This window comes from Quadrisphaera sp. INWT6 (assembly GCF_015390235.1).
In the GTDB taxonomy this organism is placed as follows: domain Bacteria; phylum Actinomycetota; class Actinomycetes; order Actinomycetales; family Quadrisphaeraceae; genus Quadrisphaera.
In genome coordinates this window covers 517,940-575,003 of sequence record NZ_VUOH01000001.1, presented here as the reverse complement: position 1 = coordinate 575,003, position 57,064 = coordinate 517,940, and the positions used below count along the sequence as shown (strand labels likewise).

General features: G+C 76.4%; 53 protein-coding genes and 2 tRNA genes (2 of these 55 cut by a window edge). 12 read left to right on the top strand and 43 right to left on the bottom strand.

Translation table 11 applies throughout. From position 1 onward, the window contains the following. From ffh to F1641_RS02515, 6 genes are all read right to left on the bottom strand, one after another. Positions 1-561 carry the 5' portion of a signal recognition particle protein gene (gene ffh / locus F1641_RS02540; RefSeq protein WP_194902875.1) on the bottom strand. Its footprint begins 1,050 nt before the window's first position, so the window shows 561 of its 1,611 coding nt (coding positions 1-561); its start codon is at positions 559-561; its stop codon lies beyond the left edge, outside the window. 49 nt (positions 562-610) lie between these two features. Further along, positions 611-3,025 carry a [protein-PII] uridylyltransferase gene (locus tag F1641_RS02535; protein WP_309225326.1) on the bottom strand — a complete coding sequence of 805 codons (2,415 nt, stop codon included), beginning with the start codon at positions 3,023-3,025 and terminating at the stop codon, positions 611-613. Positions 3,026-3,123: 98 nt separating this feature from the next. Beyond that, positions 3,124-3,462: a P-II family nitrogen regulator gene (locus tag F1641_RS02530; RefSeq protein WP_194902874.1), complete on the bottom strand. Its 339-nt coding sequence runs from the start codon at positions 3,460-3,462 to the stop codon at positions 3,124-3,126. After that, entirely contained in the window at positions 3,459-4,793 is a 1,335-nt protein-coding gene (locus F1641_RS02525; protein WP_194902873.1) for an ammonium transporter, read from the bottom strand. Before F1641_RS02525 ends, F1641_RS02530 begins: the two co-directional genes overlap by 4 nt. 277 nt (positions 4,794-5,070) lie before the next feature. Beyond that, positions 5,071-6,291, bottom strand: coding sequence for a signal recognition particle-docking protein FtsY (gene ftsY, locus F1641_RS02520; RefSeq protein WP_194902872.1), 1,221 nt, complete (start codon positions 6,289-6,291; stop codon positions 5,071-5,073). 23 nt (positions 6,292-6,314) lie between these two features. After that, positions 6,315-10,136, bottom strand: coding sequence for an AAA family ATPase (locus F1641_RS02515; RefSeq protein WP_194902871.1), 3,822 nt, complete (start codon positions 10,134-10,136; stop codon positions 6,315-6,317). A 200-nt stretch (positions 10,137-10,336) separates the two neighbouring features. On the opposite strand from F1641_RS02515, the gene F1641_RS02510 reads away from it, so the two are divergent. Then, entirely contained in the window at positions 10,337-10,768 is a 432-nt protein-coding gene (locus F1641_RS02510) for a hypothetical protein (RefSeq protein ID WP_194902870.1), read from the top strand. 30 nt (positions 10,769-10,798) lie between these two features. Here the strand turns inward: F1641_RS02510 and F1641_RS02505 are convergent, their stop codons facing one another. From F1641_RS02505 to F1641_RS02465, 9 genes are all read right to left on the bottom strand, one after another. Beyond that, a complete protein-coding gene (locus F1641_RS02505) occupies positions 10,799-11,050 on the bottom strand; it encodes an acylphosphatase (protein WP_194902869.1) in 252 nt (83 codons plus the stop codon). 9 nt (positions 11,051-11,059) lie between these two features. Beyond that, positions 11,060-12,040: an Fpg/Nei family DNA glycosylase gene (locus F1641_RS02500; RefSeq protein ID WP_194902868.1), complete on the bottom strand. Its 981-nt coding sequence runs from the start codon at positions 12,038-12,040 to the stop codon at positions 11,060-11,062. After that, the gene (rnc, locus tag F1641_RS02495; RefSeq protein WP_194903319.1) at positions 12,033-12,821 is read right to left on the bottom strand and encodes a ribonuclease III; all 789 of its coding nucleotides are present in this window, start codon (positions 12,819-12,821) and stop codon (positions 12,033-12,035) included. Before rnc ends, F1641_RS02500 begins: the two co-directional genes overlap by 8 nt. Continuing rightward, positions 12,818-13,021, bottom strand: coding sequence for a 50S ribosomal protein L32 (gene rpmF, locus F1641_RS02490; RefSeq protein WP_194902867.1), 204 nt, complete (start codon positions 13,019-13,021; stop codon positions 12,818-12,820). Before rpmF ends, rnc begins: the two co-directional genes overlap by 4 nt. Before the next feature lie 2 nt (positions 13,022-13,023). Then, positions 13,024-13,626, bottom strand: coding sequence for a DUF177 domain-containing protein (locus F1641_RS02485; protein WP_194902866.1), 603 nt, complete (start codon positions 13,624-13,626; stop codon positions 13,024-13,026). A 126-nt stretch (positions 13,627-13,752) separates the two neighbouring features. Further along, on the bottom strand, positions 13,753-14,268 hold the full coding sequence (gene coaD / locus F1641_RS02480; protein WP_194902865.1) for a pantetheine-phosphate adenylyltransferase: 516 nt from the start codon (positions 14,266-14,268) through the stop codon (positions 13,753-13,755). 9 nt (positions 14,269-14,277) lie between these two features. Then, a complete protein-coding gene (rsmD, locus tag F1641_RS20780; RefSeq protein WP_194902864.1) occupies positions 14,278-14,889 on the bottom strand; it encodes a 16S rRNA (guanine(966)-N(2))-methyltransferase RsmD in 612 nt (203 codons plus the stop codon). Continuing rightward, the gene (locus F1641_RS20775; RefSeq protein ID WP_194902863.1) at positions 14,886-16,214 is read right to left on the bottom strand and encodes a hypothetical protein; all 1,329 of its coding nucleotides are present in this window, start codon (positions 16,212-16,214) and stop codon (positions 14,886-14,888) included. The genes rsmD and F1641_RS20775 overlap by 4 nt, the downstream gene beginning before the upstream one ends. Before the next feature lie 116 nt (positions 16,215-16,330). Next, complete coding sequence (locus F1641_RS02465) at positions 16,331-18,613, bottom strand: ATP-dependent DNA helicase RecG (protein ID WP_219729466.1); 2,283 nt, start codon at positions 18,611-18,613, stop codon at positions 16,331-16,333. A gap of 159 nt (positions 18,614-18,772) precedes the next feature. On the opposite strand from F1641_RS02465, the gene rpmB reads away from it, so the two are divergent. Then, positions 18,773-18,961: a 50S ribosomal protein L28 gene (gene rpmB, locus F1641_RS02460; protein WP_194902862.1), complete on the top strand. Its 189-nt coding sequence runs from the start codon at positions 18,773-18,775 to the stop codon at positions 18,959-18,961. 108 nt (positions 18,962-19,069) lie between these two features. Here the strand turns inward: rpmB and F1641_RS02455 are convergent, their stop codons facing one another. Further along, the gene (locus F1641_RS02455; RefSeq protein WP_309225325.1) at positions 19,070-20,083 is read right to left on the bottom strand and encodes a thiamine-phosphate kinase; all 1,014 of its coding nucleotides are present in this window, start codon (positions 20,081-20,083) and stop codon (positions 19,070-19,072) included. A 113-nt stretch (positions 20,084-20,196) separates the two neighbouring features. On the opposite strand from F1641_RS02455, the gene F1641_RS02450 reads away from it, so the two are divergent. Both F1641_RS02450 and F1641_RS02445 read left to right on the top strand, forming a co-directional pair. Then, positions 20,197-20,430 carry an Lrp/AsnC family transcriptional regulator gene (locus F1641_RS02450; RefSeq protein ID WP_194902861.1) on the top strand — a complete coding sequence of 78 codons (234 nt, stop codon included), beginning with the start codon at positions 20,197-20,199 and terminating at the stop codon, positions 20,428-20,430. 32 nt (positions 20,431-20,462) lie between these two features. After that, positions 20,463-20,951, top strand: coding sequence for a DUF3515 family protein (locus F1641_RS02445; RefSeq protein ID WP_194902860.1), 489 nt, complete (start codon positions 20,463-20,465; stop codon positions 20,949-20,951). Between the two features lie 6 nt (positions 20,952-20,957). Here the strand turns inward: F1641_RS02445 and F1641_RS02440 are convergent, their stop codons facing one another. Beyond that, entirely contained in the window at positions 20,958-22,109 is a 1,152-nt protein-coding gene (locus F1641_RS02440) for a D-alanine--D-alanine ligase family protein (RefSeq protein ID WP_194902859.1), read from the bottom strand. A 52-nt stretch (positions 22,110-22,161) separates the two neighbouring features. On the opposite strand from F1641_RS02440, the gene F1641_RS02435 reads away from it, so the two are divergent. Further along, a complete protein-coding gene (locus F1641_RS02435) occupies positions 22,162-23,319 on the top strand; it encodes an aminotransferase class I/II-fold pyridoxal phosphate-dependent enzyme (protein WP_309225324.1) in 1,158 nt (385 codons plus the stop codon). 54 nt (positions 23,320-23,373) lie between these two features. Here F1641_RS02435 and F1641_RS02430 read toward each other — a convergent pair whose 3' ends face one another. From F1641_RS02430 to F1641_RS22800, 5 genes are read right to left on the bottom strand one after another with little or no spacing between them, the layout of a single operon-like run. Continuing rightward, positions 23,374-24,657: a hypothetical protein gene (locus F1641_RS02430; RefSeq protein WP_194902857.1), complete on the bottom strand. Its 1,284-nt coding sequence runs from the start codon at positions 24,655-24,657 to the stop codon at positions 23,374-23,376. Then, complete coding sequence (locus F1641_RS02425; protein ID WP_194902856.1) at positions 24,651-25,607, bottom strand: DMT family transporter; 957 nt, start codon at positions 25,605-25,607, stop codon at positions 24,651-24,653. Before F1641_RS02425 ends, F1641_RS02430 begins: the two co-directional genes overlap by 7 nt. Next, complete coding sequence (locus tag F1641_RS02420) at positions 25,607-26,521, bottom strand: DMT family transporter (RefSeq protein WP_194902855.1); 915 nt, start codon at positions 26,519-26,521, stop codon at positions 25,607-25,609. Before F1641_RS02420 ends, F1641_RS02425 begins: the two co-directional genes overlap by 1 nt. Beyond that, positions 26,518-27,378 carry a polysaccharide deacetylase family protein gene (locus tag F1641_RS02415; RefSeq protein WP_194902854.1) on the bottom strand — a complete coding sequence of 287 codons (861 nt, stop codon included), beginning with the start codon at positions 27,376-27,378 and terminating at the stop codon, positions 26,518-26,520. Before F1641_RS02415 ends, F1641_RS02420 begins: the two co-directional genes overlap by 4 nt. Then, positions 27,375-28,088, bottom strand: a complete 714-nt coding sequence (locus F1641_RS22800) for a response regulator transcription factor (protein WP_194902853.1) — start codon at positions 28,086-28,088, stop codon at positions 27,375-27,377. Before F1641_RS22800 ends, F1641_RS02415 begins: the two co-directional genes overlap by 4 nt. Before the next feature lie 155 nt (positions 28,089-28,243). Here F1641_RS22800 and F1641_RS22795 point away from each other — a divergent pair, with 155 nt between their 5' ends. Then, positions 28,244-29,695 (top strand): ATP-binding protein, encoded by a 1,452-nt coding sequence (locus F1641_RS22795; protein WP_194902852.1) that lies wholly within the window; start codon positions 28,244-28,246, stop codon positions 29,693-29,695. A 14-nt stretch (positions 29,696-29,709) separates the two neighbouring features. On the opposite strand, the gene F1641_RS02400 is transcribed toward F1641_RS22795, so the two are convergent. Then, entirely contained in the window at positions 29,710-30,828 is a 1,119-nt protein-coding gene (locus F1641_RS02400; RefSeq protein WP_194902851.1) for an NAD(P)H-dependent glycerol-3-phosphate dehydrogenase, read from the bottom strand. Further along, positions 30,825-31,583, bottom strand: a complete 759-nt coding sequence (locus F1641_RS02395; RefSeq protein ID WP_194902850.1) for a 1-acyl-sn-glycerol-3-phosphate acyltransferase — start codon at positions 31,581-31,583, stop codon at positions 30,825-30,827. Before F1641_RS02395 ends, F1641_RS02400 begins: the two co-directional genes overlap by 4 nt. Positions 31,584-31,728: 145 nt before the next feature. Here F1641_RS02395 and cofC point away from each other — a divergent pair, with 145 nt between their 5' ends. After that, positions 31,729-32,388, top strand: coding sequence for a 2-phospho-L-lactate guanylyltransferase (cofC, locus tag F1641_RS02390; protein WP_206690401.1), 660 nt, complete (start codon positions 31,729-31,731; stop codon positions 32,386-32,388). 33 nt (positions 32,389-32,421) lie between these two features. On the opposite strand, the gene murA is transcribed toward cofC, so the two are convergent. From murA to leuC, 3 genes are all read right to left on the bottom strand, one after another. Beyond that, positions 32,422-33,741, bottom strand: coding sequence for a UDP-N-acetylglucosamine 1-carboxyvinyltransferase (murA, locus tag F1641_RS02385; RefSeq protein WP_194902849.1), 1,320 nt, complete (start codon positions 33,739-33,741; stop codon positions 32,422-32,424). Between the two features lie 181 nt (positions 33,742-33,922). Then, complete coding sequence (leuD, locus tag F1641_RS02380; protein ID WP_194903315.1) at positions 33,923-34,522, bottom strand: 3-isopropylmalate dehydratase small subunit; 600 nt, start codon at positions 34,520-34,522, stop codon at positions 33,923-33,925. A 35-nt stretch (positions 34,523-34,557) separates the two neighbouring features. After that, entirely contained in the window at positions 34,558-35,985 is a 1,428-nt protein-coding gene (gene leuC, locus F1641_RS02375; protein WP_194902848.1) for a 3-isopropylmalate dehydratase large subunit, read from the bottom strand. Between the two features lie 99 nt (positions 35,986-36,084). Here leuC and F1641_RS02370 point away from each other — a divergent pair, with 99 nt between their 5' ends. Then, a complete protein-coding gene (locus tag F1641_RS02370; protein WP_194902847.1) occupies positions 36,085-36,804 on the top strand; it encodes an IclR family transcriptional regulator C-terminal domain-containing protein in 720 nt (239 codons plus the stop codon). 406 nt (positions 36,805-37,210) lie between these two features. Here the strand turns inward: F1641_RS02370 and F1641_RS02365 are convergent. From F1641_RS02365 to F1641_RS02345, 5 genes are all read right to left on the bottom strand, one after another. After that, a tRNA-Glu gene (locus F1641_RS02365) sits at positions 37,211-37,283 on the bottom strand. A gap of 1 nt (position 37,284) precedes the next feature. After that, positions 37,285-37,356, bottom strand: a tRNA-Gln gene (locus F1641_RS02360). Between the two features lie 53 nt (positions 37,357-37,409). Next, positions 37,410-38,306, bottom strand: coding sequence for a CPBP family intramembrane glutamic endopeptidase (locus tag F1641_RS02355; RefSeq protein WP_194902846.1), 897 nt, complete (start codon positions 38,304-38,306; stop codon positions 37,410-37,412). A 148-nt stretch (positions 38,307-38,454) separates the two neighbouring features. Beyond that, positions 38,455-39,957 (bottom strand): glutamate--tRNA ligase, encoded by a 1,503-nt coding sequence (gene gltX, locus F1641_RS02350; protein WP_194902845.1) that lies wholly within the window; start codon positions 39,955-39,957, stop codon positions 38,455-38,457. After that, on the bottom strand, positions 39,954-40,739 hold the full coding sequence (locus F1641_RS02345; RefSeq protein WP_194902844.1) for a fumarylacetoacetate hydrolase family protein: 786 nt from the start codon (positions 40,737-40,739) through the stop codon (positions 39,954-39,956). The genes gltX and F1641_RS02345 overlap by 4 nt, the downstream gene beginning before the upstream one ends. Positions 40,740-40,873: 134 nt before the next feature. Between F1641_RS02345 and rnhA the strand changes: the two genes are divergently transcribed. Continuing rightward, positions 40,874-41,305: a ribonuclease HI gene (rnhA, locus tag F1641_RS02340; protein ID WP_194903314.1), complete on the top strand. Its 432-nt coding sequence runs from the start codon at positions 40,874-40,876 to the stop codon at positions 41,303-41,305. A gap of 59 nt (positions 41,306-41,364) precedes the next feature. Here rnhA and cimA read toward each other — a convergent pair whose 3' ends face one another. Continuing rightward, a complete protein-coding gene (gene cimA, locus F1641_RS02335; RefSeq protein ID WP_194902843.1) occupies positions 41,365-43,023 on the bottom strand; it encodes a citramalate synthase in 1,659 nt (552 codons plus the stop codon). Positions 43,024-43,034: 11 nt separating this feature from the next. Further along, positions 43,035-44,150: a branched-chain amino acid aminotransferase gene (locus tag F1641_RS02330; RefSeq protein ID WP_194902842.1), complete on the bottom strand. Its 1,116-nt coding sequence runs from the start codon at positions 44,148-44,150 to the stop codon at positions 43,035-43,037. Positions 44,151-44,234: 84 nt separating this feature from the next. On the opposite strand from F1641_RS02330, the gene F1641_RS02325 reads away from it, so the two are divergent. Then, a complete protein-coding gene (locus F1641_RS02325) occupies positions 44,235-45,698 on the top strand; it encodes a GGDEF domain-containing protein (protein ID WP_194902841.1) in 1,464 nt (487 codons plus the stop codon). A 54-nt stretch (positions 45,699-45,752) separates the two neighbouring features. Here the strand turns inward: F1641_RS02325 and F1641_RS02320 are convergent, their stop codons facing one another. From F1641_RS02320 to F1641_RS02305, 4 genes are all read right to left on the bottom strand, one after another. Next, positions 45,753-46,814, bottom strand: a complete 1,062-nt coding sequence (locus F1641_RS02320; RefSeq protein WP_194902840.1) for a 3-isopropylmalate dehydrogenase — start codon at positions 46,812-46,814, stop codon at positions 45,753-45,755. An 86-nt stretch (positions 46,815-46,900) separates the two neighbouring features. After that, positions 46,901-47,569: a hypothetical protein gene (locus F1641_RS02315; protein WP_194902839.1), complete on the bottom strand. Its 669-nt coding sequence runs from the start codon at positions 47,567-47,569 to the stop codon at positions 46,901-46,903. 1 nt (position 47,570) lies between these two features. Further along, positions 47,571-48,161: an RNA polymerase sigma factor gene (locus tag F1641_RS02310; protein WP_206690398.1), complete on the bottom strand. Its 591-nt coding sequence runs from the start codon at positions 48,159-48,161 to the stop codon at positions 47,571-47,573. 68 nt (positions 48,162-48,229) lie between these two features. Further along, positions 48,230-50,053, bottom strand: coding sequence for an ABC transporter ATP-binding protein (locus F1641_RS02305; RefSeq protein WP_206690397.1), 1,824 nt, complete (start codon positions 50,051-50,053; stop codon positions 48,230-48,232). Positions 50,054-50,129: 76 nt separating this feature from the next. On the opposite strand from F1641_RS02305, the gene F1641_RS02300 reads away from it, so the two are divergent. Together F1641_RS02300 and F1641_RS02295 are read left to right on the top strand one after the other, a co-directional pair. Beyond that, positions 50,130-51,608: a DUF2252 domain-containing protein gene (locus tag F1641_RS02300; protein ID WP_206690396.1), complete on the top strand. Its 1,479-nt coding sequence runs from the start codon at positions 50,130-50,132 to the stop codon at positions 51,606-51,608. A gap of 100 nt (positions 51,609-51,708) precedes the next feature. Then, on the top strand, positions 51,709-52,167 hold the full coding sequence (locus F1641_RS02295; protein ID WP_194902838.1) for a universal stress protein: 459 nt from the start codon (positions 51,709-51,711) through the stop codon (positions 52,165-52,167). Between the two features lie 131 nt (positions 52,168-52,298). Here the strand turns inward: F1641_RS02295 and F1641_RS02290 are convergent, their stop codons facing one another. The 5 genes from F1641_RS02290 to ilvD form a co-directional block, all read right to left on the bottom strand. After that, entirely contained in the window at positions 52,299-52,727 is a 429-nt protein-coding gene (locus tag F1641_RS02290) for a DUF2256 and DUF3253 domain-containing protein (protein WP_309225323.1), read from the bottom strand. A 139-nt stretch (positions 52,728-52,866) separates the two neighbouring features. Beyond that, positions 52,867-53,886, bottom strand: coding sequence for a ketol-acid reductoisomerase (ilvC, locus tag F1641_RS02285; protein WP_194903309.1), 1,020 nt, complete (start codon positions 53,884-53,886; stop codon positions 52,867-52,869). 59 nt (positions 53,887-53,945) lie between these two features. Beyond that, entirely contained in the window at positions 53,946-54,467 is a 522-nt protein-coding gene (gene ilvN / locus F1641_RS02280) for an acetolactate synthase small subunit (protein ID WP_194902837.1), read from the bottom strand. Continuing rightward, the gene (locus F1641_RS02275) at positions 54,464-56,410 is read right to left on the bottom strand and encodes an acetolactate synthase large subunit (protein WP_255513836.1); all 1,947 of its coding nucleotides are present in this window, start codon (positions 56,408-56,410) and stop codon (positions 54,464-54,466) included. Before F1641_RS02275 ends, ilvN begins: the two co-directional genes overlap by 4 nt. Before the next feature lie 236 nt (positions 56,411-56,646). Further along, positions 56,647-57,064: the 3' end of a dihydroxy-acid dehydratase gene (gene ilvD / locus F1641_RS02270; RefSeq protein WP_194902836.1), read on the bottom strand. It continues 1,298 nt past the right edge of the window; 418 of the gene's 1,716 nt are visible here — the last part of the coding sequence; its start codon lies beyond the right edge, outside the window; it ends in the stop codon at positions 56,647-56,649.

Here is a 57,064-nt window from a genome sequence, read left to right as displayed (position 1 = left end):
GTCGTACTGCTTGTCGCGGGCGTGCTCGACGCCGCGGCGGGCCACCTCGACGGGGTTCCCGACGCCGTTGCCGGGCTCGGGCGCGAACACCTCGACGCCGGCGCGCTGGCCGACGACCTGGAGCTGGGTGACGGCGTTGGGGCGCTGGAGGTCGCAGGCCACCAGGAGCGGGGTGTGGCCCTGCTCGCGCAGGTGGCGGCCGAGCTTGCCGGCCAGGGTGGTCTTGCCGGCTCCCTGGAGGCCCGCGAGCATGATCACGGTCGGCGGGTTCTTGGCGAACCGCAGCCGGCGGGTCTGCCCGCCGAGGACGCCGACCAGCTCTTCGTTGACGATCTTGACGATCTGCTGGGCGGGGTTCAGCGCCTGGGAGACCTCGGCCGACAGGGCCCGCTCGCGCACCGCGCCGGTGAAGGCGCGCACCACGGGCAGGGCGACGTCGGCCTCGAGCAGGGCGCGGCGGATCTCGCGGACCGTCGCGTCGACGTCGGCCTCGCTCAGCCGGCCCTTGCCGCGCAGGCCCTTGAAGGTCGCGGTGAGCCGGTCGGACAGGGAGCTGAACACGGTCCCAGGCTACCGGCGCGGTCGGGCGCGGTCGGGCGTCAGTGCCGCGTCAGTCCTCGACCTGCGCGGCGGCCCCCAGGACGCCGACGGCGGCCCCCACCCGGGCGGGGGCCAGCGCACCGCCACCGGGCTCCCCCAGGTAGAGGACGTCGACGGCCTGGCCGCCGTAGGTGGCGACGTGGGCGCTGTGGATCTCCACGCCGATCGCGGCCAGCTCCGAGCCCACGGCGTGGAGCAGCCCGGGTCGGTCCAGCGCCCTCACCTCGACCACGGTGGCCTCGCCCGACGCACCGGGCAGCACCAGCACGCGGGGCGGCGCGGTGGCGCGCGTCGTCGCGGCGGAGCTGCCCGGGCGCCATCCGGCGTCGCGGCGGCGCATCGGCTCCAGCACGGCCTGGTCGCCGGCGGCCAGGCGCCGCAGCCCGGTGAGCAGCACGGCGGGGTCGGGCGGACCCGCCGGGGCCTCCACCCACCAGGTGTCGACGGCGACGCCGCCCACCGTGCGCACCAGCGCCGAGCGGACGGAGAGGCGGTGGCTGGCCAGCAGGCCCGCCTGGTCGGCGAAGAGGCCCGGCCGGTCGGGGGCGACGACGTGGACGGCGTGCAGGCCCGCCACCTCGGTCACCGAGATCCGCGGCTGGGCGTCGGCGGTGGTGCCGCTGACGGCCGCGGCCTCCTCGTCGGTGAGCGGTGCCGGGCCGGGAGCCGCGTGGCCCCGCAGCACCCGACGGGCGCGGGCGGTCAGGTCGTCGACCAGGCGGGCGCGCCACGCCGTCCACGCGGCGGGCCCGGCGGCGCGTCCGTCGGCCTCGGTCAGCGCGCGCAGCAGGTCGAGCACGTCCTCGCGGCCGTCGACGGCCTCGACCAGCTCGGCGACGGTGCGCGGGTCGTCGGGGTCGCGGCGGGTGGCCAGGTCGACCAGCGTCAGGTGGTGCAGCACGAGGCGGTGCACCACCTCGGCGTCGGCGTCCGGCATGCCGATCCTGCGGGCCACCCCCGCCGCGAGCGGGGCGCCCTTGGCGGAGTGCTCCTCGCCGTTCCCGGTCTTGCCGAGGTCGTGCAGCAGGGCGGTGACCAGGAGCAGGTCGGGCCGGGAGACCGAGGAGCGCAGGGGCTCGGCCTCCACCGCGGTCTGCACCAGGTGGCGGTCGACGGTGTGCCGGTGCACCACGGTCCGCTGCGGGCGGTTGCGCACCCCGGCCCACTCGGGGAACCACTGCACCACGAGACCGGCCTGGTCGGCCGTCTCCCAGACCGGGACCTGGGCGGAGCCGGTGCCGAGCAGGTCGACCAGCGCCTCCCTGGCCTGCGCGGGCCAGGGGTCGGGCAGCGGCGCCCCGCCGCTGGCGAGGTGCTCGGCGGTGATCGGCGAGAGCGGGATGCCCGCGCGGGCAGCGGTGGCGGCGGCCCGCAGCGCCAGCGCCGGGTCGCTCTGCGGGCGGGCCTGCGCACCGAGCCAGAGCTCGTCCTCGTGCTCCACCAGGTCGGCGCCCAGCGGCCGCAGCCGGGGCCGGGCGCGGCGCAGGCCCCGCCGGGAGGTCATGGCCCCGCGGGCGCGCCGCGAGGTGCGGTCGAGGGCGTGGGCGATGACGCGCGCCGAGCCCGCCACCCGGGCGAGGAGCACGTCGGCGTCGGGCATCCCGAGGGCGGCGGCCACGGCGTCCTGCTCGGGCAGCACCAGCCGGTCGCCCGCGCGGCCGGTCACGGCCTGCAGCCCGTCGCGGACGTCGAGCAGCACGGCGGCGGCCTCGTCGACCAGGCCGTGGTGCGGCACGTCGGCGACCCAGCTGGCCGCCAGGGCGCGCAGCACCACGACGTCGCGCAGGCCCCCGCGGGCCTCCTTCAGGTCGCCCTCGAGCAGGTAGGCCAGCTCGCCCTGCTGGCGGTGCCGGGCGGCGACCTCCTCCAGGAGCACCGGCAGGCGCTTGCGGGCGGTGCGGCGCCAGTCCTCCCGGACGGCCTCCCGCGTGCGCAGCACCATCGCGGCGTCACCGGCGAGCGGCCGCAGGTCGAGCAGGCCCACCGCGGCCGACGCGTCGGCGGCCGCGACCTCGCGGCACTGGGCGGGCGAGCGCACGGAGTGGTCCAGGCGCAGCCCCGCGTCCCAGATCGGGTACCAGACCCGGTCGGCCAGGGCTGCGACGCCGGCGGGGTCGAGCTGGTGGCCGTCGTGCAGCAGCACGAGGTCGAGGTCGCTCGCAGGACCGGCGTCGCGGCGGGCGTGGCTGCCGACCGCCGCCAGGGCGATGCCCGTGGGAGCGCCACCGGCACCCGGACCGGTCGCGGGGCCCGCGGGGTCGGACAGGAGCGCGTCGGTCCACACGTCGTCCAGCCACGTGTCGACCAGCCCGGCCAGGCGCTCGCGGCGCTCGGGCCCGCGGGTGCGGTCGTCCAGGCCGGCGCGCACGGCGAGGGCGAGGCGCTCCCTGCGGAGGTCCCTGCGGGGGACGGCGGCAGCGGTCACGTCTCGGCCTCTCGACGGGTGGTGCGGGGGAAGTGGACGGGCGGTGCCCCTGCCGCTGGACGCGACGGGGGCACCGCCCGGAGGGTGTCAGCCCGTGGTCAGAGGGCGTCGGCGCCGTGCTCGCCGGTGCGCACGCGCACGACGTCATCGACGGGGACCACCCAGACCTTGCCGTCACCGATGCGCCCGGTGGCGGCGGCCTTGACGACCGCCTCCACCACGCCGGTGGCGTCGAGGTCGTCGACCAGCACCTCGAGGCGGACCTTCGGCACCATGTCGACGGTGTACTCGGCACCGCGGTAGACCTCGGTGTGACCGCGCTGGCGGCCGTAGCCGCTGGCCTCGGAGACCGTCATGCCCTGCACGCCGAAGGACTCCAGCGCGCTCTTCACGTCGTCGAGCTTGTGCGGCTTGATGACCGCGGTGATGAGCTTCACGCCTGGGCTCCCTCGGAGGTGCGGGTGGTGGACCTGGCGACCGGGCCGGCGGAGGGGCCGTGGCCGCCGAAGCTGCCGACGAGGTCGTAGCCGGACTCGGCGTGCTGGTGCTGGTCGATGCCCGAGACCTCGTCCTCCTCGGGGATGCGCCAGCCCATCACGGCCTTGAGGGCGAACCCGATGATCGCGGTCAGCACCGCGGAGTAGGCCAGCACCGCGCCGGCGCCGACCGCCTGGGTGCCCAGCAGCGCCAGGCCCCCGCCGTCGAAGAGGCCGCTGGCGCCCTGGGGGGCGTTCTCGACGGCGAAGAAGCCGATGGCGAGGGTGCCCCAGAGACCGCCGACCAGGTGGACGCCCACGACGTCGAGCGAGTCGTCGTAGCCGAACTTGTACTTGAGGCCGACGGCCAGGGCGCAGAGCACGCCGGCGAGGGCCCCGACCACGATCGAGCCGATCGGGTTGAGCGCCGAGCAGGCCGGGGTGATCGCGACCAGGCCGGCGACGGCGCCGGAGGCGGCGCCCAGGGAGGTGGCGTGGCCGTCGCGCAGGCGCTCGGTCAGCAGCCAGCCGAGGATGGCGGCGCTGGTGGCGACCAGGGTGTTGACCCAGACCACCGAGGCGGTGTTGTTGGCGCCGAGGGCGGAGCCGGCGTTGAAGCCGAACCAGCCGAACCAGAGCAGGCCGGCGCCGAGCATCACCAGGGGCAGGTTGTGCGGGCGCATCGGCTCGCGGCCGAAGCCGCGGCGCTTGCCGATGATGATCGCGAGGACCAGACCGGCGACGCCGGCGTTGATGTGGACGGCGGTGCCGCCCGCGAAGTCGACGGCCTCGATGCCGTTGGCGATCCAGCCGCCGACGTGGCCGGTCTCGTCGTTGCTGAAGTCGAAGACCCAGTGCGCGACGGGGAAGTAGACCAGCGTCGCCCAGATGCCGGCGAAGACCATCCAGGTGGAGAACTTCACGCGGTCGGCGATGGCGCCGGAGATGAGGGCCACGGTGAGGATGGCGAAGGCCGCCTGGAAGCCCACGAACGCCATGGCGGGCAGGCCGCCGGCCTCGGAGGTGGTGTCCTCCATGAGGCCCTTCAGGCCCAGGTACTGGGTCGGGTCGCCGAGGAGGCCGCCGCCGACGTCGTCGCCGAAGGCCATCGAGTAGCCGTAGAGGACCCAGAGGACGCCGATCAGCGCGAGGGCGCCGAAGCTCATCATCATCATGTTCAGCACGCTCTTCGGGCGGACCATGCCGCCGTAGAAGAGCGCGAGACCGGGGGTCATCAGCAGCACCAGGGCGGCGCTGGTCAGGACCCAGGCGGTCGCGCCGGTGTCGACCATCGGCTTACCTCCTGCGAGAGCGCGGCCCTCCGCGGGCCGGGGTACCTCGGGCGGCGCCGTCCTCCGGCGGCCGCGAGCCCCCGGTCGCGGGGGCGCTGAGAAGAAGGTGCCCCTGCGCCGTCTCCCCGGCGTTCCCCCGCTGTTACCGCACCGTGTCGTCGCCCCCGCGGGTGTGAACTCTGTGTTTCGCGCGCTCCCGGCGAAGCCCCGGGGGCCTGTGAGGAGCCCTGGTCAGGGCCTCAGGGGCGCCGCCGCGCCGTCGGACGCGTGCCGGGTGTCAGCCGAGGATGGCGTCCACGAAGGCCTCGGGGTCGAACGGGGCGAGGTCGTCGGGGCCCTCGCCGAGCCCGACGAGCTTCACGGGCACGCCCAGCTCGCGCTGCACCGCGACCACGATGCCGCCCTTGGCGGTGCCGTCGAGCTTGGTGAGCACGATCCCGGTGACGTCGACCACCTGCGAGAACACCGCGGCCTGCTTGAGGCCGTTCTGGCCGGTGGTCGCGTCGAGCACCAGCAGCACCTCGCTGACCGGGCCGCTGCGCTCGATGACGCGCTTGACCTTGCCGAGCTCGTCCATGAGCCCGGCCTTGTTCTGCAGCCGCCCGGCGGTGTCGACCAGGACGACGTCGGCCTCCAGCTCGGTGCCGGTCCTGACGGCGTCGAAGGCGACGGCGGCGGGGTCGGCGCCCTCGCGGTCGGAGCGCACCGTGGGCACGCCCACCCGCTCGCCCCACGTGGCCAGCTGCTCGGCGGCGGCGGCGCGGAAGGTGTCGGCGGCGCCGAGGACGACGTCCTTGTCCTGCGCGACGAGCACGCGGGCGAGCTTGCCGACCGTGGTGGTCTTGCCGGTGCCGTTGACCCCGACGACCATCACCACGGCCGGGTGCCCGGGGGCCTCGACGGGGCGCTCGACGCGCAGGGTCCGGTCCATCGCGGGGTCGACCACGGCGAGCAGCTCCTCGCGGAGCATGCCCTTGACGCGCTGCGGGTCGCGCTCCCCCAGGGTGCGGACGCGGGAGCGCAGGCGGTCGACCAGCTCACCGGCGGGGCCGACGCCGAGGTCGGCCAGGAGCAGGGTGTCCTCGACCTCCTCCCAGGTCTCCTCGTCGATGGTGTCGCGCGAGAGGAGGGCCAGCAGGCCGCGACCCAGGGCGCTGTTGGAGCGGGCGAGGCGCTCGCGCAGGCGGACCAGGCGGCCAGCGACCGGCGCGGGGCGCTCCAGCAGCGGCTCGGTCGGGACGGCGACCGCGTCGGGGACACCGAGCAGGTCCGGCGGGGGGAGGGTGTCGATCGTGCGGGTGGCGCTGTCGCGCGGCTCCTCGGCGTCGTCGCCGACGCCGGGCCGCAGGCCCTCGTCGCGCCGGTCGTCCCCGCCGCCGGAGCGGCGCAGGGTGCGCTCCGCGGCGCTGCGGCCGCGGCGCACCAGCCCCACCGCGAGGCCGGCGGCGAGGACGCCGACGAGCACGACGGCGCCGATGATGAGCTCGAGCGTCTCCACGCCCCCAGCCTCCCAGACCCGGCTCAGGCGGTGGGCGCGCGCTCCCTCAGCCGCTGGCCCACGGCGGTGGTCACCCCGTCGGAGCGCATGGTGATGCCGTAGAGGGCGTCGGCCACCTCCATCGTCCGCTCCTGGTGGGTGATGACGATGAGCTGGCTGGTGGCGCGCAGCTCCTCCAGCACCGCCAGCAGGCGGCGCAGGTTCGCGTCGTCCAGGGCCGCCTCGACCTCGTCGAGCACGTAGAATGGGCTCGGGCGCGCGGTGAAGATCGCGACGAGGAGCCCCACGGCCGTCAGCGACCGCTCGCCGCCGGAGAGCAGGCTCAGCCGCTTGACGCGCTTGCCCGCGGGGCGGGCCTCGACCTCCACGCCGCTGGTGAGCAGGTCGGACGGGTCGGTGAGCACCAGGCGCCCCTCACCCCCCGGGAACAGGCGCGGGAAGATCCGCTCGAAGGCGGCGGCGGTGTCGGCGAAGGCCTCCGCGAAGGCCTGCTGCACCCGCTCGTCGACGGTCCGCACGATCTCGAGCAGGTCGGCGCGGGTGGTGCGCAGGTCGTCCAGCTGGGCGGTGAGGAACGCCGAGCGCTCCTCCAGCGCGGAGAACTCCTCCAGGGCCAGCGGGTTCACCCGGCCCAGGCGCTTGAGGTCGCGCTCGGCGCGGGCGAGCCGCGCCTCCTGCTCAGCGCGCACGTACGGGACCCCGGAGGGGGCCTCCTCGCCCTCGGGCGGGGGCGCCGCGGAGGTCGGCACCAGGCGGTCGGGCCCGAACTCCGCCACCAGGACGTCGGCCTCGAGGCCCAGCTCCTGCGGTGCCCGGGCGCACAGGGCGTCGAGCAGCGCGCGCTGCTCGACCCGCGCCACCTCCTCGCGGTGGGCCGCGTCGGTGAGCGCCGCCACCTCGGCGGCCAGGCGGTCGACGCCGGCCCGCCCGGAGCCGACCTCCTGGGCGGCGGCGCGGCGCTGCTCGGCGGCCTCCTCGCGCGTGCGGGACGCCCCGGCGAGCACCTCCTCCAGGACGTCCAGGGCGGTGGCCGCCCCCGCGCCGACCGCGGCGGCGACGGCGAGGGCCGCGCGGTGGCGCGCCGCCTGCTCGAGCGCGCGCTCCCGCGCGGCGCGCTCGGTGCGCGCGGCCCGGGCGAGGCCGTCGGCGCGCCCGCTGCTGGCCCGGTCGCGCTCCTCGGCGGTGCGCAGCGCGAGCCGGGCCTCGACCTCGGCGGCCCGCGCGGCGGTGGACGCCCCCGCCAGGAGGCGGCTGCGCTCGGCGGCGCCGGTCTCGTCCGCCCCACCCGCCGCGGGGTCCCCGCCTGCGGCGGGGGCCGCAGCGCTGTCAGCCGCCTCGGCGGCGGCGAGCTCGCCCTGCAGCGCCTCCAGCCGCTGGGCCTGCGCCGCTGCCGAGGCGTCCGCACGGGCCAGCGCCTCGGTGGCCCGGCGCACCTCGGCCGCTGCGGCCCGGGCGGCGGCGGTCCGCTCCCCCACGACGCGCGCCACCTGCGCGGCGGCGGCGTCGCGGGCGGAGAGGTCGGCGAGGGCCGCGTCACGGCGGGCGCGCGCCCGCTCCGCGGCCTCCTGCGCCGCGGCGAGCTCGGCGCGCGCCGCGGCGCCGCTGCGCTCGAGGCCGGCGAGGGCCTCGCGGGCGGCGTCGGCGGCGGCCTGCACGTGCACGCGACTGGTGCCCGAGGCCGCGCCGCCCCGGGCCGCACCCGCCCGCAGGACCTCCCCCGCCTCGGTGACGGCCACCAGGGACGGTCGTGCGGCGACGAGGGCACGCGCCTGCGCCAGACCCGGGACGGCGACGTGCGCGGCGAGGAGCCCGGCCACGGCCCGGCCGACGCCGTCCTGGCCACCCCCCTCGCCCCCGCCGCCGACACCGCCGCCGACACCGCCGTCCACCGAGACCAGCGCAGCGACCGGGCGGGCCCCCTCGACCCCGGCGACGCCCTCCAGGTCGCGCGCCAGCGCGCGGACGAGCTCGGCGGCGCGGTCGCCGGGCGCACCGCTCGCAGCGGTCGGAGCGTCGGGGGCGTGGGCCGCGCGGCGGGCGCGGCGCGACCCGTCGGGCGCTCCTGCGGCGGTCTGCGCGGCGCTCCCGGACAGGACCACCAGGTCAGCGCGGCCCGCGCCCTCGGAGCGCAGCAGGCGCAGGGCGTCGACGGCGGCGTCGAGGGACTCCACCGCCACGGCCTCGGCGAGGTCGCCCAGGGCGGCGGTGACCACGTCCTCCGCGCCCGGCTCCACCCGCAGCAGGCCCGCGAGCGAGCCCAGCACCCCGGGCAGCCGGGCCCCCGCGGCCAGCAGCACCCCTGGGCCGTCGCGGCGGTCGGCCAGGCCCATCTCCAGGGCCTCCAGGCGCGCGGCGGCGCCGGCCCGGTCGCGCTCGGCCGCCCGCTCCGCGGCCCGGGCGGCGCCGAGCCGCGCCTCGGCGTCGGCCAGCGACGAGGCGGCCGCAGCGGCCTCCTCCCCCACGGGGTCGGCGCCCGGCTCACCGCCGGCGCCCGTCGGCCCCGCCGCGCCGGAGCCCCCGGCCCGCGCCAGGGCGCGCTGCGCGGCGTCGTCGCGCTCCCGGGCCGCGGCGAGCTGCTCGGACGCCCGCGCCGCCTCCGCCCGCGCCGCCTCGAGCCTGCCGCGCGCCGCGGCGGCTCCGCCCTCCAGCCGGGCGCGGCGCTCGCGGCGGTCAGCGGCCTCACGAGCGGCGGCGGCTACCGCCCGCTCGTGCGCGGCCTGCTCGGCCTCGGCCGCGCGGACGGCGGCGGAGGCCGCCTGCAGCGCCGACCGGGCGGCCACCACCTGCGCGGCCAGCGCCTGCTCGGCCTCGCGGGCCCGCTGGGCCGCCGCGTCGAGCTCGTCGGGGTCGCGACCGGTGCCCACCGGGGCGGCGGCGAGCGAGCGCAGCGAGCGCTCCCGCTCGGCCGCGAGGGCCGCGGTGCCCCGCAGCCCCTCGCGCTGGGCGACGAGGGCGTGGCACGCCTGCTCGGCCGGGGCGAGCACCTGCGCCGCGGTGCGCTCGGCGGTCGTGGCGGCGTGCAGACGGGCCCGCGCCGCGGCCAGCTGCTCCTCCAGGCGGGCGAGGTGGTCGGCGGCCACGGCCTCGTCGGCGAGCTCGGCCTCGAGCGCGGCCCCGGCCTGCGCGACGTCGTCGGCGAGGAGGCGGGCGCGGGCGTCGCGGGCGTCGGCCTGGACCACCTGGGCGCGGCGGGCGACGTCGGCCTGGCGCGCCAGGGGACCGAGCTGGCGCCGGACCTCGGCGGACAGGTCGGTCAGCCGGACGAGGTTCGCCTGCATCGCGTCGAGCTTGCGGAGCGCCTTCTCCTTGCGCTTGCGGTGCTTGAGGACGCCCGCGGCCTCCTCGATGAACCCGCGGCGCTCCTCGGGGGTGGCGTGGAGGACGGCGTCGAGCTGGCCCTGGCCGACGATGACGTGCATCTCCCGCCCGATGCCGGTGTCGGAGAGCAGCTCGGTGACGTCGAGCAGGCGGGCGGGGGTGCCGTTGATGGCGTACTCGCTGCCCCCGGTGCGGAACATGGTGCGGGTGATCGTCACCTCGGGGGCGGCGAAGGGCAGCGCGCCGTCGGCGTTGTCGATGGTGAGCGACACCTCGGCGCGGCCCAGGGGCGGCCGGCCGCCGCCCGCGGCGGTCTTCGCGGTGCCGGCGAAGATGACGTCCTGCATGGTGCCGCCGCGCAGGGAGCGGGCGCCCTGCTCGCCCATCACCCAGGCCAGGGCGTCGACGACGTTCGACTTGCCCGACCCGTTGGGCCCCACGACGCACGTGATGCCGGGCTCCAGGTGCAGGGTCGTCGCCGACGCGAAGGACTTGAAGCCCTTCAGGACCAGCGTCTTCAGGTGCACGCCGCGACGCTAGCCGCCGGGCCCGACGCCCGGGCCCGGACGGCGTGATCCACCCTCCCAGGCGGCACCCAGGGACCGCGGAGCACCTCCACAGGCCCTGGGGCCGTCCGCGGGTGGAACCGCCGGGCGCCCGGGAGCAGCATGGGCAGCGGCCCCGACCGACCGGCCGAGACCTTCGAGACGACCGGAGGAGGACGACGATGGCTGTCCTGGGATCGCTGGGAACGCGCACCCGCCAGCAGGTGCACCCCGAGCTGCTGGACGTGCGCGACCGCGAGCACCTGTGGCTCACCGGGCGCACGCTGCACCGCACGCTCGACGCGCACGTGCCCGCCGACGAGGAGGTGCGCGAGCTGCTCGTGGGCGCCGTCGACGGCGGCCGGGGGCTGCTCGCCGTCACCGACGCGCGCGTGGTCGTGGCGCAGGACCCCCGCGACGGCGGCGAGTGCACCAGCATCCCGCTCGGCGAGGTGACCTCCGTGGAGTGGAACCGCCACGGTCCGACCGGCTCGGTGGCCGTGCGGACCGCGCACGGGGGGTGCGTGCTGCGCCACGTCGACCTGCACCGCGGTCCCGCCGTCGTCCTGGACCTGCAGGACCGCACCTCGGCGCTGCGCACCGCGCGCGGCTGACCCCGTCCGGGAGGGTGCCCGGGGGGGCGGTCAGGTCGGCTGCTCGCCCCAGGTGGCCCGGACCTCCTCGACGGAGCCGGGCCGCCCGGCACCGCCCTCGCGCAGGTCGGCCAGCAGCCGGCTGAGCGCGTCCGGTCCCCCGGACGCGGTGACCAGCACGGTGCCGTCCGAGCGGTTCTCCCCCGCCCCGTCCAGCCCGAGCTGCTCGCACCGGCGGGAGACCCACCAGCGGAACCCGACCCCCTGCACCACGCCGCTCACCACGGCCTCCAGCTGCGCCACCCCGGCAGGCTAGGCGCGGACGGTCCGGGGGCGGGGCTGGCAGACCGGGCAGGAGTGCGAGGAGCGGTTGGCGAAGGCCTCGCGCCGCACCGGCGCCCCGCACCGCGGGCAGGGCCGGCCCTCGCGCCCGTAGACCGCGAGCCCGCGCTCGAAGTACCCGGAGGCGCCGTTCACGTCGACGTAGAGGCTGTCGAAGCTCGTGCCGCCGACGGCGAGGGCCTCGGCCATCACGTCGCGGACGTGGCCGAGGAGCGCACGGGCGCCCGGGCGGGTGAGCCCGGAGGCCGGTCGCTCGCCGTGCAGGCGCGCCCGCCACAGGGCCTCGTCGGCGTAGATGTTGCCGACGCCGGAGAGCAGCCCCTGGTCGAGCAGGGACCGCTTCACCCCGCTGCGCCGCGTGCGCAGCCTGTCGACCAGCGCCGCCTCGTCGAGGTGGGGGTCGAACGGGTCGCGGGCGATGTGGGCCACGCCCTCGGGCAGGCGCGGGCTCGACGGGACGCCGACGGGCCCCCGCGCCGCAGCGGTGCCGCCGTCGCCCCCCACCGCGGTGGGCACCTCCGGCGCGAGCCCCCCGGTGCCGCCGGGCAGGCCGTCCGGGGTGGGCAGGAGGTCGACGACGGACAGGCCGCCGAACATGCGCTGGTCGACGAAGCGCAGCTCGCGCCCCTCGAGCGCGTCACCGGACAGCCGCAGCCGGACCCGCAGGTGCTTCTCGTCGGGGGCGTCGGGGGGCTCCAGGAGCAGCTGGCCGCTCATGCCGAGGTGGGCCAGCAGCGCCTCCCCGGAGTCGAGCTCGAGCCAGAGGAACTTGCCGCGGCGGACGACGTCGTCGACGCGGACGCCGACCAGGCGCGCCACGAGGTCGGCCGGTCCCTGGACGTGGCGGCGCACCGGCCGCGGGTGCAGCACCTCGACGGCCTCGACGCGCGCGCCGGTGGTCCAGCGGGCCAGCCCGCGCCGGACGACCTCGACCTCGGGGAGCTCAGGCACCGGTCTCGACGCGCGTCCCGGCGGGCGCCTCCCCGCGCTCGGCGTGCAGGCGGCGCCAGGCGGTGGCCGCCGCCGTCTGCTCGGCCTCCTTCTTGCTGCGCCCGGAGCCGCGGCCCGAGGGCGGCGGCACGACGCCGGGCCCGCGGGGCGCCTCCGGGAACGACGCGACCGCCGTGAAGGTCTTGGAGTGGTCGGGGCCGTCCTCGGTGACGGCGTAGGAGACGGACCCGAGGCCGTGCGCGGCGCCGAGCTCCTGCAGGGACGTCTTCCAGTCGAGGCCGGCGCCCAGCTCCTCGCTGTGGGCGAGCAGGGGCGCGACCAGGCGCAGCACGAGCGCGCGGGCGGCGTCAGGCCCGTGCGAGAGGTACGTGGCGCCGATGACGGCCTCGGTGGTGTCGGCGAGGATCGAGTCCTTGTCGCGGCCGCCGGTGGCCTCCTCGCCGCGGCCCAGGCGCACGGCGGAGCCGAGGTCGAGGGTGCGCGCCACGCTGGCGAGGGCGCGCATGTTGACCACCGCCGAGCGGAGCTTCGCGAGCCGGCCCTCGGGCAGGTCGGGGTGGCGGTGGTACAGCTCGTCGGTCACGACGAGCCCGAGGACGGCGTCGCCGAGGAACTCGAGGCGCTCGTTGGTCGCCACCCCACCGTTCTCGTAGGACCACGAGCGGTGGACGAGCGCCTGCTCGAGCAGCCCGGTCTCGACGTCGAGACCGAGCTGCTCGGTGAGGCGGGCGTGGACCTGGTCGCGCGGCGGCTCAGCGGGCCGACGGCGCCGGGCCGTCAGAGGTCCTTGACCTTGCGGCCCTTGTACTCGAGGTACAGGGGCGTGCCAGCGGCGTCGGTGACGACGCGGGCGGTGTGGGGCAGGGAGTACTCGGTCTCGCTGCCGCGGGTGGTGGCGACCAGCGTCAGGGGCGCGGCCTTCCACTGCGACCGGCGGTGCCGGGTGTTCGAACGGGACATCTTGCGCTTCGGGACCGCCACGGTCAGCTCCTCGGGTTGTCCGGCCCGGCGGGCCGCTCGTCGGTGGTGTTCTGGCTGGTGCTTCCGTCGGTGGGGGTGCTGGCAGCGAGCTGTCGCAGCGCCGCCCACCGGGGGTCGGAGTCGTCGTGGTCGTGCAGCGGGTCGTCGACGAGGCGGACGCCGCACTGCGAGCACAGGCCCGGGCAGTCGACGGTGCAGACCGGCTGGAAGGGCAGGGAGGGGACGACCGCGTCGCGCAGGACGGGCTCGAGGTCGAGCAGGTCTCCCTGCATCTCCTGCAGGTCCTCGTCGTCGGCGGCCGCCGCACCCGGGTAGGCGTACAGCTCCTGGACGCGCACGTCGACCGACCGCTCGACCGGGTCGAGGCAGCGGACGCACTCGCCCACGGCCTCGCCGTGAACCGTGCCGGACACCAGGACCCCCTCGACCACGGACTCGAGCAGCAGCTCGAGCCGCAGGTCGGACCCCTCGGGCACGCCGATGACCTCGGTGCCGAGGTCGGCCGGAGCCGGCACCGTGCGGTGCAGGGGCCGCGAGAGCCCGGGCCGCCGACCCAGCTCACGGGTGTCGACGACGTACGGGGAGCGCACGTCGAGGTGTTCCATCGTCCTTCTGCCTCAGAGGTCGGTCTGCGGTCGGGGCGCACCTCCCGCTCGAGGGAGCGAGGGCGGACAGCCTCCAGACCGAGGAGTGAGCCTACCCCGTCCCGGCCGTGAGCCCGAACCGGCTCGTCAGGGGCGGGCGAGCCGCCGCAGGACGGCCGGCGGGACGTAGGGCTCGACGCTGCCGCCGAGGTCGTGCACCTGGCGCACCAGGGAGCTGGAGACGTGGGCCCAGCGGGGGTCGGCGACCAGCAGGACGGTCTCCACGCCGGCGAGGTCGCGGTTGACCAGGGCCATCGGCTGCTCGTGGGTGACGTCGGCGGGCGTGCGCAGGCCCTTCACCACGGCGGTGGCGCCCACCCCGCGCACGTGGTCGACCAGCAGGCCGCCCTCGACGGCCTCGACGCGGACCCGGGCGGCGTCGGACGGGGCCAGGGCCTCGGAGAGGGCCTCCCCCATCGCCGCGACGCGCTCGGAGGCGCTCCACCGCGACGACTTGGCCGGGTTGACGTGCACCGCCACGACCACCTCGTCGAAGAGGGCGGCGGCGCGGGAGACGACGTCGAGGTGGCCCAGCGTGGGCGGGTCGAAGGAGCCGGGGCAGACGCACCGGGTGGGCGCGCGCTCGGGCGCGGTCTCGGGCACGCGCCGACCCTACGGCCGGTCCCCCGGAGGCTCGGAGGTGCCGCCGGCGCCGTCGGCCGCGACGCTCGGCTCGGCCCACCACAGGACGGTCTCGCCGTAGCGCCGCTCCTCGTAGCGCTCCAGGCCCGGCGGCCAGCCCGGCTCCGGGGTGCGGGAGGAGCGCTCGACCACCACGTGGGCCTGCGCCGCGAGCCACCCGCGCTCCACGAGGGCCGCGAGGAGCGCGGCGAGCGCGTCCTCGGCGAGGTCGTAGGGCGGGTCGACCAGGACGACGTCGGCCGCACCCAGCGCGGCGGGCCCCGCGGCGAGGAACGAGGCCGCCGTGGTGGCGTGGACGGTCACCCCGGGCAGGCCGAGGGCCGCGGCGTTGCGGCGGCACGAGGCGGCGGCGGCAGCCGCGGAGTCGACCAGGGCCACCCTGCCGGCCCCGCGGCTCGCGGCCTCGAGGCCCAGGGCCCCGGAGCCGGCGAAGAGGTCGAGCACCACGGCGCCGGTGAGGTCGCGCTCGTGCTCCAGGCGGGAGAACAGCGCCTCGCGGACGCGGTCGGAGGTCGGGCGCGTGGCGCCGCGGGGCACCTCGAGGCGGCGTCCGCCGGCGGCACCGGAGATGACGCGCGTCACGACCGGCTCCGCGCGGTGGCGACCGCCACGGCGAGCAGCGCGACACCGGCCGCGGCGAGCACGGCCGTGCCGGCCAGCGCGCCGTGCTGCTCCGAGAGCCACCCGGCGACGGCCGCGCCCGTGCCGACGCCCACCACGACGCCGCTGCCGACCAGGGTCATCGCGGTGGTCCCCCGGCCCTGCGGCGCGCGCTCGGCCGCCATGGAGGTGATGGTGACCATCGCCGGGCCGATCGCCAGGCCGGCGACCACGGTGGTGGCCCCCAGCACCAGCAGCGAGGGGGTCAGGGCCAGCGACAGCGCCATCGCCCCCACGCCGACCAGCAGCACCGCCGACGACAGGCCGAGCCTGCGCGCGAGGCTCACCGACGCCGGCACCGCGACCATCGCGACCGCCGTGAAGGCGGACCCCACGGCCATCGCCGCGACGAGGAGCCCTCCGGCGCCGACCTGCCCGGCCTCCTGCGCCGCGGCGGTCAGCGCGGTGTTGCCGCCGCCGAAGAACAGGCCCATGGCCGCGGCCCCGGCCAGGACGACGGCGAGGGCGCGCACCAGCTGCCCGGCGCCTCCGCGCGGTCGGGCCGCGCCGGACCCGGCGGACGCCCCAGCCGCGGGCCCAGCACCGGGCCCAGCAGCGGGCCCGGCAGCGGGCCCGGCAGCGGTGGCGGCGGGGCCCGACCAGACCGCGCTGGGGTGCAGCGCGAAGGCCGGGACCGCGACGGCCACGAGGCCCGCGGCCACCCACAGGCTCCACGTGGTCGAGCCGGCGAGCGCGACGAGGCCCGCGAGCGCCGGGCCCATGACGTAGGCGACCTCGTCGGCGGCGCTCTCCGCGGCCATCGCGGTGGGGACGAGCTGCGGGGTGCGGCGCATCCACCGGGCGCGGGAGAAGGCGCCGACGGGCGGGAGGGCGAGCCCGGCGAGGAGGGTGACCGCGAGCAGCGCCGGCACGGGCAGGCTCGCGGCCCCGAGGGCGATGCCGACCAGCGCGGCGACGTGGACGGCGGCGGCGACGAGCAGGACGGGCCGCTGCCCCCCGGACTGCGAGAGCCGGTCGGCCAGGGCGCCGAGCCCCGGACCGCCCACGGCCTCGCCGACCGCCGCGGCGGCAGCGGCCAGACCGCCCACGGCGACGGATCCGGTGCCGGCGGTGACCGCGGCGAGCACCGAGACCGGGACCACCGTGATGGGCAGGCGCGCCAGGAACGAGGTGACCAGGTACGGCGTGCCCGCGGCGCGGCGCAGCTCGGCGAAGGGGGCGAGCGCCCCCGCGAGGCCCGTTCCGGTGCCGGCCGGGGTGCCGGCGGGGGTGGTGGTGGACGTCATCAGAGGTGCTCCCAGGGACGTGTGCGCCTCCCCACCACAGGTCGCACGGTGCCCTGAGCTCGTGTCGGGGCCATGGTAGACCGCCGACCGCGCTGGGCAGGGGACGCGCAGGAGCGTCAGCCGCGCTCGACGAAGGCCTCCTTGGCCTCCAGCGCCTCCAGCGCGGCGCGCACCCGCGGGGCGTCGGTGAGCTCGGGGTCGAAGGCGACCAGGTCGGAGGCGTAGCGGCGGGCGCGGGTGATGAGGTCCTCGTTGCCGAGGACCTTGAGGTAGCGCAGCGAGGAGTTGTTGCGGCCCGACTGCGCCGCGCCGAGCACGTCGCCCTCGCGCCGGGAGGCCAGGTCGAGGTCGGCCACGGCGAACCCGTCGGACGTGGCGGCGAACTGCGTGAGCCGCTCCAGGCCCGGGTCGCCGTCCTGGGCGCCGGTCATGAGCAGGCACAGCCCGGCGTGGGCCCCCCGCCCGACGCGGCCGCGGAGCTGGTGCAGCTGCGACAGGCCGAAGCGCTCGGCGTCGACGACGACCATGACGGTGGCGCCGGGCACGTCGACCCCGACCTCCACGACGGTGGTGGCCACCAGCACGTCGGTCTCGCCGGCGGCGAAGGCGCGCATGGCGGCGTCCTTGTCGTCGGGGCGCAGGCGCCCGTGGAGCACGCCCAGGCGCAGGCCCGCCAGCTCGGGGCGGGCGCGCAGCTCCTCGAGCACCTCGTACAGGGCCCGCGGGGGGCGGCGCGGGTCGCCGGGCGGACCGCCGGGGCCGTCGGGGTCGCCCGGGTCGGTGGGGTGCCGACCGAGCTCCTCCCCGGGGTCGGGGGCCGACAGCACGCCGTCGTCGTCCTCCGCGGACCCGTCACCGATGCGGGGGCACACGACGTAGACCTGGTGGCCCGCGTCGGCGGCCTCGCGCACGCGCTGCCAGCACCTGTCGACGTAGTTGGCGCGCCAGTCGGGGACGACGGCCGTGGTGATGCCCTGCCGGCCGGCGGGCAGCTCGGTGAGGGTGGAGACCTCGAGGTCTCCGAAGACGGTCATCGCCACCGTGCGCGGGATGGGCGTGGCCGTCATGACCAGCACGTGCGGCGGGGTGCCCGACTTGGCGCGCAGGGCGTCGCGCTGCTCCACGCCGAAGCGGTGCTGCTCGTCGACCACGACGAGGCCCAGGTCGTAGAAGTCGACCCGGTCCTGCAGGAGCGCGTGGGTGCCGATGACGATCCCCGCGTCGCCGCTGGCGACGTCGAGCAGGGCCGCGCGGCGCTCCGCCGTCGACATCGACCCCGTGAGGAGGCGCACCTGCACCTGCGGGCCGCTGCCGGCGGGCCCGCCGAGCAGGCCGTCGGCGGCGAGGTCGCCCAGCATCCGGGTCAGGGAGCGGACGTGCTGCTGGGCGAGCACCTCGGTGGGCGCGAGCAGCGCGCACTGGGCGCCGGCGTCGACCACCTGGAGCATCGCCCGCAGGGCCACGACCGTCTTGCCGGAGCCGACCTCGCCCTGCAGCAGCCGGTTCATCGGGGAGGTGCGCGACAGGTCGGCGGTCAGCGCCGCGCCGACGTCGCGCTGGCCCTCGGTGAGGGTGAACGGCAGCGAGGCGTCGAAGGCCGAGAGCGCGCCGCCCTCGCGGGGCGGGTAGGGGCTGGCGGGCAGGACGGCGAGGGCCGCGCGCCGGCGGGCCAGGGCGACCTGCGTGACGTAGGCCTCCTCGAGCTCGAAGTGGCGCAGGCCCCTGGGCGGCTGCTCGAGGTCGGTGGGGCGGTGCAGCAGGAGCAGGGCGTCGAGCTTGCTCGGCACCTGCTCCAGCTCGCGCACGCCGGAGGGCAGGACGTCGGGCACGTCCTCGGGGACGAGCGTGTCCAGCACGGTGGCGACGGCCTTCTGCGTCTTCCAGCTGGGGAGCTTCTTGAAGGCCGGGTAGACCACGACGACCTCGTCGGCGCGGGCGCGCAGCGCGTCCTCGTCGGTGGCCATCACCGTGTCGAGGTCTCCGGGGAGCAGCTCGTAGTCGGGGTGCACCAGCTGCAGCCGGTCGCGGTAGGTGTTGACCTTGCCGGAGAACATCGCCACGCGGCCCCACTTCAGGCGGCTCTGGTGGTAGCCGACCTGGTTGGTGCGCCCGAAGAAGGCCAGCGACAGCTCGCTCTCGCCGTCGGTGACGACCACCTCGACCATCATCCCGCCGCGCTGGCGCAGCGGCCGGGTGCTGGTGCGCACCACCTCGGCGACGACGGTGGCGTCCTCGCCCTCGACCAGCTGGCCCAGGCGCGTCAGCTCGCCGCGGCGGTAGTAGCGGCGCGGGAAGAGGTGGACGAGCTCTCCGACGGTGGTCGCGCCGTGCGTCTCGGCGATGACCTTGGCGGTGCGCTCCCCCAGCTCGCGGGTCAGGGGTGTCGACAGGCGGGACACGCGCGCCAGCCTGCCAGGGAGCACCGACAGACCGCCGGTGTCGTCAGCAGCCTCGAGCCTCGGCTAGTCTTGGGCGATCGCCGGGTCCTGCGCAGTGTCGTGCTGCCTAGTCCCGACCCGGCCCACGAGATCATCTGTCGAGAGCACTGGAGTAGAGCTGTGGCTGCCACCTGCGACGTCTGCGGCAAGGGCCCTGGGTTCGGCCACGCCATCTCCCACTCCCACCGCCGCACCAAGCGCCGCTTCGACCCGAACATCCAGCGCGTGCGCACCATGGTCAACGGCGTCACGCCCAAGCGCGTCAACGTGTGCACCTCCTGCCTGAAGGCCGGCAAGGTCACCCGCTGACACCAGCGTCCTCCAGCAGCGCCCGCCCGGCTCCGGCCCGGCGGGCGCTGCTGCGTCCGGGCCCCTCCGCAGCCCGTGCCGCAGCCCGGTCGCAGCGGGCCGGGCGCGTCAGGCGTAGACGTCCCAGCCGCCCCTGACCTGCTCGTTGCCGCCGATGGTCACCGCGGGCCAGCCGGTGCGCTCGGGCAGCACGTGGCCGATCACCACGAAGGGCGCCGGCAGCCCGGCCCGCGCCACCTCCGGCGGGAAGGTCGCCAGCAGGGCGTGGTCCTCCCCGCCGCCGCGCACCCACGACCGCGCCGGACCCTGCTCCTCGCGCAGGCCCACCAGGGCGCGGGCGGCGTGCAGCAGGTCGAGGACGTGCTCGTCCTCCCAGCTCGCGTCGAGGTCGAGGTGCACCCGTGAGGCCGCGGCCAGGCGCGCGCCGTCGACGCCCAGGCCGTCGCTGACGTCGAGCATCGCCGTCGCCCCCGCCAGCGCCGCGGCGGGCCCGGCCGCGAGCGGCGGGTCGGGGGTGCGGTGCGCGGCGAGCAGCTCCGGGGCCGTGCGCGAGGCCAGCTCGGGCCCCCCGGCGAGCAGCAGCGCGAGCCCGGCCGCCGAGCGCCCCACGGACCCGGCGAGCGCCAGCACGTCACCGGGGCGGGCGCCGCTGCGCAGCACGGGGGCGCGGCCCTGGAGGTCGCCGAGGGCCGTGATGGAGACCAGCAGCTCCGAGGCGCCGGAGAGGTCTCCGCCGACGACGCCGGTGCCGTGCACCTCGCAGGCCGCCGCGACCCCGCGGGCGAGGTCCTCCAGCCAGGCCACGGGCGTCTCCGGCGGAGCGCCGAGGGTGAGCAGGAGCCCGGTGGGCACCGCGCCCATCGCGGCGACGTCGGCGAGGTTCTGCACGGCGGCCTTGGCGCCGACGTCGGACCCGGAGGACCAGTCGGTGCGGAAGTCGCGGCCCTCCACGAGCAGGTCGGTCGTCGCGACGACGCGGCGGTCGGGGGCGGCGACGACGGCGGCGTCGTCACCGGGGCCCAGCAGCGCAGCGGGGCCGGCACCGAGGAGGGGCAGGAGGCGGGCGAGCACGCGCGCCTCGCCGGCCCGACCCACGGAGTCGCCGCCAGGACGCCCGCTCACCACAGGCGGACGGTACCGTGGTGAGGTCGTTACGTTTTCGTGACCTGGACGGGCAGCGCTGCCCTCGCCCCGGGTCCGAGCGCTGTCGTCCGTCCCCGAGCGGAGGTGTGGGCGTGGTCGAGGCCTACGTGCTGGTGCAGACCGAGGTCGGCCGTGCCGACCAGGTCGCCCGGCAGCTCGGCGACCTCGACGGCGTGCTGTCCGCCCACGCCGTCACCGGGCCCTACGACGTCGTCGTGCACGTGGGGACCCGTCCCCTCGACGACCTCGGCGCCCTCGTGGTCGGGAGGATCTCCGTGGTGCCGGGCATCGTGAGGACCGTCACCTGCACCGTGATGCGCGAGTGACCCCGGGCGGACGCGTGTGGCTGGATGGGGGCGTGCTCCCCCGCCGCCGCGCGCTCGCACCCGCCGCCGCCCTGGTGTCCCTCGCCCTGGCCCCGGCGCTGTCCGGGTGCTCCCGCGCCGTCGCCGTCGAGGCCGCCCCCCAGGGGTGGTCGAAGGCCTGCGCCGAGGTCTACACCGCCCTGCCCGACGGCGTCGCCGGGCTCGACCGCCGCGAGACCACCGCCCAGGGGGCCGCTGCGTGGTCGGGCGGCGCGGGCGGCGAGGTCGTGGTGCTGCGCTGCGGCGTGGAGCCGCTCGACGCCCTCCAGACCGCCGGTGGCTGCCAGGCCGTGGGGGACGCCGGCGCCCAGGTCGACTGGATCCCCGCAGAGCCGCACGACGGGCGCGTCACCTGGACCACCTACGGCCGCACCCCCGCGGTGGCCCTCGTGATGCCCGCCGACGAGGCGGTCACCAGCTCGGCGCCGCTGGACGTGGGGCCCGCCGTCGCCCTGCTCCCCCAGGACCGCACCTGCTCCTGAGCGGCCTCAGCGCAGGCCGGTGGGCCTGGCCAGCGCCAGGCGCAGCACCCTGTCGAGCAGGGCGGGGTAGTCCAGACCCGTGGAGGCCCACAGCCGCGGGAACATCGACGACGCGGTGAAGCCCGGCATCGTGTTCACCTCGTTGACGAGCAGCTCTCCGCTGGGTGTGAGGAAGAGGTCGACCCGCGCCAGGCCCTCGGCGCCCACCGCCGTGAACACCTGCAGCGCCAGCTCGCGGGCCCGCTGGGCGACGTCGTCGGGCAGGTCGGCCGGGCAGTCGAGGCGCACGGCGCCGCTGTCGAGGTACTTCGCCTCGAAGTCGTAGAACGCGCGCCCGGCGCCGACGACGATCTCGCCGCACACCGACGCCCGGGGCACCGCGCGCACTCCGCCAGCGCCCTCGACGAGCTCCTCCAGCACTCCGACCTCGACCTCGCGAGGAGACTCGGCGGCGGCCTCGACGACCACCTTGGGGTCGTGGGACGCGGCGAGCTCGACGGCGGCGGCCAGTCCCTCGGGGCCGTCGACGCGCGAGACCCCCATGCTCGACCCGGCGCGCGCGGGCTTCACGAAGACGGGCCACCCGAGCGCGGCCACGCGCTCCTCGCAGGTGGCGCGGTCGTGCTCCCACTGCCCCGGCAGCAGCGTGGTCCACGCGCCGACCGGGAGGCCGGCGGCCGCGAGGACGGTGCGGGTGAACGCCTTGTCCATCGACAGCGCCGACGCGAGCACCCCCGAGCCGGCGTAGCGGACGTCGCCCAGCTCGAGCATCCCCTGGAGCGTGCCGTCCTCGCCGTAGGGCCCGTGCAGCAGCGGCAGGACGACGTCGACGTCACCCAGCTCGCGCAGGGGGTGCCCCGGCTCGCTGGCCTGCAGGGCGCGGTCGTCGGTGGCGACCGGCACCAGGACGCCGGGGCCCTCGTCGCGGCCGACCTCGGGCAGCGGGCCGCTCTCGGGCAGGGCCCAGCGGGCCGGGTCGTCGGAGGCGAGGACCCACCGGCCGGTGGGGGTGATGCCGACGGGCACCACGTCCCACTGCGAGCGGTCGAGGGCCGCGAGCACCCCGGCGGCGGTGGCGCAGCTGATGGCGTGCTCGCTGGAGCGGCCGCCGAAGACGACGGCGACCCGCGGACGGCGACCGGAGGAGGGTTCTGCCACGGTCTGCGACCCTAGCCCGCCGGGCGTCGCACCCCCGCCCTACCGTCGGACCGTGCACGACGACTCCTCCTGGTCCCCCGAGACGCTGGCCGTGGCGGCCGGCCGGCCGCCCCGCACCCCCGACGCCCCCGTGAACCCCGCGCTGGAGCTGACGTCCACCTTCGTGGCCAGCACCGCGCCGGGGGCCCGCGGGTACGCGCGCTTCGCCAACCCCACCTGGGAGGCGCTGGAGGAGGTGCTCGCCCTCCTGGAGGCCGCGCAGCCGGCCTCCGGCGGCGGGGCGCGGGCCTTCGCCTCCGGCATGGCGGCGGTCAGCGCGGTGCTCGAGCAGGTGCCGGTCGGGGGCCTGGTCATCGCCCCCGAGGGCGCCTACAACACCACCCTGGGGCTGCTCGACCACCTGGAGGCGAAGGGCCGCCTGCGCCAGCGCCGCGTGCAGCCCGCCGACACCGCCGCCGTCGAGGCCGCCCTGGAGGGCACCTCCCCAGGAGACCTGCTGTGGCTGGAGTCGCCCACCAACCCGCTGCTGGAGGTGGCCGACCTGCCCGCGCTGTGCGCCGCCGCCCGCGCCGCCGGGGTGCGCACCGCCGTCGACAACACCTTCGCCACGCCGCTGGTGCAGCAGCCGCTGGAGCTCGGCGCCGACGTCGTCGTCCACTCGGTGACGAAGTACCTCGCCGGGCACTCCGACGTCGTGCTGGGCGCCGTGGTCGCCCGCGACCCGGAGCTGCTCGCGGAGCTGACCCGCCACCGCACCCTCGCCGGGAGCATCCCCGGCCCCTTCGAGGCCTGGCTGGCGCTGCGCGGCGTGCGCACGCTGCACCTGCGCGTGGAGCGCTCCCAGGCCAGCGCCGCCGAGCTGGCCCGCCGCCTGAGCACCCACGCGGCGGTCGCGAGGGTGCGCCACCCGTCGCTGCCGTCGGACCCGGGCCACGAGCGCGCGAAGGCCCAGATGCGGGGCTTCGGGTCGGTCGTCTCCGTCGAGGTGCGCGGCGGGGCCGCCGCCGCCACGGCCGTGCAGGACGGCGTGCGCCTGTGGCTGCCGGCCACGAGCCTCGGCGGGGTGGAGTCGCTCGTCGAGCGGCGCCGCCGGCACCCGCTGGAGCCGGTGGTGGTCCCGGAGGAGCTGCTGCGCCTGTCGGTCGGCGTCGAGGGTGTCGAGGACCTCTGGGCCGACCTCGACGCCGCCCTCACCGCCTCCCAGCGCTGAGGCGGGGCGGGGCCCGGACGCGCCGTCCGGGCCCCGCCCACCGGGGCCGGTGCGTCAGCCGCTGCGCCGCGCCAGCACCGGGGCGAGCAGCGCCGACACGAGCGCGGCGCGGGCCACCCGGCCGGGGCGCAGCGGCCGCGTGGCGCGCAGGGGGGCGAGCACGCGGTCGCGCCGACGGGGAGCGGTGAGGTCGATCAGGTCGGCCGTCGACAGCGCGCTGTCGGAGGGGACGAGCAGGCCGAGCACGGCCTCGGCGGGGCAGCCGAGGTCCGGGCGCTGCCGGCCGCGGGCCAGCGCGGTGCGCAGCGCCGGGGCCAGCTCGGCGTCGGTGCGGGCCCACGGGGCCAGCCGCGCGCCCTCGAGCACGGCGGCGTTCGCGCGTCCGTGCCCCGGGATGCACCTGTAGCTGACGGCGGGCAGGCCCGCCACGAGCGCCTCCGTGTAGGAGAGGCCACCGGCGTTCTGCACCAGGACGTCGGCGACGCTGAGCAGCTCGTGCACGTCGCTGCGCCACCCCAGGGCGACGGCGCCGGGGACGGCGGCCACGCGGGCGCGCAGGTCCTCGTTGCGGCCGCACAGGACCATGGGCACCAGTCCGGCCTCCCCCACGCGCGCGGCGCTCTCCTCGACGTCGCCCAGGCCGAGGGACCCGGCGACCAGCAGCGCCACCTTGCGGGACGGGTCGATGCCCAGCTCGCGGCGCAGCTCGGCGCCCCGCGCGGCGGGGACCTGCGTGAAGCGCTCGGGCACCAGCGGGCCGACGGCCGTCATCGGCACGCCGTAGTCGCGCAGGCCCTGGCGGGCCGTGGCCCCGGTGACGGTCCAGTGGTGGTCGACGCCGGAGTGGATCCAGGAGCGGTGGGCGGCCGGGTCGCACAGGTAGGTCACGACGGGCACGCGCAGGCGCCCGGCCTCGCGCAGCCGGCCCAGCTCCTGGCTGGCCAGGGGGTAGGTCGACACCACGAGGGAGTAGGGGCGGCGGCGCGCCCAGCGGAGCATCCGCCGGCCGCTGGTGCGGCACAGCAGCGCCAGCAGGAAGCGCCAGAACGGGGAGTCCTCCAGGACGCCGAAGAGCCACTCGAACAGGGCCGGGACCCGGCCGACGCTCTGGGTGTAGCCCTGCCGCAGGAAGAGCGCCGCACCGGGGACGAGCGCGCTGAGGTGGTCCTCGACGTCGACGTGCACGCCGAGCGCGCGCAGGCGGCGCGCGAGCTCGTGCGCGGCGCCGTCGTGGCCCGCGCCGACGCTGCCCGACACGACGAGCACGCTGGCCCAGGGCGCGGGCTCCTCCGCGGCGTCGGCCGGTGCTCCGGGTCCACGTCCCTCGGGCTTCAGCACAGCTCCTCCTCAGGGGGTCGTCCGACCGCTGCTCTCGAGTCGGTGGGGTCGTGGGGGCCGGCGGTGGCGCCGGCGGTGGCGCCGGCGGTGGGGGCGTCGGCGCCCGTGGGGTCCTCGCCGGCGGTGAGCCGGGACAGCTGGATGACGGCGGTGACCATGAGGGCCAGCCCGAGGACCTGCAGCACGAGCGCGAGCGGGTGGTCCGAGAGGCGCTCGCCGAAGGCCCAGGCGCCGAGGCTCGCCGCGGTCACCGGCTCGGCGATGGTGATGGCGGGCTGGGAGGCCGTCAGGACGCCCACGCGGTAGCTCGACTGGTTCAGCACGACGCCGGTCGCACCGACCAGGGCGAGGGCCAGCAGCGGCCAGGACAGCGCGGCCGCGAGGCCGCCGGTGTCCAGGCGCCCGGTCACCTCCTTGAGCAGCCCGCCGGCCGCGCCCAGGGCGCAGCCCCCGCCCAGGCCGAGGAGCAGCGCCCGGTACCGGCCGCCGCGCGCCGTCGACAGGCCGGCGGCCAGCGCCGACGTGCCGACCGCGACGAGCACGCCCGTCTTCAGGGCGCCCTCGACGGCGGTGTCCGCGCCGCTGCCCGGACGGGCCGCGGTGAGGAAGAGGGCCAGCCCGGCGACGACGGCCACCGCCCAGCCCCACTCGGCCCGGGCCGGACGGCGGTGCTCCAGGACCACCGACAGCGGCAGCGCGATCAGCAGGCCCGTGACGAGCAGCGGCTGGACCACCAGCAGGGCGCCCTGGGAGACCGCCAGGGCCTGCAGCCCGCCCCCGACCAGCCCGAGCGCCAGGCCGGCCAGCCACAGGGGCTGGCGCAGCAGCACGAGCACGAGGCGGACGCCGGTGGCGCTGCCCGCGGGGGCCGTGGCGGCCGAGCGGTGCTGCACGACCGTCGAGGAGGCGAAGAACGCCGCGGCGCACAGGGCGAGGACGACCGGGAGCATCAGCCCACCCCCTGCAGCCGCGGGCCGTCGCCGGGGGAGGTCGGGTGGTCGAGGTCGGGCACCACCAGGGCGATGGCGATGACCCCGGCCGCCATGAGCAGCGCCCCGGCCACCTGCCCGGCCACCGGCAGCGCGCCCGTGGCGAGGTGCTCGGCGAACGCGGTGGCCCCGATCGCCGCGGCCACCGCCGGCTCGGCGATGGAGTGGGCGGGCTGGGAGGCCGACAGGACCCCGGCGGCGTACCCCGCCTGCGTGGCCACGAGGCCCAGCACGCCGGTCACCACGGCGCCCAGGGTGGCCGGGTCGAGCAGCGCGGAGGCCGGGTCGCGGTCGACCAGCCCGACGACCTGCTTCAGCAGGGCGCTGGAGACCCCGATGAGCGCCCCTCCGGACAGCCCGAGCAGCAGCGCCTTCCAGCGCCGCAGCACGGTCTCGCCGAGGACCGCCGCCAGCAGCGCCGCCGCCGTCCAGCCGCCCGCGGCCCAGTACAGCTCCCCGGGCGGGGCCAGCCGGCGGCCGAGGTCGGGGTCCGCGGCGAAGAGGAACAGGCCCAGGCCCACGAGGACGGCGAGCGCGGCGAGCAGCTCGGCCCGCCGCGGCCGGCGGCGCGCGAGGGCGTCGGAGATCGGCAGGGCGAGCAGCAGGCCCAGCAGCAGGATCGGCTGCACGACGACGAGCGCGCCGCTGTGCAGGGCCAGGGCCTGCAGCGCGAGGGCCGCCACGGCGAGGACGAGCCCCACGAGCCACAGGGGGCTGCGCACCAGCCGCGCCAGCAGCGCGAAGGGGCCGCGGGAGCCGGTCGAGCCGTCGACGGACGTGGTCGTGCCGTGCTGGACGGCGGCGCGGTGCTGGGCCACGGTGGAGGCCGCGAAGCACGCCGCCGACGCGAGCGCCAGGGCGATGTCGGGCCTCACCGGTCTCCCCCGCCGGTGGTCGGAGCGCTCGGGCTGCGGTCCCCGTCGGTCGCCGGAGCGCTGGACGGGCGGGCGCCGTCGAGGTGCTCGGCCAGGCGCCGGACCTCCCAGCCGCGCTCGCGGACGGCCTCGACGATGCGGGGCAGCGCGGCGGCCGTGGCGCGCCACGAGCCGGGCACCGAGGTGCAGTCGGAGTCGTGCAGGAGCACGGTGCCGCCGCCCCCGGTCGGACCGGGGGCGTCGCGCAGCAGGTCGGCCAGCACGGTGCCGGCCACCTGGTCGGGGGCGCGGGCGAGCCAGTCGCGGCCCCACGCCGTCCAGAGCACCGGACGCAGCCCCAGGCGGTGGGCGGCCCACAGGGTGCCGCCGGAGACGGCGCCGTAGGGCGGCCGCGTGAAGCGCAGCCAGCGGGCCACCTCGTGGGGCTCCTGGCCGACGTCGGCGGCCACGGCGTCGGCCAGCACGGCGGCGCGGGCCCGGCGCAGGTCGGCGGTGAGGGCCGGCGCGGTGCGGGAGAGGTGGTTGCGGTGCTCGAACCCGTGCAGGGCCACCTCGTGGCCGTCGGCGAGCAGGGAGGCGACGGCGCCGGGGTGGCGGCGCACCTGGCTGCCGAGCACGAAGAAGGTGGCGCGGACGCCGAGGTCGTCCAGGGCCCGCCGGACGGCGGGGGTCCCCTCGGGGTGGGGCCCGTCGTCGAAGGTGAGCGCCACGCCGCCGGGGGCGCCGACGCCCAGCAGGCCGGGGGCGGCGTGCCGGCGCCAGCCGCCGCGGCCCAGGACGGCGGGGCCCGCGTGACCGACCGCAGCGGCGGCCGCGAGCGCGCCGGCGGCCCGCAGGGCGGTGCTGCGGCCGCTCACGGCGCGGTCTCCTCGTGCCCGTCAGCGGCGCCGAGCTCGCCGTCGGCGTGGAGCAGGTACCCGGCGCCGCGCGAGGTGCGGATGGTCTCGACGCCGAAGGGGCGGTCGACCTTCTCCCGGAGCCGGCGGACGTGGACCTCGACGACGTTCGAGGCGCCGTCGTAGGCGGAGTCCCAGACGTGGTCGATGAGGTGCGCCCGCGACAGCACGCGGCCCGGGTGGCGCATGAACTCCGCGAGCAGGGCGAACTCCTTGCTGGTCAGGTCGACCGGCACGCCGCCGCGCTCGACGCGGCGGCTGCTGGGGTCGAGCAGGAGGTCGCCGACGCGCATCACCGCGGGACGCGGCACGGCGCCGCGGCGCACCAGGGACCGGACGCGGGCGAAGAGCTCGTCGAGGGCGAAGGGCTTGGTGAGGTAGTCGTCGGCGCCGGCGTCGAGGCCGCGCACCCGGTCGGAGACGTCGCCGCGGGCGGTCAGCATGAGCACGGGGGCCCAGCGGCCGCGCTCGCGCAGCTGGCGGGCCACCTCGAAGCCGTCGGGGGCCGGGATCATCGCGTCGAGGACCACGACGTCGTAGTCGTTCTCGGTGCCCGACCACAGCGCGTCGGTCCCGTTGCCGACGACGTCGACCGCGTACCCCTCGGAGGCCAGCGCCCGCCGCAGCAGGCGGGCCATGGCGCCGTCGTCCTCGACGACGAGCACCCTCACGAGGGCACCCGCTCGCGCTGACGCGGTGTCATGGTGTCCTCTCGGTGGCCCCGGGCTCCCGGGGAGGCGTCCCGCACCTCCTTTCCTGGGAGGTCGCTGAACGCCCTGTCATGCAGGGTCTGGGAAGAGAGTGCCCCGTGCAGGATGACGAAGCGGTGAACCGGCCCCGGCGCGTCGTGAAGCTCCTCCCCGCCGCGCTGCGGGCCCGCCTGGCGGTGCTGTTCGCCGCCGCGGTCGCCGTCGTCATCGCCGCGGCCGTCGGGCTGCTGGCGCTGGCCACCGACCGCCAGTTCGACGCCGCCGTCGACTCCGCGCTGGCCACGCGCACCTCGGTGCTCCAGCAGGCCCTCGGACGCGGCGACGTCGGGGTCGTCCGCCAGGACGGGCTCGCGGAGCTGGTCGACGCCCGCGACGACCTCGTGGAGGCCTCGCAGGACGCCCGCTCCCTGGACCGCGAGGCGCAGCCCGGCAGCTCCGGGGCGGCCGCGACCGCACCGGCGGACTCCCCCGGTGGGCGCCCCTCGGAGGCGGCCTTCCTCCCGGCGGCCGACCTCGCGCAGGCGCGGGCGTCCGGCTCGGCCAGCGGCAGCCTGGAGGTCCGCGGGCAGGGGCGCGTGCGGTGGCAGGCCACCGCCGTCTCCGTGCCCGGCGAGGGGTCCGTGCTCGTGGTGGGCACCCGCATGCGCGAGCTCGACGAGGCCGAGGCGCGGCTGGTGCTGCTCTTCCTCGCGGGTGCCCCCCTGCTGGTGGCCAGCCTGGGCCTGGCCGGGTGGCTGCTCGCGGGCGCGGCGCTGCGGCCGGTGGCCTCGCTCACCCGCCGCGCCGCGCAGATCTCCCCCGCCGACGTCGGCCAGCGGCTCCCCCAGCCGCCGGGGACCGACGAGGTGGCCGTCCTCGCCCGCACCCTGAACCGGATGCTCGACCGCCTCGAGGTGGCGGTGCGGCGCGAGCGCGAGTTCGTCGACGACGCCGCCCACGAGCTGCGCACGCCCATCGCGGTGCTCCGCGGCGAGCTCGAGCTCGCGCTGCGGCTCGGTGACCGCCTGCCCGAGGACGCGGTCGAGTCGCTGCAGGCCGCCCTCGGCGAGGCGGAGCGCCTCGAGCACCTCGCCCAGGACCTGCTGGTGCTGGCCTCCGCCGAGCACGGCGGCGGGCACCGGGCGCCCGTGGCCCTGGGGGCGCTCGCGCAGCGGGAGGCCCCCCGGCTGGCGGCCGCGCACCCCGTCGTGGTCGAGGTCAGCGGTCCGGAGGTGGTGGTCGACGGCGACGAGCGCGCGCTCGGCCGCCTGCTCACCAACCTCGTGGCGAACGCCGAGGCCGCCGGGGCCTCGCGGGTGCAGGTGCGCACCGCTCTGGCCGCCCCGGGCTCGGTGGAGCTCGTGGTGGCCGACGACGGCCGGGGCTTCCCCCCGGAGCTCGCCGCCACCGCCACCGAGCGCTTCACCCGGGGCGACGCGGCCCGCACCCGCTCGGGCGGTGGCGCGGGCCTGGGGCTCGCGATCGTCGCCGCCGTCGTCAGCGACCACGGCGGCCGGCTGTCGCTGGCGAGCGACCCCGCCCTCGGCGGGGCGCAGGTCCGCGTGGTGCTCCCCGGCGCAGCCGGCTGACCGACCGGCCGGCGTCAGGCCCGGCGCAGCCGCTCGTCGCGCAGCGGCTGGGAGAGCAGGTGCAGCGCGGCGTCACGGGGGTCGCGGCCCTCGACGAGCACGGCGGCCACCTGCTCCACCACGCCCATCGCCACGCCGGCGTCGTCGGCCATCGCGCTGATGGAGCGCGCGGTGCCCACGGCCTCCGCGGTGCCGCCGAGGGTGGCGAGCACGTCCGCCAGCGGCCGGCCCTGGGAGAGCCCGACCCCGAGCCGGTGGTTGCGCGACAGGGTCGAGGCGCAGGTGGCGAACGCGTCGCCCGCCCCGGCCAGCCCGGCCACGGTGGAGGCCGCCCCCCCGAGCGCGACGACCAGGCGGGTCACCTCGGCGAGGCCGAGGGCGATGACGGACGCCTTGGCGTTGTCGCCCAGCCCCAGGCCCTCGGCGAGGCCGACGCCGACCGCGAGCAGGTTCTTGGCCGCACCGGCGACCTCGACCCCGATGACGTCGACCGTGGTGAAGGGCCGGAAGTAGTCGGTGGCGCACAGGGCCGCGGTGCGGTCGGCGACCTCGGGGTCGGTCGAGGCGACCACCGTGGCGCACGGGCGGCGCTCGGCGATCTCGCGCGCCAGGTTGGGTCCGGAGACGACGGCGTAGGGCACCGGACCGCCGGCGCCGCCCGAGCCGGCGTCCGCGACGGGCGCCAGCACCTCCTCGACCAGCTGGCTCACGCGCAGGTGGGTGTCGACCTCGAGCCCCTTGAGCAGGCTGACGAAGACGGGCACCCGGCCCGAGCGCCGCGCCCCGGCCTCGAGGTGGGGCAGCGCCGTGGTGAGCACGCCGCGCAGCCGCTGGACGGGGACCGCCAGCACCACGTCGTCGACGTCGCGCAGGGCCTCGGCGAGGTCGGTGGTCGCCGTGACCCCGGCGGGCAGCCGCAGGCCGGGCAGGTAGGCCGAGTTGGCCGACGACGACGCGATCTCCTCCACCACGACCGGGTCGCGGCCCCACACCACCACGCGGGCGCGCGGGTCGGCGTCGGCCACGAGCTGCGCGAACGTGGTGCCCCAGCTGCCGGCGCCGAGGACGGCGACGCGGCGGCCGGCGGGCTCGGGGGCGCCGTCGGGCTGCTGGCTGGTGACGGGGGTGCTCACGGGGTCCCCTCGACCTCGGGACGCGCGGCGGCGGGCGCCGCCGCGGGACGGCGGGACTGCGTGCGCGGGTCCCACCGGGGCGGCACCGGGAGGCCCCGGAGCTCGGACAGCTGCTGGGCGACGGCGTCGACGACGACCTCGGTCGCCTCGCGCAGCACCGTCTGGGTGAGCGGGCGGCCGCGGAACGCCGACAGGTCGACGGGCGGGCCCACGAGCACCTGCATCCGCGGGCGCGGCCACGGCTTGGGGCGGCCCGTGCGCGGCAGCAGCTGCTGGGGCCCCCACTGCGCCAGCGGCACGACCGGCGCACCCGTGGTCAGGGCCAGGCGCGCGGCGCCGGTCTTGCCGACCATCGGCCAGCCCTCGGGGTCCTTGGTCAGCGTGCCGTCGGTGAAGATCACGACCCGGTCACCGGCCTCGACGGCCTCGGCGGCGCTCTGCAGGGCGCGGCCCGCGTCACCACCGCCGCGGTGCACCGGCACCCCGCGCATGACGCGCAGCAGGGCTCCCAGCAGCGGCACCCGGAAGAGGCTCTCCTTGGCGAGGATGCGGGGGACGGGGCCGGAGGCCACCAGCACGTCGGCCAGGGTCACCGGGTCGAGCCAGGAGACGTGGTTGGCCGCGATGACGCAGCCGCCGTCGGGCAGGTGCTCCAGACCGCGCCAGCTCGGCCGAGAGACCGAGCGGAGCACGCCGCGGACCACGACGGCCGCCGTTCCGAGCGGGAGACCGAGCCCGCGCTGCACCAGTGCCACGGGCGGTCAGGCTAGTGGGACGGCCCCCCGGCTGCTCGGCAGGTGCTCTGCGGGTGCTCTGCAGGCGCAGGGCGCGGCTCGGCCGCGGACGGGTGCGGGCGGGTGGGGACGGGTGGTGGGGCCCCGGCCCTGGCAGGATCGCGGGGTGGTCGACGCTGCTCCCGGGTGGCGCCTGGTGATGCCCGTCAAGGGCGGGCTGGGCGCGAAGAGCCGGCTCGGGGCCGTGCTGCAGCGCGTGCCGGGCCTGCCGGAGGCGATCGCCCTCGACAGCGTCGAGGGCGCGCTGGCCTGCCCGGCGGTCGCCTCGGTGCACGTCGTGTGCTCCGACGTCGGCCGCGGCGAGCGCCTGGCGGCCCTCGGGGCGGTCGTGGTGCCGGAGAGCGGCCCGGGCAGCGGCCTGCTCCCCGCCCTGGCCGACGGCCTCGCCGCGCTGGGGGCCACCGGCGGTGGCGGCCCCGTCGCCGTCCTGCTGGCCGACGTCCCCTGCGTGCGCCCGGACGAGCTGGCCGCTGCCCTGGCCGAGGCCGCACCGGTGCTCGCGCGCGGTCGCCAGGCGACCGTGCTGGACGCCGAGGGCACCGGGACGGTGCTCCTCGCCGCCCGGTCGGCCGGGGAGCTGCACCCGCGGTTCGGGCCGGGGTCGGCGCTCGCGCACCGGCGCGACGGGGCCCGCGCCGTCGGCCTCGGGCTGACCCGGCTGCGCCGGGACGTCGACACCCCCGCCGAGCTCGAGCAGGCGCTCGCGCTCGGGGTCGGGCCGCGGACCACCGCGCTGCTGGCCCGCGCCCGCCCCGCCTGCGCCTGAGGCGCGAGACCGGCTGCGGCCGGGTCGGCCCGGCTACTCCTCGCGGACGGCCTGCGCGCCGAGGCCGGACAGCTTGTCGGCGAAGTGCTCGTAGCCGCGGTCGATGAGGTCGATGCCGTGCACGCGGGAGGTGCCGTCGGCGGCGAGCGCCGCGATCAGCTGGCTGAAGCCGCCGCGCAGGTCCGGCACGGTGATGTCGGCGCCCTGCAGGCGGGTGGGCCCGGACACGACGGCGGAGTGGCGGAAGTCCTGCGCGCCGAAGCGGCACGGCGTGGAGCCCAGGCACTCGCGGTAGACCTGGATGGTGGCGCCCATGCGCACGAGGGCGTCGGTGAAGCCCAGCCGGTTCTCGTAGACCGTCTCGTGCAGGATCGAGAGGCCCTGCGCCTGGGTGAGGGCCACGACGAGCGGCTGCTGCCAGTCGGTCATGAAGCCGGGGTGCACGTCGGTCTCGAGCGCGATGGAGCGCAGCGGGCCGCCGGGGTGGGAGAAGCGGATGCCGGAGTCGTCGACGTCGAAGGCGCCGCCGATCTTCCGGAAGGTGTTGAGGAAGGTCATCATGTCGGGCTGGCGAGCGCCCTCGACGTAGACGTCACCGCCGGTGGCCAGCGCCGCCGCGCCCCAGGAGGCCGCCTCGATGCGGTCGGGCAGGGCGCGGTGCTCGTACCCGGTGAGGGAGTCGACGCCCTCGATGCGGATCACGCGGTCGGTGTCGACGCTGATGATCGCGCCCATCTTCTGCAGCACCGCGATGAGGTCGAGGACCTCGGGCTCGACGGCCGCGTTGCGCAGCTCGGTGACGCCCTCGGCGCGCACCGCGGTGAGCAGCACCTGCTCGGTGGTGCCGACGCTGGGGTAGGGCAGCTCCAGCCGGGTGCCGCGCAGCCGGCGGGGAGCCGTCAGCGCGATGCCGGAGGGGCGCTTGTCGACCACGGCGCCGAACTGGCGCAGCACGTCGAGGTGGTAGTTGATGGGCCGGTCGCCGATGCGGCAGCCGCCCAGGTCGGGGATGAACGCCTCGCCGAGGCGGTGCACGAGCGGGCCGCAGAAAAGCACCGGGATGCGGCTGGAGCCGGCGTGGGCGTCGATGTCGGCCACGGCGGCCACCTCGACGTCGGCCGGGTCGAGCACGAGCTCGCCGTCCTCGGCGCCCTCGGACACGCGCACGCCGTGCAGCTCCAGCAGGCCCCGCACGACGGCGACGTCGCTGATGGCCGGCACGTTGCGCAGGCGGCTGGTGGTCTCACCCAGCAGGGACGCGACCATCGCCTTCGTCACGAAGTTCTTGGCGCCCCGCACGGCGACGGTGCCCTTGAGGGGCACGCCTCCGGTCACGGTCAGAGTGCTGCTCATCGGTCCCCTCGTGTTCGCCCCCCGGCGGCTGGTGCCGCTCGGTCCAGCGCCGCGCCGTCCCGGCGGCAGCCCGGGCGTCGAGCAAGTCTGCACCAGGTCTGCACCCGGACAGAACGGGCGGTGACCGCGGACTCACTCCGCGATCACCGCCCCGCCCCGTCGGACGCTGCTCAGCCAGCCGTCAGGAGAGCACCGGGAGCGTCTTGGGCTTCCAGCTCGGGCGCTCGGCCTCGAACGCGTCGATCGCGTCCTCGTGGCGCAGGGTCAGGCCGATGTCGTCCAGGCCCTCCATGAGGCGCCAGCGGGTGTAGTCGTCGACCTGGAAGGAGAACACCGAGGTGCCGCAGGTGGCGGTGCGCGCCTCGAGGTCGACGGTCACCTGCGCGCCGGGCTCGTTCTCGAGGAGCTTCCACAGCAGCTCGACGTCGTCCTGCGCCATCTGCCCGGCGAGCAGGCCCTGCTTGCCGGAGTTGCCGCGGAAGATGTCGGCGAAGCGGGAGCTCAGGACGACGCGGAAGCCGTAGTCCTTGAGGGCCCACACCGCGTGCTCGCGGGAGGAGCCGGTGCCGAAGTCGGGGCCCGCCACCAGCACCGAGCCGGCGCGGAAGGGCTCCTGGTTCAGGACGAACGACTCGTCGTTGCGCCACGCGGCGAAGAGGCCGTCCTCGAAGCCGGTCTTGGTGACCCGCTTGAGGTACACCGCCGGGATGATCTGGTCGGTGTCGACGTTGCTGCGGCGCAGCGGCACGCCGACGCCGGTGTGGGTGGTGAAGGGCTCCAGGGCCACGGTTCTGCTCCTCTTCCGGAGGGGTCGGCTCAGACCAGGGCCGGCTGGGCGGCCGGAGCGAGGTCGGCGGGGCTGGACAGGGTGCCGCGGACGGCGGTGGCGGCGGCCACGGGCACCGAGACGAGGTGGGTGCGCCCGCCCTTGCCCTGGCGGCCCTCGAAGTTGCGGTTGGAGGTGCTGGCGGCCCGCTCCCCCACGGTGAGCTGGTCGGGGTTCATGCCCAGGCACATGGAGCAGCCGGCGCCGCGCCACTCGCCACCGGCGTCGAGGAAGACCTGGTCCAGGCCCTCCTCCACGGCCTGCAGGCGCACGCGCACCGAGCCGGGCACCACCATGAGGCGCACCCCGTCGGCGACCCTGCGGCCCTTGAGGACGTCAGCGGCGATGCGCAGGTCCTCGATGCGGCCGTTGGTGCAGGAGCCGATGAAGACGGTGTCGACGGCGATCTCGCGCATCGGGGTGCCGGCGGCCAGGCCCATGTACTCCAGGGAGCGCTCCGCCGCGGCGCGCTCGCCGGCGTCGGCCATCTGCTCGGGGTCGGGCACCGACGCGCTCAGCGGCACGCCCTGGCCGGGGTTGGTGCCCCAGGTGACGAAGGGCTCGAGGTCGGCCGCGGAGATGACGACCTCGGCGTCGAAGACGGCGTCGTCGTCGGTCTTCAGCGTGCTCCACCACTCGACGGCGGCGTCCCACTCGGCGCCCTTGGGGGCGTGGGGCTTGTCCTGGATGTAGGCGAAGGTCTTCTCGTCGGGCGCGATCATGCCAGCGCGGGCGCCCGCCTCGATCGACATGTTGCAGACGGTCAGGCGCGACTCCATGGACAGCGCGCGGATCGCCTCGCCGCGGTACTCCAGGACGTAGCCCTGGCCGCCGCCGGTGCCGATCTTGGCGATCACCGCGAGGATGATGTCCTTGCTGGTGGTGCCCTCGGGCAGCTCGCCGTCGACCGTGATGGCCATGGTCTTGAACGGGGCCAGCGGCAGCGTCTGCGTGGCGAGCACGTGCTCGACCTCGGAGGTGCCGATGCCGAACGCCAGCGCGCCGAAGGCGCCGTGCGTGGAGGTGTGGGAGTCGCCGCAGACGACGGTCATGCCCGGCTGGGTCAGGCCGGTCTGCGGGCCGACGACGTGCACGATGCCCTGGTCGAGGTCGCCCAGGGAGTGGATGCGCACGCCGAACTCCGCGGCGTTGCGGCGCAGCGTGTCGACCTGGGTGCGGCTGACGAGGTCGGCGATGGGCTTGTCGATGTCCACCGTGGGGATGTTGTGGTCCTCGGTGGCGATCGTCAGGTCGGGACGGCGCACCGGCCGGCCGGCCTCGCGCAGGCCGTCGAAGGCCTGGGGGCTGGTGACCTCGTGGATCAGGTGCAGGTCGATGTAGAGCAGGTCGGGCTCACCCGCCGCTCCCTGGCGCACGACGTGCGCGTCCCAGACCTTCTCCGCCAGCGTGCGTCCCACAGCGTCCTCCGAAGCATCAGCACCACGAACCTGTCGCCCGCCGGGCAGCTGCCGCGCGTTCGGTTGCGCTCTCAGCATGCGAGACGGGAGTATCGAGCCGTGGACAAGTCTAGCGGAGTCGGCGTCCTGGACAAGGCCGTCGCGGTGCTCGCCGCCCTGGAGGCCGGCCCGGCCTCCCTCGCGCAGCTCGTGGCGACCACCGGCCTGTCGCGCCCGACGGCCCACCGCCTGGCCGTCGCCCTGGAGCACCACCGCCTCGCGGCGCGCGACCTGCAGGGCAGGTTCGTCCTCGGCGCGCGCCTCGGCGAGCTGGCCGCGGCCGCCGGCGAGGACCGGCTGCTGGCGAGCGCCGGCCCCGTGCTGGCAGCCCTGCGCGACGGCACCCACGAGAGCGCGCAGCTGTACCGCCGCCAGGGAGACCTGCGGGTCTGCGTGGCGGCCGCCGACCGCCCCGGCCCGGGCCTGCGCGACTCGGTGCCCGTCGGGGCGTCGCTGTCGATGCTGGCGGGCTCGGCCGCCCAGGTGCTGCTGGCCTGGGAGGACCCCGAGCGCCTCCACCGGGGCCTCGCGGGCGCCGCCTTCACCGCCGCCGGGCTCGCCGCCGTGCGGCGCCGCGGCTGGGCCTCCTCCGCCGCCGAGCGGGAGGACGGCGTGGCGTCGGTCTCGGCGCCGGTGCGCTCCCCCTCGGGGCGGGTCGTGGCCGCCGTCTCGGTGTCCGGCCCCCTGCAGCGCCTGGGGCGCCAGCCGGGCCGCTCGCACGCCGAGGCCGTGGTGACCGCGGCGACGCGGCTGACCGAGTCGCTCGCCCGCACGGCCTGACCGCCGAGGTCCCACCCCGTTCCGCAGCCGAGCGCCTCGTTGCGGTTCGCACAGCCCCCAGAACCGCAGCCGAGCGCCTCGTTGCGGTTCGCCAGGGGTCAGGAACCGCAGCCGAGCGCCTCGTTGCGGTTCGCCAGGGGTCAGGAACCGCAGCCGAGCGCCTCGTTGCGGTTCGCCAGGGGTCAGGAACCGCAGCCGAGCGCCTGGTTGCGGTTCGGACGACCCCCGGAACCGCAGCCGAGCGCCTGGTTGCGGTTCGCACAGCCCCCAGAACCGCAGTCGAGCGCCTCGTTGCGGTTCGCCAGAGGTCAGGAACCGCAGCCGAGCGCCTGGTTGCGGTCCGCGGCGGCAGCGCCTGGGGACGCAGAAGAGGCCCGGTGCGCATCTGCGCACCGGGCCTCCGATGTAGCCCCGACGGGATTCGAACCCGCGCTACCGCCTTGAGAGGGCGGCGTGCTAGGCCACTACACAACGGGGCCGCTGGGATACCAGGACTCGAACCTAGACTAAGGGAATCAGAATCCCTTGTGCTGCCAATTACACCATATCCCACCGAATGCTCGTGACTCGCGTCTCGAGCGTTCGAAGCACTGACACCGCCACGACTACCGGCCGGAGCCGGGCCTCGTGACCGCGCCGAGGGAAGACTCTACCCGAGGCGGGACCGTGAGCCGAACCAGCCCCCTCCGACGGGCGAGCCACGCCGTCCCCACGGCGATCACCACGAAGCCCACGACGTCGGTCAGCACCAGGAACGGGGACGCGCTCGTGGTCTCGAGGGCGTCCCCGAGCCCACCGGCGACGATCGTCGGCACGAAGATGACGACGTTGTTCACGGCGTGGAAGGCGATCGCCGTCTCCAGGCCGCCCGTCCGCCACACCAGGTACGAGGCCGTCAGGCCGAACAGGAACCTGTCGGCGTACAGCCACGGGTCCTGGTCGCCGTGGGCGAGCCCGAACAGCGCCGCGGAGACCAGCGCGGCCACGACGGCGCCGACCGCGGGCGCGCGGAACCACGCGCCCGCGGCCTGGCTCATCCAGCCGCGGAAGAAGTACTCCTCCCCCGCCGCCTGCAGGGGCGTGGTGAGCAGCACGACGGCCAGGAGCAGCGCCGTCGTCGCCAGCGTCCGCTGGTCGCCCGAGCCGAACGGCTGCTCCCCCGCCAGCACCCCGAGCAGGCCGAGCCCACCGACGCCGAGGAGCACGACGGCGGCGGGCAGCACCCCGGAGAGCAGCAGCCAGCGCCACCGGAGGCCGCCCCGCACCGAGGAGAGCCACCGCGGGCGGACGCCGTGGCCCGCCCAGACCGCCAGCCACGCCAGGGGGACGAGCGCGGCCAGGAGGAGGTTGGTCCCCAGGAACGCCCAGGGGCTGGTGAGCAGCTCCTCGTCGGTCGGGAGCCGACCGATGACGAGCGACACGACGCCGACGGCCACCGAGAACCCCAGGAGCAGCAGCGCCACCCCCGCCGCGGCGACGGCGAGCCCCACCAGGGCCGCCACCACCGGTACCCCGGCCCCCGCAGCAGCTGCGGGTACGGCCGGGGTCCCCACCTCACGGCGAGGTCGGCCCTGACGGCCGGGTCGACCCACGCAGCCGGCGCATCCCGGGCGGCGCGGTCATCGGGGACGGCCGCGCCGCTGGTGCTGCTCACCCCAGCGACGAGCGCAGCGCCCGCAGGCGCGCCAGCGAGCTGGCGCGTCCGAGCAGCTCCATCGACTCGAACAGCGGCGGCGAGACGCGGCGGCCGGTGACGGCCACGCGCAGCGGCGCGAAGGCGAACTTGGGCTTCACCCCGAGCCCCTCGACCAGGGCCGCGCGCAGCGCCGCCTCGATCTCCGCAGTGCTCCACCCCTCGAGCGCCTCGAGGGAGGCCAGCGAGGCGTCCAGCACGTCGGCGGCCTCGGGCCGCAGGGAGGCGCGCGCGTCGTCCTCCACCGCCACCGCGTCGTCGGCGGCGAAGAGGAAGCCGAGCATGCCCGCGGCCTCGCCCAGGAGCACCATCCGCTCCTGCACGAGGGGCGCCGCGGCCGTCAGCACCTCGAGCTCCCGCTCGGACGGCTCGGCCGGCAGCACGCCGTCGGACTGCAGCCGGGCCAGCACCCGGTCGCGGAAGTCGTCGGGGGCCAGCAGGCGCACGTGCGCGGCGTTGATGGCCTCGGCCTTGCGCAGGTCGAACCTCGACGGGCTGGCGACGACGTCGGCGATGTCGAAGGACCCGACCATCTCCGCGGGCGTGAAGACGTCGCGGTCGGGCCCGATCGACCAGCCCAGCAGCGCCAGGTAGTTGAGCAGCCCCTCCGGCAGGAAGCCGCGGTCGCGGTGGACGAAGAGGTTGGACTCCGGGTCGCGCTTGGACAGCTTCCGGTTGCCCTCGCCCATGACGTACGGCATGTGCCCGTACAGGGGCGTGACGTGCGCCGTGCCGATGGCCTTGAGCGCGTCGAACAGCGCCAGCTGCCGGGGCGTGGAGGAGAGCAGGTCCTCGCCGCGCAGCACGTGGGTGATGCCCATCAGCGCGTCGTCGACGGGGTTGACCAGCGTGTACAGCGGCGTGCCGTCGGCGCGGGCGACGACGTAGTCGGGCACCGACCCTGCCGGGAAGCGCACCTCGCCGCGCACCAGGTCGTGGAAGGAGTGGTCGCCGTCGGGCATCCGCAGGCGCCACACGTGCTGGCGGCCGGCGGCGCGGAACGCCGCCTTCTGCTCGTCGGTGGTGTCGCGGTCGGCGTTGTCGTAGCCGCGCTGGGGGTCCTCCCCCGCGGCGCGACGGCGCTCGGCCGCCTCCTCCGGGGTGGAGAACGACTCGTAGACGTACCCGCCCTCGACGAGCCTCGCGAGGACGTCGGCGTAGAGCTCGCTGCGCTGCGACTGCCGGTACGGCTCGTGCGGCCCGCCGACCTCCACGCCCTCGTCCCAGTCGAGGCCCAGCCAGCGCAGCGCCTCCACCATCTGGTGGTAGCTCTCCTCGCTGTGGCGGGCGAGGTCGGTGTCCTCGATGCGCAGCACGAAGGTGCCGCCGGTGTGCCGGGCGTAGGCCCAGTTGAACAGCGCCGTGCGCAGGAACCCGACGTGCGGCACGCCGGTCGGGGACGGCGCGATGCGCACGCGCACCGGGCTGGGCGCCGCGCCCGTCGTCGTCGTCGCGCTCACCGCCGCACCACCGGGTTGCTGAGGGTGCCGATGCCCTCGACCTCGACCTCGACGCGCTGGCCCTCGCGCAGCTCGCCGACGCCGGCGGGGGTGCCGGTGAGGATCACGTCACCCGGGAGCAGCGTGAACGCGCGGCTCGCGGCCATGACGAGCTCGGCGACGCCGAAGACCATGTCCTTCGTGGTGCCGTCCTGCACCACCGCGCCGTCGAGGCGGGTGGTGAGGCGCAGGTCCTCGACGTCCTCGAGCGACAGGTCGGGGACGATGTACGGCCCGAGCGGCTTGGAGGAGTCGAAGCCCTTGGCGCGGGCCCACTGCCCGTCGCCCTTCTGCCAGTCGCGGGCGGTGACGTCGTTGGCGACGGTGTAGCCGAAGACGACCTCGGCGACGCGGTCCTCCGGCACGTCCTTGCAGACGCGCCCGATGACGACGGCGAGCTCGCCCTCGTAGTCGACGCGCTCGGAGCCCTCGGGGAGCACCACCGGGTCGCCCGGGCCGACCACCGCGGTGTTCGGCACGAGGAACATCAGGGGCTTCTCGGGCAGCTCGTTGCCCATCTCACGGGCGTGGTCGGCGTAGTTGCGGCCGATGCCGACGATCTTGCTGCGCGGGATGACCGGCGCGAGCAGACGGGCGTCGGCCAGCGGCACGCGCTCGCCCGTCGGCTGCAGCGGCGCGTAGAGCGGGTCGCCCACGACGACGTGGATCACCTCCTCGCCGGGCTCGCCCTCGACGAGCCCGAAGCGGGGCTCGTCTCCCGTCGTGAACCTGGTGATGCGCACCCGGCAAGCCTAGGTGCGGCCGCGCCCGGCGCTCCTCCCGGCTGCGACGGGGCGCTCGCGTCCGGTGGGCGCCCCGTACCCTCCCGGGCGTGAGCGAGCAGAGCCCCGAGACCGCCGAGCAGCCCGTCGTCGAGATGTGGACGGACGGCGCCTGCAAGGGCAACCCCGGCATCGGGGGCTGGGGGGCGCTGCTGCGCTCGGGCGGGCACACCAAGGAGCTCTTCGGCGGGGAGGCGACGACCACCAACAACCGGATGGAGCTGACCGCCGTCATCGAGGCGCTCGGCGCGCTGAACCGCCGCTCCACGGTGCTGCTGCACGTCGACTCCACCTACGTGATGCAGGGCATCCAGAGCTGGATCGCCGGGTGGAAGCGCAACGGGTGGCGCACCGCGTCCAAGCAGCCGGTGAAGAACGCCGACCTGTGGCGCCTGCTCGACGCTGCCGTCGCCGAGCACGACGTGCAGTGGAAGTGGGTCAAGGGCCATGCCGGCGACCCGGGCAACGAGGCCGCCGACGCCCTCGCCAACCGGGGCGTCGACCAGGTGCGCGCCGGCGCGCGCTGACCGCCGCTGGCGCGGGCCCGGCCGGGCGCGCGCCCGCGGGGGTCATCCCGAGGAGGGCCTCAGGCGGTGGCAGGGGTCGCCGTCGACGCGCCCGCCGACGCCCCGGCCTTCAGCAGGCCGTACGTGATCCCGTCGACCAGCGCCTGCCAGGAGGCCTCGACGAGGTTGGGGGCGACGCCGACCGTCGTCCACGTGGCGCGGCCGTCGGTGGTGTCGATGAGCACGCGGGTGGTGGCGTCCGTGCCGGCGTCGGCGTCGAGGATGCGCACCCGGAAGTCGGTGAGGTCGAGCCCGGCGATCTGCGGGTAGACCGGGATCAGCGCCTGGCGCAGCGCGGCGTCGAGCGCGTTGACCGGGCCGTTGCCCTCGCCGGTGGCGACCAGGCGGCGCCCGCCGGCGTGCAGCTTGACGGTGGCCTCCGACGTCGGGCCGGTGCCCTTGCCGTGCTCGATGAAGGCGCGCCAGCTCTCGACCTCGAAGTACGAGGGGCGGGCGCCGTCGCGGACCTCGCGCAGCAGGAGGTCGAAGCTGGCGTCGGCGGCCTCGAAGGTCCACCCGGCCAGCTCAAGCTCCTTGACGCGGGCGACCACGCGCGAGAGCACGTCGTCGTCGCCGGCGAGGTCGTGGCCGAGCTCGCGGCCCTTCAGCTCGATCGAGGCGCGCCCGGCCATGTCGGACACGAGCATGCGCATGTCGTTGCCGACGGCCGTCGGGTCGGTGTGCTGGTAGAGGTCGGGGTCGACGCGGATGGCGCTGGCGTGCAGGCCCGCCTTGTGCGCGAAGGCGCTGGCGCCGACGTAGGGCGAGCGCGCGTAGGGCGCCACGTTGGTGATCTCGGCGACGGCGTGGGCGATGCGGGTGGCCTCGCGCAGGCACTCCGCGGGCACCACCGGGCGGCCCAGCTTGAGCACGAGGTCGGCGGCGACGACCACCAGGTCGGCGTTGCCGGTGCGCTCGCCGTAGCCGTTGACGCAGCCCTGCACGTGCGTGGCCCCGGCGCGGACGGCGGCCAGGGAGTTGGCGACGGCGCAGCCGGAGTCGTTGTGGGCGTGCATCCCCACGCGGGTGCCCTCCGGCGAGGCGGCCAGCGTCGCGGCGACGACCTCCTCGACCTGGTGCGGGAGCATCCCGCCGTTGGTGTCGCACAGGACGACGGCCTCGGCGCCCGCCTCCACGGCGGTGCGGACGACGGCGAGGGCGTGGTCGCGGTCGAGCTCGTAGCCGTCGAAGTAGTGCTCCGCGTCGAGGAAGACCCGGCGGCCGTGGGCGACGAGGTGCTCGACGGTGTCGCGCACCATGGCGAGGTTCTCGTCCTCGGTGGTGCGCAGCGCCAGCTTCACGTGGCCCACGTGGCTCTTGGCCACCAGCGTCACCACGGGGGTCTGCGCGTCGAGGAGGGCCTGGACCTGCGGGTCGGTGGCGGCCGAGCCGCCGGCGCGGCGCGTGGCGCCGAACGCCGCGAGCACCGCGTGGCGCAGGTCGAGCTCGGTGCGCGCCCGGGCGAAGAACTCGGTGTCGCGGGGGTTGGCGCCGGGCCAGCCGCCCTCGATGAAGCCGACGCCGAGCTCGTCGAGGTGCGCGGCGATCGCCAGCTTGTCGGCGACGGAGAGGTTCAGGCCCTCCTGCTGGGCGCCGTCGCGCAGGGTCGTGTCGTAGACCTGCACAGCGCCGGTCGTCGGGTCCGCCGCCGGGCTGGTCTGACGGGTCGGGGTGCTCATCGTGGGTCTCCTCAGACCAGGCGGTGCATCCAGCCGCGGCGGTCCTCGGCGCGGCCGTACTGGACGTCGAGCAGGGTGGAGCGGACCGCCTCGGTGATCTTCCCGGCGGAGTCGGCGTCGGCCGCGGCGGGCTTGGTGTCGCCGCCGTCGACGAAGCTGCCGATCGGGGTGACCACGGCCGCCGTGCCGCACGCGAAGGCCTCGGTGACCTCGCCGGAGGCGGCCATCGAGAGCCAGTCGTCGAGGGCGATGCGCTGCTCGACGGGCTCCAGGCCCAGGTCGCGGGCGATCTCCAGGATCGAGTCGCGCGTGACGCCCTCGAGGATCGAGCCGGAGAGCTCGGGGGTCAGCAGGCGCCCGTCGGAGGTGACCAGGAAGACGTTCATGCCGCCCAGCTCCTCGACCCAGCGCTGCTCGGCGGCGTCGAGGAAGACGACCTGGTCGCAGCCGGCGGCGTAGGCCTCCTGCTGGGCCAGCAGCGAGGCGGCGTAGTTGCCGCCGCACTTGGCGGCGCCGGTCCCCCCTGCGGCGGCGCGGGTGTAGGTGCGGCTGACGAGCAGCTTCACCGGCCGCGGGCCGGAGGTGAAGTACGAGCCCGCCGGGGAGGCGATGACGAGGAAGTCGACCTTCGCCGCCGGGCGCACGCCGAGGAAGGCCTCGGAGGCGAACATGAACGGCCGCAGGTACAGGCTGGTCTCGCCGCCGGTGGGCACCCACGCCTCGTCGGCCGAGACCAGGGCCTCCAGCGAGGCGAGGAAGTCGGCCTCGGGCAGCTCCGGGAGGGCCAGGCGGCGCGCCGAGCGCGCGAAGCGCGCGGCGTTCGCCCGGGGGCGGAAGGTCCACACCGAGCCGTCGGCCCAGCGGTAGGCCTTCATGCCCTCGAAGACCTCCTGCGCGTAGTGCAGGACGGCGGCGGACGGGTCGAGCAGCAGGGGGCCGTAGGGCTCGACGCGGGCCTCGCCCCAGCCGCCCGCGGCGGTCCAGACCGCGTGCGCCATGTGGTCGGTGAAGTGCTTGCCGAAGCCCGGGTCGGCCAGCACGGCGGCCCGGTCAGCCTCGGGGACGGGGCTGGGGTGCGGCTGGCGCTCGAAGGCGAGCGGCGCTGCGGCGGCGCTGTCGGCGGACATGCTGCGGAAGCGTAGCCTCACCGCCCAGCCGGCCGGACGCCTCCGGTGCTCAGGGCGGGGCCGTCCGCTGCCGATGGTGGCGACGTGGGGGGACCGCGCCCGTGGAGGCGCCTCGAGCTGCTGTCGGCGGCGCTGTGCGCGACCGCGTCGCTGACCGTCCCCCTCCTGCCCCACCACCCGCTCTCCAGCGGCGCGGCGGTGGTGGGTCCGGTGCTCCTGCTGGCCGTGGTCGCGCTGCGGCGCCGCATGCCCTGGACGGCTGCCGGCGCCGGCCTCATGGCCGCCGGGGACGTCGTCTTCCGCGTGCTCTGGTGGGTGCACGGCGCTCCCGTGGTGCCCTCGCTCGCCGACGTCGGCTTCGTGCTCGGGTACCTGGCGCTGCTGCGCGCGGCCCAGCTGGCCGCGGGGCCCGGTCGCAGCGGCGCGTCGCTGGACGCGCTCATCGTGGTCGTCGGTCCCTCCGCGGTGGTCGCGGCCGCGGTCCACGCCCCCCTGGCGGCGGTCGCCTCCACCGGCTCGGCCTGGCAGACCGCGCAGGCGCTCGTGGCCCCCGTCTTCGACCTGGCGCTGCTCGTGCTGGTGGTCCGCGCGTCCGTCGCCGGTGCGCTCACCCGGCCGCGCGCCGCGCTGCTCCAGGCGGCCGTGGTGCTGCTGCTGGTCGGCAACGCGGGCTACCTCGTGCTGGCCGAGCACGCCTACGACGTCGTGGGCCCGTGGCTGGGCGCGCCCTTCGGGCTGGCGTTCGCGCTGGCGGCTCTCGCCGTCGTCCTGGGTCCGGCGGCACCGCCGGTGCCCCGGACGGGCGCCGGCGGCTCGCGCCTGGTGCTGGCCCTGCTGCCCGCGTCGGTGTGCCTGCCCGCCGGGGCGCTCGTGGCCCAGGGACTGGCCGGGGGTGACGTCGACTGGCAGGTGCTCGGCACGGGAGCGCTCCTGGCGGCCGCGCTCAGCACGGTCCGGCTGCTCGGTGCCCTGCGCACCGCCGCCGCACAGGCCCGCGAGCTCGAGCGCCTGGTGCTGGTCGACGACCTCACCGGGCTGCCCAACCGCCGGGCGTGCTCCGCGGACCTCCAGCAGGCGCTGGCCGCCGGGGACGACCGGGTCGCGCTCGCGCTGCTGGACCTGGACAGGTTCAAGGCCGTGAACGACTCGCTCGGGCACGCCGGTGGCGACGCGCTGCTGCGCGCGGCCGCACGGGCCTGGGCGGCCGCGCTGCCCCCGGCCGCCGGTCTCTTCCGCTGGGGCGGGGAGGAGTTCGTGGTGCTGCTGCGCGGCACCGACGCGCTCGAGGCCGAGGGCGTGCTCCACGACGTCCGGCTTGCGACGCCGGCACCCCACACGGTCTCGGCGGGTCTCACGGCCCGGCGCCCCGGTGAGGGTCCCGAGGCGCTGCTGGCGCGCGCGGACGCCCTGCTCTACCGGGCGAAGGACGCCGGCCGCGACCGCGTGTGCACCGACGCCGGCGGCTCGGCCGGTGCGGTCGGCCCGACCGGCTCGGCCGGAGCCGGGACGCGGGAGGCCGCCGGGGCACCCGCCCCGACGGCCTCCTGAGCGCCGGTCGTCGGCCCGACGTCAGCCCGACACCAGCCCGACACCAGCCCGACGTCAGCCCAGGCGCGCGGCCAGGGCGTCGCCGACCTCCGAGGTCGAACGCTTCGCGGCGCCGCGCTCGGCGAGGTCCGCGGCCACGGCGGCCTCCACGCGCGCTGCGGCGTCGGCGTGGCCGAGGTGGGCCAGCAGCATGCCGACGCTCAGCACGGTGGCGGTCGGGTCGGCGATCCCCTGGCCGGCGATGTCGGGCGCGGAGCCGTGGACCGGCTCGAACATCGACGGGGCGGTGCGGTCGGGGTTGATGTTGCCGCTGGCGGCGAGGCCGATGCCGCCGCAGACGGCCGCGGCGAGGTCGGTGACGATGTCGCCGAAGAGGTTGTCGGTGACGATGACGTCGAAGCGGCTCGGGTCCTGGACCAGGTAGATCATCGCGGCGTCGACGTGGGCGTAGTCGGCGGTGACGTCGGGGAAGTCGGCGCCGACGCGCTCGACGGTGCGGCGCCAGAGGTGCCCGGCGAAGGTGAGCACGTTGTGCTTGTGCAGCAGCGTCAGCTTCTTGCGGGGGCGCGCCTGGGCGCGGGCGAAGGCGTCGCGGACGACGCGCTCCACGCCGAAGGCGGTGTTGACGCTGACCTCGGTGGCGATCTCGTGCGGGGTGCCGACGCGCAGCGCGCCGCCGTTGCCCGTGTACGGGCCCTCGGTGCCCTCGCGGACGACGACGAAGTCGACGTCGCCGGGCTCGGCCAGCGGGCCGCGCACGCCGGGGAAGAGCTTGCCGGGCCGCAGGTTGACGTAGTGGTCGAGCTCGAAGCGGAGCTTCAGGAGCAGGCCGCGCTCCAGCACGCCGGAGGGGACGCCAGGGTCGCCGACCGCGCCGAGCAGGATCGCGTCGGCGCCGCGGACCTCCTCCAGCACGGAGTCGGGCAGGGTCTCGCCGGTCGCGTGCCAGCGCTTGGCGCCCAGGTCGTACTCGGTGGTGTCCACCGTCGTGCCGGCGGGCACAGCGGCGCGCAGCACCTTGAGGCCCTCGGCCACGACCTCCGGGCCGATGCCGTCACCGGCGATGACGGCGAGCTGGACGCTCGAGGGCGCAGAGGACGACGCGGTGCTGGTCATGAGCGCAGAGGCTACCGACGGCGCAGACCCCTCCCTCCCACCGTCCGTGATCATGGGCCTCCCGAGCACCTGCCTCGGTCATCACGTCAGCCGACGCGCATCGGTGCCACCTCGACGGGGGTGCACCCAGCCACCGGTCCAGCGACGACGACGATCTCCGTGCGGGCCGTGATCCCCGCGCCGGTCTGCACGTCGTCGGTCGGGTCCTCGTCGAGTGCCCGCAGCTCCGACGCCGTCATGGTCCGCGCCGAGGCCGTGATGAGGAGCACCGACCCGCTGGGCACAGCTCCGGCCGGTAGCTGCGCCCCGAAGCTGCGCTCGCCGACCGAGACGGTCGTCCCCGACGGCGTCCGGTCGTCGTCCGGGTCGTAGCGGCCGGGGGCGCACCAGGTGCCGTCGGGGAGGAAGGTGACGTCGGCGGGCACGCCCTCCGCCGCGAGCGCGGCCTCGAGGCCGGCGGCGTCGTCGAAGCGGTTGACCTCCACCTCGACGTCCCCGGCACCGTTGCGGCTCACCGCCCAGGCCGGCTCGGCCTGGAGGGTGGGGACGATGACGAACCCACCGACGAGCACCGCCGCCGCTGCGGCCGCGACCGCCCAGGGGGTGCGCACCCGTCGTCGTCGCGCGAGGTCGCCTGCCGCCGGAGGCGGTCCACCGTGCGCGTCCTCCACGACGACGGCGCGCAGTGCGGCGACCAGGCGGTCGTCGTAGGCCTCGGCACGGGCATCGCGAAGTCGGTCGGTCCTCGGGTCCACGTCACACCTCCACAGCGGGGTCAGCGAGATCGGGGGCGGCCCGCCGCAGGCGCAGCCGAGCGCGGTGCAGGCGCACGCGAGCGGCGCCCGAGCTGATGCCGAGCACCTCCGCCACCTGGGTGACGGGCAGGTCGTCGACGACGACGAGCTCGACGACGTCGCGCAGCGGCGGTGGCAGGTCGACCAGCTGGGCGCGCAGGGTCCGGGCGCGCGCGGCAGCGTCGACCTGCTCGGCGAGGCGCTCGTAGGCGTCCTCGTCGACCAGGGCGCGGGCGTCCACGCGGCGCACGGCCTCCAGCTCGCGGGCGGTGGAGCGGTGGTGGGAGGCGACGACGTGCCGCGCGATCCCGAGGAGCCACGCCACGGGGCTCGCGCGCCCGCCGTCGTAGCCGCCCGCCGCTCCGATGGCGCGCACGAAGACGTCGGCGGTGAGGTCGGCGACGTCGTACGGGTCGCGCACGCGCCGCGCCACGAAGCGCTCGACGTCGCGCACGCACGCGCGGTAGAGCGCCTCGAGGGCGTCGGGGTCGTGCCCGATGCGGACGCACAGCGCCGGCAGGTCGGCGCTCGCGGCGGGCGGCGGTGGGCTCACACCCCTCCTTGGCGTCCGGCGCGCGGGGCGTTACACGGTCGGGCTGCTCGGGGGTCCCATGATCACGGTCAGTGGGGGCTGGCCGGGGCGTGCTCTCCGGTCTGCACGGCCCAGAGGCCGGCGTAGGCGCCCCCGAGGGCGACCAGCTCGTCGTGCGTGCCGCTCTCGGCCACGCGGCCCGCGGAGAGCACCCAGATCCGGTCGGCGTCGCGGACCGTCGACAGTCGGTGCGCGACCACCAGCGCCGTCCGCGTGGCCGTGACCCGGGCCAGGGACCGCTGGATGGCGGCCTCGGTCTCGGTGTCGACGGCGGAGGTCGCCTCGTCGAGCACCAGCAGCGCCGGGTCGCGCAGCAGCGCCCGGGCGAGCGCCAGGCGCTGGCGCTGGCCGCCCGACAGGGTCTGGCCCCGCTCCCCCACCACGGTGGCGTAGCCGTCGGGCAGCGCGGCGACGAAGTCGTGGGCCTCCGCGGCGCGGGCCGCCCCTTCCACCTGGGCGTCGGTGGCGTCGGGGCGCCCGTAGGCGATGTTCTCCCGCACCGTGCCGTGGAAGAGGAAGGCGTCCTGGCTGACGTAGCCGATGGCGCCGCGCAGGGAGTCCCAGGTGAGGTCGCGCACGTCGCGGCCGTCCAGGAGCACCGCACCCGCGCGGGGGTCGGCGAAGCGCAGCACCAGGCGCAGCAGGGAGGACTTGCCCGCGCCCGTCGTCCCGACCACCGCGTGGGTCTGGCCGGCCGGGACGACCATGTCGAGGCCCCCGTCGGGCCCGCCCAGCACGTCGGGGCCGTCCTCGTAGCCGAAGCGCACCCCGCGCAGCTCCAGTCCGCCCCGCACCGGCGACGGCAGGGAGGCAGCACCCTCGACGGCCCGCGGCTCGAGCTCCAGCAGCCCGAAGATGCGCCGCGTCGACGCCATCGCCCGCTGGTAGAGGTCGAGGGTCTGCCCGAGGTCGGTCAGCGGCCACAGCAGCCGCTGGGTCATGAAGACGAGCACCGTGAAGATGCCGACCTCCAGGCGCCCCTCGAGCGTGTAGTACCCGCCCAGCAGCAGCGTGGCGGTGAACCCGGCGAGGATCGCCATGCGGATCAGCGGCACGAAGGCCGAGCTGGAGCGGATCGCGCGGGCGTTGGCCAGCCGGTAGGCCCGCGAGGCCCGGGCCACGCGGGCGCTCTCACGGCCCTCGGCGGTGAAGGCGCGGATGGTGGCGACCCCGCCGAGGTTCCCGGCGACGACGGCCGCCACCTCTCCCGCGGTGCCTCGCACGTCGGCGTACAGCGGCTCCAGGCGGCGCTGGAACCGGATGGACCCCCACGCGATGACCGGCACCGGCAGGAAGGCCAGCACCGCCACCTGCCACGACGTCGCGCCGAACACGATCCCGACGAAGACCACGGTCAGCACCGTGTGCAGCACCGTGCGTGCGCCCACGTCGAGGAAGCGCTCCAGCTGGTTGACGTCGTCGGAGAGCACCGAGAGCACCTGGCCCGACGGCGTGCGCTCGTGCCAGGAGACGTCCATGGCCTGCACCCGGGTGTACGCCTCGGTGCGCAGCTCGTCCTGCACGGTCTGCGCGAGCCCGCGCCACAGCACGGAGGCGGCGTAGTCGGTGAGCGACTCCACCACCCACACCGCGGCGTTGACGGCGGCCACCACCACCAGCTGCTCGAAGCGCCCCTCGATGCCCAGCACCGTGCCGACGAAGGAGTCACTGCCCCGCACCACGATGTCGATGGCGACCCCGAGCAGGAGCTCGGGGGCGACGTCCGCGGCGGTGTTCAGCGCGGTCATCAGCACCGCGAGCGCGAAGCGGGGGCGGTGGCGGCGGTGGTGGCGCCACAGGGCGCGCAGGGGCGGGGCGGAGCCCAGGGGCGCCGAGGTCGACGGAGCGGTCACGGGCCCCGAGCCTACGGTGCCGGTAAGGATCACCTAACTTCCGCGTCCGGGGGTGGAGGTGCCACGCTCGGCGGTCGTGGGCATCGAGACCGGACACCTCCGCGAGCCCGGCCGCCCGGGGCACGTGGTCCTGGCCCAGGCCGACTCCGCTCCGTACGGCTCGCTGCGCTCGCGACCGCTGCCGCGCACCGACCGGTACGCCCTGGGTGAGGGGCTGCGCCAGCAGGTCCCCCGCTCGACCCTGGCCGACTGGCGCCCCGCTGACGGGCGGCGCAGCGTGGTCGAGCAGGTCCAGGAGGCGCACGAGGGCCGGCTGTCGCGGCTGGTGCCGGTGCGCGTGGGCCGCATGGTGGCCAGCCCCTACGGGTTCCTGCGCGGCACCGCGGGCCTCATGGCCGAGGACCTCGCCACCCTGCCCGCGACCGGCGTCACCCCCGTGATCTGCGGCGACTCGCACATCGGCAACGTGGGCCTGTACGGCTCCCCCTCGCGCGACCTCGTGCTCGACCTCAACGACTTCGACGAGGCCCACCCCGGCCCGTGGGAGTGGGACCTGCGCCGGCTGGTGGCCTCCACCTGGGTCGCCGGGCGCCAAGCGGGGCTGTCCGAGCACTCGTGCGAGACCGCGGTGCGCGCCGCCGTCCGGGCCTACCGCGTGCACCTGCACGAGCTGGCCGAGCAGCCGCTGCTCGAGCGCAGCTGGACCAGCTTCGGGGTCGACCGCCTCGTGGAGGCCACGAAGGACCCCAAGCTGCGCCACGAGGTCGAGCGCGCCGCCGCCCGTGCCCGCCACCGCACCTCCGACCGCGCCCTGCCCCGCTTCACCGAGGTGGTCGCCGAGCCCGCGAGCGGGAGCGCCGGCGGCTCGCCGTCGTTCAGCCGCCGCATCGTCGTGGAGCCGCCGCTCATCACCCGCCCCGAGGACGACGACGCCGACCTGCTCGCCGAGGCCCTCGACGCCTACCTGGGCACCCTCGCCCCGCACTGGGCGCGCGTCCTGGGCGGGTACACGCTGGTCGACATCGCCCACAAGGTGGTGGGGGTCGGCAGCGTCGGGCTGCGGGCGTACGTGGCCCTGCTGGAGGGCTCCAGCGCCGACGACGTCGTCTTCCTCCAGCTGAAGCAGGCCCGCCGCTCGGTGGTGGCCCCGTGGGTCCACGGTGACAACGCCTGGCACGCCCACCAGGGCCAGCGCGTGGTCGAGTACCAGCAGGCGCTGCAGACGACGTCCGACCCGCTGCTGGGGTGGACCACCGTGGGTGAGCGGCAGTACTACGTGCGGCAGTTCCGCAACATGAAGGGGTCCGTGGTGCTCGACCGCATCGGGGCCCGCGCGCTGCGCGACTACGCCGGCGTGTGCGCGCAGCTGCTGGCCAAGGGGCACGCCCGCACCTCGGGGGCCTCGATGATCGCGGGCTACCTCGGCTCCTCCGACAAGGCCGACGAGGCGCTCGCCGTCTTCGCCCGCCGCTACGCCGACCAGACCGAGGCCGACCACGCGGCGCTGGTCGAGGCCGTGAACCACGGCCGGCTGCCGGTCGAGCGCGGTCTCTGACGCCGCCGGCGGGCGACGACGGCGCCTGGGCGGGCTGACGACCGGCTGACGGCGCGCTCTCGGCGAGCGAGCGGCGCCCCGGCGGTGCAGCATCGCGGCCATGACGGGCACGAAGGTCGTGGTGGCCACCGACGGTTCGCTCCAGTCGCTGGAGGCCGCGCGCTCGCTGTGCGGCTACGTCGACCCCGCCCGCGTGGAGGAGGTGCTCGTGGTCGCGGTGCTCAGCCCGACCGCCGCGGTGCCCTTCCGCGACGAGATCGGCACCGCCTCCCCCACCCCGGACCCCACGGCGCCGAGCTACCGGCAGGAGGCCGAGTCGGCCGCCGCGGTGGTGGCTGCGGCCTTCGACGGCTGGCCCGGACGGATCCGCTCGCAGGTGCGCAGCGGCTCGGCGGCCGCGGAGGTCGTCGAGGCCGCCGAGGAGGTGGGTGCCGACCTCATCGTCGTCGCCTCCGGCAGCAAGGGCCTGACCCGCACGGTGCTGCTCGGCTCCACGGCGATGCGCGTGCAGCACTCGGCACCCTGCTCCGTGCTCGTCTGGCGCCCCACCCGCCACTGACCCCCTTGGACCGCCCCCCCTTGTTGGCGCGGGGTGGCCCTGCACCAGTAGGACTGGCGCAGGGCCACCCGCGCCAGTCCGGGACTGGCGCAGATCCCCCCAGGCGGCCCAGCAGCCGGGTCAACCCCGCCTCAGCGGGGGCGGCGCACCCGGATGGGGCCCTTGGCGGTGTCGGGGTCCACGACCGCGCCCTTCTGCGTGATCTGCGCCCGACCCGCCACCACGAGGCGGCGCGCCGCGGCGCGCGCGGGCTCCATCAGGTCGCGCCACCCCTCGCCGTCCAGCCCCTGCTGCGCGGCGACGGCGCGGGCGGCCTCCGACGGGCAGACCGACGACGAGGCGGCGCGGGCGTCCAGCAGCTCTTCGAGCGAGCGCTCCAGCGCGGCGTCGTCGTCCTTGCCGCCGGTGGAGCGGGCACGACGGCGGCAGGCGTCGGAGCAGTACCGGACGCCCTCCCAGTCGCGCTCCCACTTCTTGCGCCAGGTGATGGTGCGCCCGCAGACCGCGCACGGCTTGGTGGGCAGGTCGCTCTTGGCGCTGCTGCGGGACCCTCGGCTCACTCGTGCTCCAACGCTGGGGGGATCTGCGCCACTCCCGCACTGGCACGGGGTGGCCCTGCGCCAGTCCTACGAGCGCAGGGCCACCCTGCGCCACTCGAGGAGAGCGGCGCGGGGTGGCCCTGTGCGGGACGCGGGTGCGTCAGCGGGCGGCAGAGCCCTCGACGTAGTCGTCGTCCTTGGTCTCGACCCAGCTCATGAGCTTGCGCAGCTCGGCGCCGGTCTTCTCCAGCTGCGAGCCCTGCTGCTCGGAGCGGAACTTCTTGAACTCCGGCGCGCCGGCGTCCTGGTCCTCGATGAAGCGCTTCGCGAAGGCGCCGTTCTGGATGTCGGTGAGGACGTCCTTCATGCGGGCCTTCACGGAGGCGTCGACGACGCGCGGGCCGGAGACGTAGTCGCCGTACTCGGCGGTGTCGGAGACCGACCAGCGCTGCTTGGCCAGGCCGCCCTCGTACATGAGGTCGACGATGAGCTTGAGCTCGTGGAGGCACTCGAAGTAGGCGACCTCGGGCTGGTAGCCCGCCTCGACGAGGGTCTCGAAGCCGGCCTGCACCAGCGCGGACGCGCCACCGCACAGCACGGCCTGCTCGCCGAACAGGTCGGTCTCGGTCTCCTCGGTGAAGGTGGTCTTGATGCCACCGGCACGCAGACCGCCGATGCCCTTGGCGTACGAGAGGGCGAGCGGCCAGGCGGAGCCCGACGCGTCCTGCTCGACGGCCACGATGACCGGGACGCCGCGGCCCTCGGCGTACTCGCGGCGCACGAGGTGGCCCGGGCCCTTGGGGGCGACCATGGCGACGTCGACGTCGGCCGGGGGCTTGATGTAGCCGAAGCGGATGTTGAAGCCGTGGCCGAAGAACAGGGCCTTGCCGGCGCTCAGGTGGGGCTCGACCGACTCGGCGTAGACGTGGCGGGCCACGTGGTCGGGCACCAGCAGCATGATGACGTCGGCCCACTCGGCCGCCTCGGCGGCGGTGGTGACGGTCAGGCCCTCGGCCTCGGCCTTGGCGCGGCTCTTGGAGCCCTCGGCCAGGCCGACCTTCACCTCGACGCCGGAGTCGCGCAGGGACAGCGAGTGCGCGTGGCCCTGGCTGCCGTAGCCGATGACCGCGACCTTGCGGCCCTGGATGATCGACAGGTCAGCGTCGTCGTCGTAGAACATGTCAGCCACGGTGGCCGTTCTCCTTCTCTTCGGTGATCAGGTCTGGATCGGGGCGGCGCTCAGGCGCTGCGCAGCGCCCGGTCGGCGATGGAGCGGGAGCCGCGGCCGACGGCCACGACGCCCGACTGGACGATCTCGCGGATGCCGAACGGCTCGAGCACCTTGAGCAGCGCCGCGTTCTTCTCCGGGGCGCCGATGGCCTCGATGGTCATGGCCTCGGGGGCCACGTCGACCACGGCGGCGCGGAAGACGTTGACGACGTCGAGCACCTGGCCGCGGGTCGCGGTGTCGGCGCGGACCTTGACCAGCAGCACCTCGCGCTGGACGGAGGTCTCCGGCTCGAGCTCGACCACCTTGAGGACGTTGACCAGCTTGTTCAGCTGCTTGACGACCTGCTCCAGGGGCGAGTCCTCGACGTCGACGACCACGGTGATCCGCGACAGCGACGGGTGCTCGGTGGGGCCCACCGCGAGGGAGTGGATGTTGAACGCGCGGCGGGCGAACAGCGAGGCCACGCGCGCCAGGACGGCGGGCTTGTCCTCGACGAGCACCGAGAGGGTGTGGCGGCTGGAGGTGCTCATCGGTCGCTCCCGTTCATCTCGAGGCCGGTCTCGGGGTCCTGCTCCTCGCGGTCCCACACCGGCGACAGGCCGCGGGCGTACTGGATCGCGTCGTTGGACAGGCCGGCGGCGACCATCGGCCAGACCATCGCGTCGCGGTGCACCACGAAGTCGACGACGACCGGCCTGTCGTTGACCGCCATGGCCGCCTCGATGGTGGCGTCGAGGTCGGCGGGGTCCTCGCAGCGCAGGCCGGCGCAGCCGTAGGCGTCGGCCAGCTTCACGAAGTCGGGGATGCGCGCCCCCGGGGCCGCGCCGACACCGGTGTGGAGGTCGGTGTTGGAGTAGCGGCCCTCGTAGAAGAGGGTCTGCCACTGGCGGACCATGCCCAGGCTGGAGTTGTTGATGACGGCGACCTTGATCGGGATGCCCTCGATCGCGCAGGTCGCGAGCTCCTGGTTGGTCATCTGGAAGCAGCCGTCGCCGTCGATCGCCCACACCACGGAGCCGGGGCGGCCGACCTTGGCGCCCATGGCCGCCGGGACGGAGTAGCCCATCGTCCCGAGGCCGCCGGAGTTCAGCCACGTGTTGGGCTTCTCGTACTTGATGAACTGCGCGGCCCACATCTGGTGCTGGCCGACGCCCGAGGTGAAGACCGTGTCGGGGCCGGAGATCGCCCCCAGGCGCTCGATGACCTTCTGCGGGCTCAGTGAGCCGTCGTCCGGCTCGTCGTACCCGAGGGGGTAGGTGGTGCGCAGGTCGTCGAGCTGGCGCCACCAGCCGGTGAGGTCGGCGCGGCGACCGGCGGCGTGCTCGGCCTCCAGCGCGGGGACCAGGTCGGAGATGACCTCGCGGGCGTCGCCGACGATCGGGACGTCGACGCGGCGGTTCTTGCCGATCTCGGCCGGGTCGATGTCGGCGTGGACGATCGCCGCGTGCGGCGCGAACGAGGCCAGGACGCCGGTGACCCGGTCGTCGAAGCGCGCGCCGAGCGACACGATGAGGTCGGCCCGCTGCAGGGCGGTGACGGCCGCGACGGTCCCGTGCATGCCGGGCATGCCGAGGTTGGCCGGGTGGGAGTCGGGCAGGGCGCCGCGCGCCATCAGGGTGGTGACGACGGGCGCGCGCGAGAGGTCGACCAGGCGGCGCAGCTCGGCCGAGGCCTGGGCGCGGATGACGCCGCCGCCGACGTAGAGCACCGGGCGCCTGGCCTCGGCGATCATCTTCGCGGCCTCGCGCACCTGCTTGGCGTGCGGGCGCGTGGTCGGGTGGTAGCCCGGCAGGTCGAGCTCGGCCGTCGAGGTCGGCCAGCGGAACGTCGTCATCGCCTGCTGGGCGTCCTTGGTGACGTCGACCAGGACGGGGCCGGGGCGCCCGGTGGAGGCGAGGTGGAAGGCCTCGGCGATGACGCGGGGGATGTCGTCGGGGTCGGTCACCAGGTAGTTGTGCTTGGTGATCGGCTGGGTGATGCCGACGATGTCGGCCTCCTGGAAGGCGTCGGTGCCGATCGCCTTGGAGGAGACCTGCCCCGTCACGGCGACCATCGGGACCGAGTCCATGTGGGCGTCGGCGATGGCCGTGACCAGGTTGGTGGCGCCGGGGCCCGAGGTGGCCATGCAGACGCCGACGCGACCGGTGGCGGCGGCGTAGCCCTGCGCGGCGTGGCCGGCGCCCTGCTCGTGGCGCACGAGCACGTGCCGGAGCTCCGTGGAGTCGAGCAGCGGGTCGTAGGTGGGCAGGATCGCCCCGCCCGGGAGGCCGAAGACGACCTCCACGCCCGCGTGCTCGAGGGAGCGCACGATGCTCTGCGCACCGGTGATGCGCTCGGCCGTCCGGTCGGCGTCGCGGGGGGTGGCGCTCAGGGCCGTGTCGGCCCCCGCGCCGCTCGCTGCGACCGCCGGGCTCCCTGCGTTCATGACGTCCTCCAGGTCCTGCTGTCGTGGTGCTTCTGCGCTGTCAGTCATCGTCAGCAGCTCGGCGCTGCTCCGCCGGGCATGGAAAGACCCCCCGGCCCCGGTACCAGCGGGGTCTGCGGAGGGTCGCGCGCGGCGGGACGTCGTCGACGGCGTCAGCTCGCGCGCTGCGCGAGTACGACCACGAGGATGCCCATGCCGCGACGATAGACCCGCCGCGGGCCCCCTGTCAGCCGCCGGGACGCTCCGTCTCATCAGGTGAGACGAGGCGTCCCGGTGGCCGGACGTCAGGCGAGGACGGCGCCGCCGCTGGCCGAGCCCACGAGCTTGGTGTACTTCGCCAGCACGCCGCGCGTGTAGCGCGGGGGCAGCGGCTCCCAGCCCTCCCGGCGCGCGGCCAGCTCGGCCTCGTCGACCAGGACGTCGAGCGTCTTGTTCTTGACGTCGAGGCGGATCCGGTCGCCGTCGCGCACGAAGGCCACCGGCCCGGCGTCGACGGCCTCGGGGGCCACGTGGCCCACGCACAGGCCCGTGGTGCCGCCGGAGAAGCGGCCGTCGGTGAGGAGCAGCACGTCCTTGCCGAGGCCGGCGCCCTTGATGGCGCCGGTGATGGCGAGCATCTCGCGCATGCCCGGACCGCCCTTGGGGCCCTCGTAGCGGATGACGACGACGTCGCCGGCGGTGATGGTGCCGTCCTCCAGGGCG

Excerpts from the sequence above, each read along its gene's own strand:
- F1641_RS02525 (WP_194902873.1), bottom strand. The coding sequence starts at position 4,793 with ATGGTCGACACCGGCGCGACCGCCTGGGTCCTGACCAGCGCCGCCCTG.
- F1641_RS02510 (WP_194902870.1), top strand. The coding sequence starts at position 10,337 with ATGGCTGTCCTGGGATCGCTGGGAACGCGCACCCGCCAGCAGGTGCAC.
- F1641_RS02485 (WP_194902866.1), bottom strand. The coding sequence starts at position 13,626 with ATGGAACACCTCGACGTGCGCTCCCCGTACGTCGTCGACACCCGTGAG.
- F1641_RS20775 (WP_194902863.1), bottom strand. The coding sequence starts at position 16,214 with ATGACGTCCACCACCACCCCCGCCGGCACCCCGGCCGGCACCGGAACG.
- F1641_RS02425 (WP_194902856.1), bottom strand. The coding sequence starts at position 25,607 with ATGCTCCCGGTCGTCCTCGCCCTGTGCGCCGCGGCGTTCTTCGCCTCC.
- murA (WP_194902849.1), bottom strand. The coding sequence starts at position 33,741 with ATGAGCAGCACTCTGACCGTGACCGGAGGCGTGCCCCTCAAGGGCACC.
- rnhA (WP_194903314.1), top strand. The coding sequence starts at position 40,874 with ATGTGGACGGACGGCGCCTGCAAGGGCAACCCCGGCATCGGGGGCTGG.
- cimA (WP_194902843.1), bottom strand. The coding sequence starts at position 43,023 with ATGAGCACCCCGACCCGTCAGACCAGCCCGGCGGCGGACCCGACGACC.
- F1641_RS02330 (WP_194902842.1), bottom strand. The coding sequence starts at position 44,150 with ATGTCCGCCGACAGCGCCGCCGCAGCGCCGCTCGCCTTCGAGCGCCAG.
- F1641_RS02320 (WP_194902840.1), bottom strand. The coding sequence starts at position 46,814 with ATGACCAGCACCGCGTCGTCCTCTGCGCCCTCGAGCGTCCAGCTCGCC.
- F1641_RS02295 (WP_194902838.1), top strand. The coding sequence starts at position 51,709 with ATGACGGGCACGAAGGTCGTGGTGGCCACCGACGGTTCGCTCCAGTCG.
- ilvC (WP_194903309.1), bottom strand. The coding sequence starts at position 53,886 with ATGTTCTACGACGACGACGCTGACCTGTCGATCATCCAGGGCCGCAAG.
- ilvN (WP_194902837.1), bottom strand. The coding sequence starts at position 54,467 with ATGAGCACCTCCAGCCGCCACACCCTCTCGGTGCTCGTCGAGGACAAG.
- F1641_RS02275 (WP_255513836.1), bottom strand. The coding sequence starts at position 56,410 with ATGACTGACAGCGCAGAAGCACCACGACAGCAGGACCTGGAGGACGTC.